Raw genomic sequence first — 55,174 nt, 5'->3', positions numbered from 1 at the left:
AGCATCTGGCCAAGCCGTACAGCGTTGCGCAACTTGTCACTGCTGTGCGCGCGGCGCGCGAATCGGTGGAGTGACCCAAGCGCGGCATCCACGTCGCGCGATCATGCGTAGCCAGGCGATTGCATGAGCAAGACGCTGTTTTGTGCGTCTTTCACAGCCAGTGGCCTAGCGTAGCAACTTCTTCTTCGGAGATGCCACGATGTCCAAATATGCACCGCACGTTTATTCGGAACAGGTACAGATCGCAACGCTCGAACACTGGGTGTCGCTGCTCGGTGGTCAGGAGCGTGTGCAGATCGAACTGGACGATGGCAGCACCATCAGCGGCACGGTTGCCGTACGCCCCACCATCCAGACCTATCTCGATGCTCAGCAGCGCGAAGGCATCAACGGCCAATTGCGTCTGGATCACCTGGATGCAGCGCAGGAACCGCAATGGATCTGGATGGATCGCATCGTGGCGGTGCACCCGCTACCAGTGGGCATCGCTCCGCAACCTACGCCCTGACACGCCTGCATTGACGATGTGTTTACTTCTCAACGTGGTGTTGACGGCATGATGGCCGAGTGTCGCAACTGTTCAGGATTGCCCCCGCAATGAATGCACCCTCGTTGAAGCTCGCTCGTTGGCCGCTGTCGTTACTGACTGTCGCCGTTCTCGCCGCCTGCGGCGATACCGCCACGCTTGCCATCGAACAGGGAGCCGGACCCAACCCGCAATTGCCCGAGCCGGTCAAACGCCTGATCCCCACCGTCAAGGTGGCGCCGGTCAAACGCTGGACCGAGAACGCCAAGCCGATCGCCGCCGACGATCTGCAGGTCGCCGCGTTCGCACGCGATCTCGACCACCCACGTTGGGTCTATGTGCTGCCGAACGGCGATGTGCTGGTGGCCGAAACTGCAGAACCGCCCAAGCCGGACGATGCCGAAGGCGGTGGCGGAATCCGCAAGAAAGTGCAGGGCGCGATGATGAGCAAGGCCGGTGCCGTGGTGCCCAGCGCCAATCGCATCACGCTGCTGCGCGACGTCGATGGCGATGGTGTGGCCGAAGTACGCACGCAGTTTGTCAGCGGCCTGTTTTCGCCGTTCGGCATGGCCTTGGTCGGCGATCGTTTCTATGTCGCCAATGCCGATGCGCTGGTGAGCTTTCCGTACAAGGCCGGCGATACGCATATCACCGCCAAGCCGACCTTCGTGGCCAATCTGCCTGGCGGTCTGAATCACCATTGGACCAAGTCGCTGCTGGCCAGCGCCGATGGCAGCAAGCTGTATGTAGGCGTGGGCTCCAACAGCAATGTGGCCGAAAACGGCATGGAAGCCGAGCTCAACCGCGCGGCGATTCTGGAGATCGATCCGGCCACCGGCAGCAGCCGCGTGTTCGCCAGCGGGCTACGCAATCCGGTCGGCACCGCGTGGGAGCCGCAGAGCAAATCGCTGTGGGTGGTGGTGAACGAGCGCGATGAAATCGGCAGCGATCTGGTGCCTGACTATCTGACCTCGGTGCGCGATGGCGGCTTCTACGGCTGGCCTTACAGCTATTACGGCCAGCACGTGGACGAGCGGGTCAAGCCGCAAAATGCCGAGCTGGTGGCCAAGGCGATCAAGCCCGATTATGCGCTCGGCCCGCATACCGCCTCGCTCGGTCTGAGCTTTGCCAGCGGTACGTTGCTCCCCGAGCGCTTCCGCCAGGGCGCTTTCATCGGCCAGCATGGCTCGTGGAATCGCGATCCGCCCAGCGGCTACAAGGTGCTGTTCGTGCCGTTCGTCGACGGCAAGCCCAGTGGCACGCCGATCACCGTGCTGGACGGTTTTCTGGATGCCGAAGGCAATGCACAGGGCCGTCCGGTCGGTGTGGCGCCCGACAATAGCGGCGCGCTGCTGGTGGCCGACGATGTGGGCAATGTGATCTGGCGGGTGACTCCGAAGGCACGCTGATCCCAATGCGCTGATCCAGGCGTTCAAACAAAAAACCGGGCTCAGGCCCGGTTTTTTCATGCGCGTTCTCACTCAAACACAATCAGGTCGCTTAAGCGCAATTAGCGCGGCGCCTCCGGAGACGCACTGAAGCGACGCGCGTAGCCACGCTCCTCGGTGATCCGGCTGATGTCATCGTCGGCCATTTCCGGTGCGCCATAGACCGCATAGGCCAAGCTGCCATCGTCGCGTTCGCCCACCTGATGCAGGCGATAACGCGGCCGGCCGGCGCCGGTGTTTTCGGGGTAATGCATCGGTGGCGGGGTGTCGTCCAGATCCATTTCGCTGTTGTCGACAACTCCACCTACGAACAAGGCTCGCATCGCGTCTCTCCGGTGTGGGCGTGCTTTCAGCCTAGGCGTGCGGATGTTGCGTGGGCATCAATAGTCCGTATAGACATTGGAAGGCATGCCGTTGCCAGGTCACGCAATTGAAGTTGGCTTGGAACGGCTGACCAAGCTACTTAAGGTTGTTCTATTGCAGAGCGGCTGATCTGCGACTTGGCTGCAGGGTCCTTGCCCGCCCACCGTCGCGGGACACGCTGCAAGTGCGTCCTTGTAAGCTCTTACGCGGCATCCATGCCGCGTAAGGTCCCGCGACGGTGGGCGGGCAAGGACCAGTCGCGATGGTCGGTTTGCATGTTTTCAAGCAACCAGCAAACGTTCTGGTGCGGTGTCCTCACCGATTGCGGGACCGTGTGGCGGCATGGATGCCGCCACCGAGCCCCCAGGGACGGGTTTACGGCGTGTCCCGCGAGCGGTGAGGGCACCGCGCGCTCGACCGACCAGGCTTCTGACGCGACCCTCCGGTGCGGTGAGGGCACCGCGCCCTCGACCGACTAAGCTTCTGACTCGCTCAATCAAGATCGGCGCAATCGAGAGCTCCCAGCGGACGGCGGCGCCGGGTAGCCGGCAGCGGTCCCTTACAATGGCCGCCTGTTTCCCGACCCGATGATCCGATGGCTGGCCCGCACGACGCCCCGCTTCACACCCTGTTCCTGCCCTTCGCCCAGGGCGTGCTGCCGTGGCCCAACGGCCCGGTGTTGTTCCTGCGCGCGCGTGATGGCTTTGCGCTGAGTGAGCATGCCGCCGTCGATACGCTGACCTGCGAGCAGAGCTTTCGGCCGTTCGCCGAGGCGCTGGAGCGCAGTGGCTGGAACGTGCGCGAAGAGAGCGAGATCGAAGCCGACAGCACCCGCTACGCACTGGTGCTGGTGCTGCCGCCGCGTCAGCGCGAAGAAGCGCGTGCGTTGTTTGCGCGCGCCGTGGCGCTGACCGCGCCGGGTGGCCGCGTGGTGGCCTGCCAGTCCAACAACGAGGGCGCGCGTTCGGGCGAAGCCGATCTGCGCCAGCTCACCGGCCTGGCCGGCAGCCTGACCAAGCACCATTGCCGCACCTACTGGAGCGCCCCGCTGCCTGCCGACACCGATGTGGCGCTGCAGGCGCGCTGGGCCGCGCTGGATGCGCCGCGTAAGATTCTGGACGGGCGCTTCGTCAGCCGCCCGGGCGTGTTCGCCTGGGACCGCATCGATCCTGCCTCTGCGCTGTTGGTCGAGCATCTGCCGACCACGCTGGCCGGGCACGGCGCCGATCTGGGTGCGGGCTTTGGCTATCTGTCGGCCGAAGTGCTGGCGCGCTGCCCCAAGGTCACCGCGCTGGATCTGTACGAGGCCGAGGCGCGCGCACTCACCCTGGCGCAGCGCAATCTGCAGGGCATCGCGCATCCGGCGCAGCTGCAGTACCACTGGCACGACGTCACTGCCGGCCTGGTGGCGCAGTACGACTTCATCGTCAGCAATCCGCCGTTCCACACGCCTTCGCGTGCCGATCGCCCGGATATCGGGCAGCGCTTCATCGCCGTGGCCGCGCAGGCGCTGCGCCCGGGCGGGCAATTGTTGCTGGTCGCCAACCGGCATCTGCCTTACGAATACGTACTTAACGAAAGCTTCGGGCAGGTACGCGTGGCCGCCGAACGCCACGGTTTCAAGCTGATTTCTGCCATCCGCGGCCGTGGAGCGCGCGCATGAAGCTGGTCAAGCACATCGCCAATCTCGGTTATGGCAGCCGCAAGCAGGTGACCCAGCTGTTTCGCCAGGGCGCGGTCACCGATGTCCAGGGCGAGGTGCTGTATGCCGACGACCAGGTGGAGCACGACGCGATTCGTATCGATGGCGAACCGCTGGATCCGCCGTCGGGTTTCAGCCTGTTGCTGCACAAACCCAGCGGCTACACCTGCTCGACCAAGGACACCGGTCGGCTGATCTACGAGTTACTACCGCTGCGCTTCCGTTCGCGCGCGCCGGTGCTGGCGCCAGTGGGGCGGCTGGATCGCGAGACCAGCGGCATGTTGCTGATGACCGACGACGGCGCGCTGCTGCACCGGATCATTTCGCCCAAGTCCGCATTGGACAAGGTCTACGACGTCACCCTGGCCGAGGACTTGCGTGGCGACGAAGCCGCGCTGTTTTCCAGCGGCACGTTGCTGCTGGAAGGCGAAACCAAACCATTGCTGCCGGCCGAACTGGATGTGCTCGGCCCACGCGAAGCGCGCCTGACCTTGCACGAGGGCCGCTACCACCAGGTGCGGCGCATGTTTGCCGCTGCCGGCAATCATGTGGTGGCGCTGCACCGCAGCCGCATTGGCGGGCTGTCGCTGGAAGGCCTGCCGTCCGGGCAATGGCGCACGCTGGAAGCGCCCGATCTTGAGGTGTTGTTCGGCCGCAGCGAGCAGGCATGATCCATCCGCCAAAGGTCCCGCAAGCAGTGAGACACCGCACCGCCAACGTGTTCGTGTGCTGATGGGAACCACGAAGACGGCCGCGCTCGCCTGGCGGTGCACGTCGTTTTGTCGCCCCGCTCCAAGTAGCTAACCTGCGCCAGACTTTAGACGTACTGCATCTTGCGCGACATGCCGCCATCGACGACGAAATCCTGCCCGGTCACAAAGCCGGACAGCTGCGGCGACAGCAGATACACCGCCAGCTGTGCGATGTCTTCCGGCGTGCCAACGCGTCCGGCCGGATGCTGGGCATGGTCGCGGCGCGAGAGTTTGGGCGTACGCCTGCGCTGCGGTGCACGCCAGGCATCGGTGCTGATCCAGCCCGGGCTGATGCTGTTGACGCGCACCTGCGGGCCTTCGCTCAGCGCCAATGCATGCGTGAAGGCCACCAGGCCGCCCTTGGCGGCGGCATAGGCTTCGCTATGCGGTTCGGATTGCCAGGCGCGGGTGGAGGCGATGTTGACGATCGCACCGCCGCCCTCGGCTTGCGCCAGTGCGGGCAAGGCCTGCTTGCTGCACAAAAATGCGCCATGCAGGCTCGCCAACCGGCGATTCCACTCGTCCCACTCCAGTTGCGGCAAGGGCGCGACATGCGGATCGGCCACGCCTGCGTTGTTGACCAGGCCATCGAGGCGACCGAAGCGTTTGAGTGCAGTGGCGATCAAGCGTGTTGCCTGGGATTCGCGCGCCGCATCGCAACGGACGAAGGCGCTGCGTTGCGGCAGTGCCCATTCGTGCAGACAGGTCTTGCCGGCCTCCGCATCCAGATCGCCGATCACCACGCTGCCGCCCGCGCCCAGCACTGCCTGCGCAATGCCGCGGCCGATGCCTTGCGCGCCACCGGTGATCACCACCACGCGGTCCTGCAGCGGGGACGGGTTCCATGCGGAAACAGCCGGAATCAAGGGCATCGGAGCATCGCGTCAGTGAGGTCGTCGGCACTGTAACGCGTGCGTTGTGGTGGTCGCAGCAACGCACGCGGGCTTTGGCCTAAGCAGCGGCGCCTGCGTGCGCGCCGCGTATCGGCTGATCAGTGCGTCGATGCGTTCAATAGACGTTCCCAGCCGTCCTGGCCCAGGCGTTCCAGCGTCTCGATATTGCGCTCGACGATTACGTCCGGGTCGGGGAAGGCGGCCACCGCACGCTCCACGCTGTCTTCGCGCAGCAGGTGCAAGGTGGGGAAGGGCGAGCGGTTGGTGAAGTTGGCCACATCGTCCACGGCCGCGCCTGCGAACTGATAGTCCGGATGGAAGCTGGCCACCTGCAACACGCCGTCCAGATCCAGCGCTTCCACGGCCGCATCGGCGTTGTCGAGGAAGTCGTTGTAGTCCAGGAAATCGGTGAGCACGTCCGGATGCACGATCAAGGTGGTGTCGATCTGCTCGGCCGGGGTGTCGCGCAGCAACACCAGTTCTTCGGCCAGTTGTTCGAGCAGCGCTTCGGGCGTGCTGGCGTCGCTGAGGACCAGGCGCACCTGCTCCTTGACGTAGACCGCCTTGGCGAACGGGCACAGGTTCAAACCGATCACCGCGCGCTCGATCCACTGGCGGGTAGCGGTCAACGGGTCAAGCGTGGAAGGCGTGGACGTCATCGTGGCGGCGGCGGGATGGAGCGCCAGTGTATGCGATCGGTGTTTTCGCGGCCGCGCGCGGTTACGGTGGCCCGGTGAAGCAGACGCGACCGATGTCGACGCGTACTGTCACTGCAACGTGCAGTTCGGCCTTGGCGCCGCGGGTCTATCGAGTCTCGGTCTGCGCAGGAGCTGTCACGTGCGCACGCACAAATGCGATCGATGCCTGTGCAGCCGCATCGGCATGCGGGGTCTTGTGCGGCGAGCCGATCGCATGCGCGCCGGTGTCGAATGCCATCGCCTGTTTGCGGCTTGCCGCGGTGCCGAGCGCATCGAACATGTCCAGCATCGCCGGCACCGAGGCGGTTGGATCTTCGTCGCCGTTGGCCGCGCGGTAGTGGCCCACAAACACCGGGCAGCGCACGCGCGACCACGGAGGATCGGCGGCCATGCTCGCGAACAGACTGCGCAGCGCGCGGAATCCATCCGGGTGGATGATGTTCGACCAGAACGCCAAGGATGCGGCGTTGCGCGGGCGTGGATCGGTCAATGGCGCCTGCGCCGCGCAGACCTGATCGAGCAGTGCAGGGTCTGCAGGCCGGATGCCGGGCGACCATGCGACGACCGCAGCCACCGCGTCGGGCTGTTGCGCCGCAAGCCATAAACCCAGCGTGCCGCCCATGGACGAGCCAACGATCGCCACGCGCTCGCCCATCCGCTGCGCCTGCGCCAATGCTTGCAGTGCCGATGCCTGCAACGCGGCAGTCGTGAGTCCTTGCATCGCGTCGGCTGCGCTGCATCCATGGCCAGGCCAACGATGCACGTACAGGTTGGCGCCCAACGCATCGGCCATCTGTTCGGGCAGTGCGCCGGCTTCGCCCGGGCTGGCGGTGAAGCCGTGCAGGTACAGCAGCGCCAGCGGCGTGCGTGTCTGCGCCGCATGTTGCCAGTGGCAGCGTGCGGCGTTGCCAGGCTTGAGGTCGGTGCTGTCGATGGTTAGCTCAGTCGCGGAAATTATCGAACTGCAGCGGAAGCTCGAAATCGGCCTTCTTCAGCAGCGCCATCGCATCCTGCAGATCGTCGCGCTTCTTGCCGCTCACACGCAGCTTGTCGCCATTGATCTGCGCTTCCACCTTGAGCTTGGCTTCCTTCAATTTGGCCACCAGCTGCTTGGCCTGCTTCTGCTCGATGCCCTGCTTGACGGTGACCTTCTGGCGCGCACCGGCCAGATTGGTTTCCATATCGCCGAACTCCAGGCAACGCACGTCGATGCCGCGTGCCAGCAGGCGTGCGCGCAGGATGTCGGTCATCTGCTTGACCTGGAAATCGCTGGGCGCGGACTGGTTGATCACCTTGTCGTCTTCCAGCTCGAACCTGGCCTCCACGCCCTTGAAATCGAAGCGCGTATCCAGCTCACGATTGGCCTGATCCACCGCATTGGTCAGTTCGTGCTTGTCGACTTCGGAGATCACGTCGAAGGAAGGCATGCAAAGCTCCTGCTATCTGAAAACAGCCGCCATTCTAGGGCATCGCGTCGTGCGTACTGTCGAGACGGGGGTTGGCGGTCGGTGCGCAGGCGTAGCGATAATGCGTCATGCCCAACACCCGTTCTCCGCTTCCCGCCATCACCTGGATGGTGGCCGCCGTGGCCTGCTTCTCGCTGATGGATGCGGGCATGAAGCTGTTGTCGGCGCATTACCCACCGCTGCAGGTCACCTTGTTGCGCGCCGCCGCCTCGCTTCCGTTCGTACTGGTGTGGGTGTTCGCCACCGCCGGGCCGCGTTCGATCGTGCCGGTGCGCTGGGGGCTGCATCTGCTGCGCGGGGTGCTGGGCATGGTGATGATCGGCTGCTTCGTCTACGGCTTGAAGCGCATGCCGCTGTCCACCGCCTACACGCTGTATTTCGTGGCGCCGTTGCTGGTGGCGGCGCTATCGGTGCCGTTGCTGGGTGAGCATGTGGGCCCGCGGCGCTGGACCGCGATTGGCATTGGCCTGGTCGGCGTCATCTTGGTGCTGCGCCCCGGGGTGGACGGGCTGATCTCGCTGCCCGGCCTGATGGTGCTGCTGGCCGCTACTGCCTACGCCATCGCGGCCATCACCGTGAGCTTGCTGACGCGTACCGATACCCCTCAGGCGATGGTGGTGTGGTTTCTGCTGTTCATGGCGATCGGTGCCGGCCTGCTGGCGATCCCCGGCTGGGTGCCGTTGCGGGGCGAACACGCCTGGTTGATCGCCGGCATGGGCCTGGCCGGGGCTCTGGGGCAGATTGCGCTGACCCAGGCCTTCCTGCGCGGCGAGGCCTCGATGATCGCGCCGCTGGAATACACCGGCCTGGTCTGGGTGATCGGCTGGGATTGGCTGCTGTGGCAGACCCTGCCAGACAACTGGACCTGGACCGGCGCCGGCATCATCGTCGCCAGCGGGCTGTATTTGTTGCGGCGGGAGCGGATTCGCAAGGCGGATCGGCCGATGTCGTTGGATAAGCCGTGATTGGGGAGTCGGGATTGGGGATTGGGGATTGGGGATTGGCTAGAGCAACGGCAAGGCGCTTTGGCTGTTACGAATCCCCAATCCCGACTCCCAAATCCCCACCTTAGAACTCAATGGAATATCGTCCGCAAACATTGACTGGTAGGCTTCACGGCCCCCCAATCGGCCACGCGCGGTGATCCAGTTTCAGCGCCTGCACAAGTCTTATTCCGTTGACGGTCGCCAGATCGTGGCGCTGCACCCGCTCGATCTGCGGATCGGCCCCGGCGAAGTGTTCGGCATCATCGGCCATTCCGGCGCCGGCAAATCCACGTTGATCCGGCTGATCAACCGGCTGGAAGAACCCAGCGGCGGGCGCCTGCTGATCGGCGACGAGGACGTCACCGCGCTGGACAGCCAGGGCCTGCGCACGCTGCGCCGCCGTATCGGCATGATCTTCCAGCACTTCAACCTGCTGTCTTTGCGCACCGTGGCCGGCAATGTGGCGTTTCCGCTGGAACTTGCCGGCACCCCGCGCGCCGAGGTCGATACGCGTGTGGCCGAGTTGCTGGCGCGGGTGGGGCTGGAACAGCACGCCAACAAGTACCCGGCGCAGTTGTCCGGCGGGCAGAAGCAGCGCGTCGGTATTGCGCGCGCGTTGGCCACCCGGCCGCAGATCCTGCTGTGCGATGAGGCCACCAGCGCGCTGGATCCGCAGACCACCGCCTCGGTGCTGCAACTGCTGGCGCAGATCAACCGCGAGCTGGGCCTGACCATCGTGCTGATCACCCATGAGATGGACGTGATCCGCCGCGTCTGCGACCGCGTGGCAGTGCTGGACGCCGGCAAGCTGGTCGAAACCGGCCCGGTGACCGAGGTGTTCCTGCATCCGCAGCACGCCACCACCCGGCGCTTCGTCTCCGAAGCCGAGCACGTGGACGAAGCCGAGCTGCATCGCGACTTCGCTGCGGTGGGCGGGCGCATCGTGCGGCTGACCTTCCTGGGCAACGGCACCTACGAACCGGTGCTGGGCCGCATCGCGCGCGAGACAGGCGTGGACTACAACATCCTGTCCGGGCGCGTGGACCGCATCAAGGACACCCCGTACGGCCAGCTCATCGTCGCCTTGACCGGCGGCGACCATAACGCGGCACGTGCCGGCTTCGTCGCGGCCGGTGTGCAAGTGGAGGATCTGCGCGTATGACTCTGTTGATCGCCACTGCCAATGGGTTCTTCCGCAATCTCGATGCCGGCAAGTGGGGCGATATCGGCCAGGCCACGCTCGACACCTTGCTGATGCTGGCCGGCGCGCTGCCGCTGACGTTGTTGATCGGCCTGCCGCTGGGCGTCGCGCTGTTCCTGTGCGGCGCGCCCCAACTACGCCGCCGCCCGGTGCTGTACGGCGCACTCGCGGCGCTGATCAATCTGCTGCGCTCGGTGCCTTTCATCATCCTGATGATTGCGATGATTCCGCTCACGCTGATGTTGATGGGCACCTCGCTGGGCGTGCGCGGCGCGATCCTGCCGTTGGTGGTCGGCGCTGCACCGTTCTACGCGCGGCTGGTGGAAACCGCCTTGCGCGAGGTGGACCGCGGCATTATCGAAGCCAGCCAGGCGATGGGCGCCACCACGTGGCAACTGGTATTTCGTGTGTTGCTGCCCGAAGCGCGCCCGGGGCTGATTGCCGGTGCCACCGTGACCACCATCGCGCTGATCGGCTTCACTGCGATGGGCGGTGCGATCGGCTCGGGCGGCCTGGGCGATGTGGCCTATCGCGAAGGCTATTTGCGCTCGCATTCGGATGTCGCGCTGGTCACCGTGATCGCCCTGCTGGTGCTGGTGCAGTTGTTGCAGATGCTGGGCGACCGGCTGGTGGCGCGTTACAGCCGGCGCTGAGGTCGGCTGCGACCGGGTGCCGCGTGGCGCGGAGGGTCACGCACGAAACATGGGCTTGCGAATCGCCGCTGCACCCGCGGTCTGCTAGGTTTACCTCTTGCGGCAGTGCCGCATTCCTCCTCCCACGGATCCCTACATGAGCACATTCGCGTTTCGTTCCCTCCTGGCTGCGGCCACGCTGGCGTTGGCCTCCTGCGGCGGTAACGGTGGCAGCAGCGGCGGTGACACGCTCACCGTGGCCGCCACTGCAGTGCCGCATGCCGAAATCCTGGAGGTGGTCGAACCGCTGCTGGCCAAGCAGGGCGTCAAGCTGGACGTGCGCGTGTTCAACGACTACGTGCAGCCCAACGACCAGGTCGTGCAGAAGCAGATCGACGTCAATTACTTCCAGACCGAGCCGTATCTGGACGCCTACAACCGCGACCGCAAGAGCCAGCTGGTGACCGTGGTCGGCGTACATATCGAACCGTTCGGTGCCTATTCGCGCCGGTTCAAGACGCTGGCCGAACTGCCCACCGGCGCGGACGTGGTGATCCCCAACGACCCTAGCAACAACAGCCGCGCGCTGATCCTGCTCGACAAGGCCGGCGTGATCAAACTCAAGGATCCCAGCAACGCGTTGTCCAGCCAGCGCGACATCGTCGAGAACCCCAAGCAGCTGAAGTTCCGCGAGCTCGATTCGGCAATGCTGCCGCGTGTGCTCGACCAGGTCGATCTGGCGCTGATCAACACCAACTACGCACTCGACGCCGGGCTCAATCCGACCCGCGATGCGCTGGCGATCGAAAGCAAGGACTCGCCGTACGTGAACTTCCTGGTAGCCCGCCCGGACAACAAGGACGATGCGCGCGTGCAGAAGCTCGCCAAGGCCTTGACCAGCCCCGAAGTGAAGGCCTTCATCGAGCAGAAGTACAAAGGCGCGGTGTTGCCGGCGTTCTAAGAGCGGCCATCAAGACAGCTGTGCAGTGGCCAGGCGGGTGCGATCGGTACCCGTCGCGGCACACATTCCGCGTGCACTGCGGTTCTAGGCGCGCCGTCACATCCGCCTGACGTGCGCCCGCGATGTTTTGCTAACCACCGTTCGCCGCAACTGAGTATCTGATGCCACTTCTCCTCGCTATTCCGCTGGCCGTGATCATCGCTCTGGCGGTGTTCGCGGTGCTGTTTCCGTTGTCGCTGGTGCAGCGCTTCCGTGTCGGTACTGCGCGGCGACAGGCGCGTGGCTGGTTGTTGATGATCAATCTGGCCTCGGCTGCGCTCTCCAACGTGTTGTTCGTCATTTTCGCGCTGGTTGCTGCGGCGTTCTGGCCCGGCGCGATCAGCCACGCCGCATTCGGCTGGGCCTGCGGGCTGGCCTTGGGTCTGCTGGCATTGCGGTTGACCCGCTTCGAACGTACCCAGCAGGGCCTGTTTTACCGGCCCAATCTGTGGCTGGTGCTCGCAGTGACGGCGTTGGTGGTGGTACGCGTCATCGCCGGCATGGTGCAGGGCTGGCGCAGCGCCTGGCAGGGTGTGGCCTGGCCCACGGAAGGCTGGCTCAGTCATGCGAGTTTGCTGGGCGCGGCCGGCGTATTGCTCGGTTATGCACTCGCGTATGCCACCTTGCTGTGGTGGCGTTGGCGCAGTGCGCGCCTGCGCGGCAGCGTTTACTGGCGTTGAGCTGGCGCCTGCACGTGAGCGCATCTCGATGCTTCGCTGGCACCGGCACGGCACCGGCACCGGCACTAACACTGGTACGGAGTAGGAGTTGGGAGTGGCGCGGGTGGGCCGCCTATCACGCGCAGCGTTCGCACACAGCTCGCGCGATCTAGCGCTCCGAAATCGATAGAGCGCCACGATTTCCGCGCATAAAAAAACGGGCCTTGCGGCCCGTTTTTCTTCAACTGACACTCACGCTTGGTCGAACTTGCTTAGAAGCGCGCGCCGACACCGAAGCCGACGGTCCACGGATCGAGTTCCAGTTCGCTGCCGGTGCCCTGGCCGCCTTCGCGCAGTTCCGGACGCGAACGCATGTAGCGGGCGTCGGCACGTGCGAACCAGGTGGAGTTGATGTTCATGTCCACGCCGACGGTGCCGATGACACCCTTGGCGGTGTCCAGGCCCACGTGCTGGCCGCTGGCCGAGGCTGCGTCGATCTTCTCGTTGCTGAAGTTCGACTCGTAGTAGCCCACGCCCACGAACGGACGGAACACGTTATCGGCCTGGCCGAAGTGGTACTGGCCGCTGATGGCGATCGGCTGCTGCTCAACGGTACCGACCTTGCCCACGCCATCGGCGTTGACGCGGTGGTTGAACTTGTCGGCTGCGCCCCACAGTTCAACTGCCCAGTTGTCGTTGATGTAGTAGCTGGCGCTCAGCGTCGGCGCCGGGCCGCCATCGACGTCCAGGCCCGGAGCCGGGTCGTTCTTCGGCTTGATCAGGGCCACACCGCCGACCACTGCCCAATGCTTGCCAGAGGCGCTATCGGCGCTGGTGGAAGCCGAGGAGGTGTCACCGGTGTAGGTGGTGTCTTGTGCAAATGCAGACGGCGCAAACGCAAGTGCGGATACAGCAGCCAGGCTCAGGATGGAAATGGAACGCATTGGGGGTCTCCTCGTGTTCTTGTTGGGCCCGTGGAGTGGGCCGCGCCAAAGCTATTCCTGAAAATCTGAATCCACGCCCACCCGCAGCTCGCTAAAATTTCGTTTGTTCAGCAAGTTTCCGAAGAAGGCCGTGGTTGCGACATGCAAGCTGAAAAAGACATTCACCCAGGTGCGATCGCCGTGACGAAAAACGACGTGTTGCAAGGCCTGCCAGCGCACATTCCTGGCGATTGCCGTGTCTTGGTGCTCGGTTCGATGCCCGGCAACGCCTCGCTGGACGCGGCGATGTACTACGCGCACCCACGCAATCGGTTCTGGCCGTTGATGCAGGTTTTGCTGGGTATCGATGCAAGCGCTGCGTATGCCGAACGTCTGGGGGCGTTGGCGCACTGCGGCATCGGCTTGTGGGATGTGATCGGCCAATGCGAACGGCGCGGGAGCCTGGATACGGCCATCGTCGCCAGCAGCATCGTGGTCAATCCGTTGGCGGCGCGCCTGGCGACGCTGCCGCAGCTGCGCGCGGTGGCCTGCAATGGTGCCGCTGCGGCGCAGGCGTGGCGTCGGCACGTGCAACCGCTGTTGCCTACGCAGTTGCAGTCAGTGCCGGTGTGGGCGTTGCCGTCCACCAGTCCGGCCAACGCAGCGTGGTCGCTGCAGCTGTTGTGCGACGCCTGGCAGCCGTTGCGCGATGCCTTGGACTAGCGACGTTGGCCAGGCATGCATCGACGTCGTGATCGAAGACATGCCCATGATCGAGACACGAGCGAGGCGCATGATGCCAGTCGAGCGATGTGCACGCGTTTTAGCGGCTTGAACCAACGCGCATACCAACTGCAGCGCCAATTTGACCGGCTGCGGCACCGCTATCGGCCAGAAGTCATGCCAGCGTCCGGCACAGGCACGCGCCCGGCACGCGCGGGCATGCTGCACCCAATGCACAACGGAGCAGCGCGATGACGAGCAAGCACGGATTGATGATGGCGCTAGGGCTGCTAGCAGGCATGTTCGGTGTCGTGGACGCGGCAGCGGCCGAAGACCTGCACTGCGAAGTCAGCAGCGACTACGACCTCACGCTCAACTCGCGCAGCCTGATCCTGATCCGCGAATCGGGCACGCCGCAGCGCCTGGTGATGCGCCAGGGCGCGTTGTTCGTCGACGACCGCTGGGTCGCGCTGAGCGCGGACGATCGCGCCCGCTTGATCCAGTTCGAGCGGCAGACCCGCGACGTGGTACCGCTGGCGCAGGAGGTCGGGCGCGAAGCCGCCGACATCGCCGTCACCGCGCTGGGCGAAGTGGCGGCCGGTTTCAGCCGCACCCCGGAGGCCACCCGCACCCAGATGGCGAACGTGCGCGAGAAGATCGATACCCGCTTGAAGCAGAGCTTCAGCAAAAGCCAGCTCACCACGATCGATATTGATGACGACATCGGCGCGATGGTGGCCGAGCTGTTGCCGCAACTGATCGGCGATGTCGTCGCCGGTGCGGTGCAGTCGGCACTGACCGGTAACGATGTGCAGCTGCGGTCGCTGGATGGCGTGGAAGCGCGCATCGAGCGCCTGATCGAGCCGCAGGCACGTGCATTGCGGCCGCGCGCGCAGCAACTGTGCGAGCGGGTGGAAGCGCTCGATGGCTTGGACAATGCGCTGGCGTATCGTTTGCCCTCGGGCGAGCCACTGCAACTGTTGCGGGTGGATCGACGCGCCTCGAAATGATCCAGCGCGTGCGTGCGCAAACGCTGCATCCCACCCGATGCGCGACTTTTTCCACGGCAATGGTTGGCGCTGCGGCCCGCAGCCGGCCACAATAGGGGTTTCCCCATTCTGTTGCCGGAGTTCCCCGTATGGCCGAAATCAAGGAAGCACTTGTCCCCGATATCGGTGACTACAGCGATGTCCCGGTAATCGAGGTGCTGGTGTCGGTCGGCGATACGGTCAGCAAGGACCAGAGCCTGGTCACGCTGGAATCGGACAAGGCCACGATGGAAGTGCCCTCGTCGGTGTCCGGCGTGGTCAAGGAGATCAAGGTCAAGGTCGGCGATTCGCTGTCGCAGGGCGCGCTGGTCGCATTGATCGAAGTGGCCGATGCCGGCGCCGAGACCGCCGCGGCACCTGCTGCTGCGCCCGCTGCTCCGGCCAAGGCCGCGCCCGCTGCCGCCCCGGCGCCGGCGCCGGCCGCCAAGGCCGAGCCGGCTGCGCCTGCCGCATCCTCGGAAGGCGGCCTGGTCGAGGCGCTTGTGCCCGATATCGGTGATTACACTGACATCCCGGTGATCGAAGTGCTGGTCGCCGTCGGCGATACCGTCGCCAAGGACCAGAGCCTGGTCACGCTGGAGTCGGACAAGGCCACGATGGAAGTGCCGTCCTCGGCCGCCGGTGTGGTCAAGGAACTCAAGGTCAAGGTCGGCGACACGCTCTCGCGGGGCAATGTGGTCGCGATCATTGCTGCCAGCGATGGCGGTGCCGGTGCGGCCCAGTCCCCGGCCAAGCCCACCACCGAGACCGCCGAAACGGCGGGCAAGGTCGAGCCGGTCGCGGTGTCTGCGGTACCGGACAAGCTGGCCCAGCGCGAGATCGCGCAGGTACAGGGCGCGCGCTCCAGCGAGGCGTCGCAGCCTGCACAGGGCGGCCAGCCGTCGGCCGGCAACCCGTCCAGCCCGCCGGTGACCTTCGACGCCGACAGCGTGCTGCCTTCCAAGGTGGCCTACGCCAGCCCGGTGGTGCGCGTGTTCGCACGCGAGCTGGGCGTGGATCTGAACCAGCTCAAGGGCAGCGAAAAGGGCGGCCGCATCACCCGCGAAGACGTGCAGCGCTTCGTCAAGGCCGCACTCAGCGGCGGCGCGCCTGCCGCAGCCGGTGCTGCGCCGGCCGGCGGCGGCAACGGGTTGAACCTGCTGGCCTGGCCGAAGGTGGACTTCAGCAAGTTCGGCGAGACCGAAACCCAGCCGCTGTCGCGCATCAAGAAGATTTCCGGTGCCAACCTGGCACGCAACTGGGCGATGATTCCGCACGTCACCCAGTTCGAATCGGCCGACATCACCGACCTGGAAGCCCTGCGCGTGGCGCTGAACAAGGAAAATGAGAAGGCCGGCATCAAGCTGACCATGCTCGCCTTCCTGGTCAAGGCCAGCGCCGCGGGGTTGAAGAAATTCCCCGAGTTCAACGCCTCGCTCGATGCGGCCGGCGAAAACCTCACGCTGAAGAAGTACATCAACATCGGCTTTGCCGCCGACACCCCGAACGGCCTGGTCGTGCCGGTGATCCGCGACGTCGACAAGAAGGGCGTGCTGCAGATCGCGCAGGAAAGCGGCGAGCTGGCCAAGAAGGCGCGTGACGGCAAGCTGGGCCCGGCCGACATGAGCGGCGGCTGCTTTTCGATCAGCTCGCTCGGCGGCATCGGTGGCACGGCATTCACGCCGATCATCAATGCACCGGAAGTGGCGATCCTGGGTGTGTCCAAGTCGGCGATCCAGCCGGTGTGGAACGGCAAGGACTTCGCGCCCAAGTTGATGCTGCCGTTGTCGTTGAGCTACGACCACCGCGTCATCGACGGCGCGCTGGCCGCACGCTTCACCACCTACCTCAGCCAGGTGCTGGCCGACATGCGACGCGTCCTGCTGTGAGAGCGGCGCTGCTGACGATCGCCCTGCTGGGCGTGCTGCCGTGGACAGTTGCGGCAGCGCGCGAATGCGAAAGCACGCTCGGGCGCGGCTGGCCGCCGGCGGTGGGTAACTACGGCACCGCGGTGACCACGCTGCTCGACGGCGCTACCAAGCCGAGCTTGTCGCTATTGACACTGCCCACCCGCGGTGTCGAAAGCGGCGTGTCGCTGCTGCCGGGCAAGGACGGCGCCGCCGACTGGACCCTGCGGCATAGCCGCGCCGACGAGCGCGTCTACAGCTGGGTCAGCCAGAGCGATCGCGGCAGCGTGCAGTTCCGCACCGAGCAGACCCCGGAAACGGTGGAGATTCCGATTCCGGCGGCGTTGGCAAAACGCCTGGTCAGCAACTGGACCGCTGCATTGACCCAGCTTGCACCGACCGGTCGCACCGCGCCGGTGAGCGAGGGCGAGGTGCTGTCGTTCCAGGTCGATGGCGTGCGCTACAGCGGCGCGCGTCCAAGCTGCGGTGCCGGCGAGTTGCTGCTGCAGCAGGCCGCGCTGCTGATCGAAGCCAGCGAAGGCAAGGAAAAGAAGCGCGACAAGCGCTGGACCCAAATCGAATCGTCGCTGGATGAACTCCAGCAGACGCTTGCCGGCACGGCCGGTTGAGCCACAGGAGAAGCAAATGGCGGTCATTGAAATCAAGGTTCCCAACATCGGCGATTACAGCGATGTTCCCGTCATCGAAGTGCTGGTCGCCGTCGGCGACAGCGTGGTCAAGGATCAGGGCCTGGTAACGCTGGAATCGGACAAGGCCACGCTGGAAGTGCCGTCCTCGGCTGCGGGCGTGGTCAAGGAACTCAAGATCAAGGTCGGCGACAACCTGTCCGAAGGGGCGGTCGTGCTGCTGCTGGAAACCGACGGCGAGGCCGCCGCACCGGCTGCGCCCGCCAAGGCCGACACCAAGCCTGCGCCGGCGGCGGCTGCACCGGCCGCCGCGCCAGGCAGCAAGCCGCCGGTGACGCCGTCGCATCGTGCCCCGGCCGAACCGGCGCCGTCCAAGCCGGCGCTGGCCAGTGGCAAGCCGGCCGATATCGAATGCAAGATGGTGGTGCTCGGCGCCGGCCCCGGCGGCTACACCGCCGCGTTCCGCGCCGCCGACCTCGGCCTGGACACCGTGCTGATCGAGCGCTACGCCAGCCTGGGCGGGGTCTGCCTCAATGTCGGCTGCATCCCGTCCAAGGCGCTGCTGCATGCCGCCGCGGTGATCGATGAAGTGGCCCATGCCGGCGATTTCGGCGTGGACTTCGGCCAGCCCAAGATCACCCTGGACAAGCTGCGCGAGTACAAGGAAAAAGTGGTCGGCAAGCTCACCGGCGGCCTGGCCAGCATGGCCAAGCAACGCAAGGTGCGCACCGTCACCGGTGTGGCAAGCTTCGTCTCGCCCAACGAGCTGGAGATCGTCGGCGACGACGGCAAGACCCAGCTGCTGCGCTTCGAGCACTGCATCATCGCCGCCGGCTCGCAAGCGGTGAAGCTGCCCAACTTCCCGTGGGACGACAAGCGCGTGATGGACTCCACCGACGCGCTGGAGCTGCACGACATCCCCAAGACCCTGCTGGTAGTCGGCGGCGGCATCATCGGCCTGGAAATGGCCACGGTGTACAGCGCGCTGGGCAGCAAGGTCACCGTGGTCGAGTTCATGGACCAGCTGATGCCGGGCGCCGACAAGGACCTGGTCAAGCCGCTGGCCGACCGCCTGAAGAAGCAAGGCGTGGAAGTCCATCTCAAGACCAAGGCCACCGACGTCAAGGCCGACGCCAGCGGCATCACGGTGTCGTTTGAAGCCGCGACCGAAGGCGAAAAGCCGGGTCTGCAGGCAACCGCCTACGATCGCGTGCTGGTCGCTGTGGGCCGCACGCCCAACGGCAAGAAGATCGGCGCCGACAAGGCCGGCGTCACCGTCACCGAGCGCGGCTTCATCCCGGCCGATCGGCAGATGCGCACCAACGTGCCGCATATCTTCGCCATCGGCGACATCGTCGGTAACCCGATGCTGGCACACAAGGCCACCCACGAAGGCAAGCTGGCCGCCGAAGTGGCTGCCGGCGAGAAGAAGGAATGGGTGGCGCGGGTGATTCCGTCGGTTGCCTACACCAACCCGGAAATCGCCTGGGTTGGCGTCACCGAAACGGAAGCCAAGGCCAAGGGCCTGAAGGTTGGCGTGGCCAAGTTCCCGTGGGCCGCCAGTGGTCGCGCAATCGGCATCGGCCGCACCGAGGGCTTCACCAAGCTGATCTTCGATGAAGAAACGCATCGCGTGATCGGTGGTGCCATCGTCGGCGTGCATGCCGGTGACCTGCTGGCCGAAATTGGTCTTGCCATCGAAATGGGCGCGGAGGCCGAAGACATCGGCCACACCATTCACGCGCATCCGACCCTGAGCGAATCGGTCGGCATGGCCGCCGAAGTGTACGACGGCACCATCACCGACCTGTACATCCCGAAGAAGAAGTAAGCACCGCACACGCGGCGCTGCCAACGACGCCCCGCCTTGCGCGGGGCGTCGTCGTTTGGGCATGCTGTTGATCGCGCTGCAAGGCCGTTGGATGCCCAGGCCATCGAGGATCCAGACCAGGTGGATGTGCGGCGCGCCAGCTTGGGTGAGACGCCGTTGGCCGATTATGTGTGCTTCGCCGCGCACCTCTGCCCAACGCCATAGCGGCGCATTCGGTACATGGAAAAAACGCAAAAGGCCCGCAAAAAGCGGGCCTTTTGGTTCAGACGGTCTCTGCAACTCAGAACGCGAACGTCACGCCTGCAACCGGGCCCTTGAACTCCTGCTTCAAACCGATCAGGCCATCGCTGCCGCGCTGGTCGACATCGAGCTTGAACCAGTCGTAGCCGGCGAACATGCCGAAGTTCTTGGTGAAGCGGTATTCGGCAATCGCGTTGGCGCGGCTCAGGTCGCCTTTGTAATCGTCGAAGTTGCCCCAGCTGGTATTGAGGTACTGACCCTGCACGTTGAACAGCCAATGCTCGCTCGGACGTGCGGTGAAGCGGATGCCGACTACCGGCGCAACGCCGTCTTCGCTTTCGTCCAGCACGTCGCCACTGAAGACGCTGCCCAGGTCGGCGTATGCGTTGGCTTCGACCTTGGCGTATTCGGCACCGAGCTGCAGGCCCAGGCTGAATTCCGGCGAATCGATGACCGAGTAGTCGTACACCAGGGTGGCGACCTGATACTTCAGCTCACCCTTGATGAAGCTGCCCGTCGGCACGGTGATGCCGCCGCCGCTCAGATCCTGGGTCAGGGTCTCGCGGCGATCCTTGTCGTACTTGAAGTAATCGAAGATCAGGCGCTGCCGGGTGCTGATGCGGAACACGCCATCGACACGTGGCTCCCATTCCTTGCCGCCGAGCTTGAAATCTTCATTGACCGACACATTGTTGCCTGCCACCAGCGTGTTGCCACGGATGGTGTTGTCGTTGTCGACGTTCATCGCACCGAGACGAATCTGGAAGCGATCATCGGTGTCTTCTGCATGGGCAGGCGCGGCGTAAGCGGCAGCCAGTACGCACGGGATGACCAGTGCGAGAAGGTGTTTCATGGGGAGCTCCATAGTTCTAAGAGAGGCAGGCAACCGACCTGTGGCGCGCACTATCGATAAAATGGTGTCGTTCACAAGTGAACGAGCTGTCGATTCGATGTGAAGGCCGAAATAGCAATCGGACAAAACGGTCCGGTGCCGCGGGCAGTTCGACTTTCGTCGTGCGCCGCGCAATCGAGGCGCCAATAACGAAACGGCGAGGCTGGTATCGCGCCAGGAACGCGTCGATTGGACCGCCGATGGGAAGGTCGCAGGGTGCGACAAAATGCGTAAAAAGCAGGAGCCCCGGTCTCCCAGGGCCCCTGGACGCAGCCTGCGGCAGTACCTTTCGACGAGGATGTGCAGGCCTCGTAGGTTATGACCGTCTGTTTGTGGCAAAGTTCCCACCCGTTGCCGCAGCACCTGTATGGTGCGCCGCAGCAGCCAGTGACTTCTGCCGGTTGTCTCGCAATTTGTCCCATTGCTATACTTTCGCGGCTCGACGAGGCGCATCTGCGCTTCCCACTCATTCACACGTAAGGTAACCGTAGTGCTGAACTCCGTTGACGCGGGTCGGCGGTTGATGCTGCGCGCTGCGGTATATCCGCTTGCCGCTGTAGCTATAACCAGTCTGGGGTTGCTGTTGGTCGGTCCCCGTTACGCTGCCGGTCTGGCGTTGACCGGATTTGCGACGGTGCTGGGCGGCTGGGTCGCAGCACGGACCGCGCTAGGGGGCGGGATCCAGGCGGCAGGTATTGCCATGGTCCGGTTGATCCTGGCGATGGTGTTGAAGTGGGTATTGGTTTTCGTGGCGCTGGCGCTCGGCTTCGGCCTGTGGCGGCTGCCTCCTCTGGCTTTGTTGGCGGGTATCGCCATCGGGCTGATTTTTCAGGTTCTGGCTCTGGCCAGGCGTTGATTCGAACTTAAAGGGCTCCGGACACATGGCGGGCGAGGCAGCAACACCTACCTCCTATATCCAGCATCACTTGCAGAACCTGATCTATCCGGTTCGCGAGGGTGGCGGTACGTTTTGGACCATTCACGTCGACACCCTGGTCATGGCCGTGTTGATGGGCCTGGTGATGGTCGTCGGCTTCTGGACGGCGACCCGCAATGCCACCGCCGGCGTGCCCGGCAAGTGGCAGGCGTTCGTGGAAATCTGCCTGGAGTTCGTCGACCGGCAGGCCAAGGACACCTACCACGGCACCAGCAAGTTGGTGACCCCGATCGCGATCACGATCTTCTTCTGGATCCTGTTGATGAATCTCATCAAGATGATCCCGGCCGACTTCATTGCCATCCCGCTGGGCTGGGCAGGCATCCACGCCTGGAAGCCGGTGCCGACCGCCGACGTCAATGCCACCTTGGGCATGTCGATCAGCGTGTTCTTCCTGATGATCTTCTTCTCGCTGCGCTCCAAGGGCGTGGGCGGCATGACCAAGGAATTCCTGACGGCGCCGTTCGGCAAGTGGATGATGCCGTTCAACCTGCTTTTGAACATCGTCGAGTGGCTGAGCAAGCCGATTTCGTTGGCGATGCGACTGTTCGGCAACATGTTCGGCGGCGAGATCGTTTTCCTGCTGATCTGGGTGCTGGGCGGTGCGGGCATCGCCGGCATGGTTGCTGGCGGCGTATTCGGCCTCGGCTGGATGCTGTTCCACCTGTTGGTGATTCCGCTGCAGGCCTTCATTTTCATGATGCTGTCGATCGTGTATCTGAGCCTTGCCGAAGACAGTCACTGAGTTTGCTGCACCCTTCATCTGCTTCATCCCGATTCATCCATCACCCTTAGAAACTTTCGTTCGGAGATCACCATGTACCTCGCCGTCCTGACCAACCTCGCTCAAGTCCAGAGCTCCACCGTCCTCGCCGTCGGCATCATGATCGGCCTGGCCGCGCTGGGTGCCGGCCTCGGTCTGGCCATCATGGCTGGCAAGTTCCTGGAATCTGCCGCGCGCCAGCCGGAACTGATCCCGGTGCTGCAGGTCCGCATGTTCATCACCGCTGGCCTGATCGACGCCGCGTTCATCATCAGCGTCGCTGTCGGCCTGCTGTTCGCCTTCGCCAACCCGCTGGCCCAGGTGTTCATCGAGCGTCTGTCGCAGGCTGCCGGCTGATCCAGCGGTAGCAGGATGTGGAGGCAACCGCGTGCGGTTGTCTCCGCGGATGAAGGTCGGAAAGCGTCGCCATGCGGCGGCGCTTTCACCCCTAAAGAGCGATTGAGCGACCCATGGACATCACCCTTACCATCTTTGCCCAGGCGCTGGCCTTCGCCGGTCTGATCTGGATCGTAGCGACCAAAATCTGGCCGCCGCTGCTGCAGGCGATCGAAGAGCGTCAGCAAAAGATCGCTGAAGGTCTGGCTGCGGCCGATCGTAGTCAGAAGGATCTGGCGCAGGCGCAGGAAAAGGTCAACGAAGCACTGAAGGACGCACGCACCAAGGCCAACGAGATCATCGATCAGGCCCATGCGCGCGCCAACCAGATCATCGAAGCGGCCAAGCACGAGGCAATTGCCGAAGCCAACCGTCAGAAGGATCTGGCGCAGACCGAAATCGACGCATCTGCCACCCGTGCCCGCGAAGAACTGCGCAAGCAGATCTCGGTGCTGGCGGTCAGCGGTGCCGAGAAGCTGCTCAAGCGCGAAATCGATGCCAACGCCCACAAGGCGCTGCTCGACGAGCTGGCGGCGGAGATTTAATCGATGAGCCAGGCCCTCACACTTGCCCGTCCCTACGGCCGTGCCGCGTTTGCGATCGCGCGTGAGGGCGGTACCTTCGCACTCTGGTCCGATGCGCTGGCGTTCTCGGCGCAGGTGGCCGGCGACCCGCGCGTGGCTGCATTGCTGCTCAACCCGGCCTTGCGCCAGGAACAGGCAGTGACGTTGCTGGCGCCGCCAACGGCGAGCGAAGACTATCTGCGTTTTCTTGGCCTGCTGGCCGATGCGCAGCGTTTGTCGGTGCTGCCGGAAATCGCAGGCTTGTACGAACAGCTGCGCGCCGAGGCCGAACATGTCGTCAAGGCGACGGTGACCTCGGCAACTGAAATGACCGCGACTGAGCTGGACACGATCGCTGCTGCGCTGAAGAAGCGTTTTGGCCGCGAGGTGGACATCACCACCGCGGTGGATGCTTCGTTGATCGGCGGCGCGGTGATCGACACCGGCGACGTGGTCATCGACGGCTCGCTGAAGGGCAAGCTCGCGCGTCTGCAAAGCTCGCTCGCCCACTGAATTCACATAAACGCATGGCCCTCGCGGCCGGCACCTAGGACTGAACGATGGCAACCACGCTCAACCCCTCCGAAATCAGCGACCTGATCAAGACCCGCATCGAGACGGTCAAGCTGTCCGCGGAGTCGCGCAACGAAGGCTCCGTGACCAGCGTGTCCGATGGCATCGTGCGCATCTTCGGCCTGGCCGACGTGATGCAGGGCGAAATGATCGAACTGCCCAACAACACCTTCGCGCTTGCGCTGAACCTGGAGCGCGATTCGGTCGGCGCCGTGGTGCTGGGCGACTACGAGAACCTGCGCGAAGGCGACGTGGCCAAGACCACCGGCCGCATCCTGGAAGTGCCGGTGGGTCCGGAGCTGCTCGGTCGCGTGGTCAACGCACTGGGCGAGCCTATCGACGGCAAGGGCCCGCTGGGCGCGACCCAGACCGCACCGGTGGAGCGCGTTGCGCCCGGCGTGATCTGGCGCAAGTCGGTCGACCAGCCGGTGCAGACCGGTTACAAGTCGGTCGATGCGATGATCCCGATCGGCCGCGGCCAGCGTGAGCTGGTCATCGGCGACCGTCAGACCGGCAAGACCGCGCTGGCGATCGATGCGGTGATCAACCAGAAGGGCACCGGCATCAAGTGCGTGTACGTGGCGATCGGCCAGAAGGCCTCGACCGTTGCCAACATCGTGCGCAAGCTCGAAGAGAACGGCGCGCTGGCACACACCGTGGTGGTGGCTGCGACCGCGTCCGAATCGGCCGCGATGCAGTACATCAGCCCGTATGCCGGCTGCACCATGGGCGAGTACTTCATGGACCGCGGCGAAGATGCGCTGATCGTGTACGACGATCTGTCCAAGCAGGCCGTGGCCTACCGCCAGATCTCGCTGCTGCTCAAGCGCCCGCCGGGTCGCGAAGCCTATCCGGGCGACGTGTTCTATCTGCACTCCCGCCTGCTCGAGCGCGCTGCGCGCGTGTCCGAGGAATACGTGGAGAAGTTCACCAACGGTGCGGTGACCGGCAAGACCGGTTCGCTGACGGCACTGCCGATCATCGAAACGCAGGCTGGCGACGTCTCCGCATTCGTGCCGACCAACGTGATTTCGATCACCGACGGCCAGATCTTCCTGGAAACCGACCTGTTCAACGCCGGTATCCGTCCGGCCGTGAACGCCGGTATCTCGGTGTCGCGCGTCGGTGGTGCGGCCCAGACCAAGATCATCAAGAAGCTGTCCGGCGGCATCCGTATCTCGCTGGCGCAGTACCGTGAGCTGGCCGCGTTCGCGCAGTTCGCCTCGGATCTGGACGAAGCCACCCGCAAGCAGCTCGAGCGCGGTCAGCGCGTCACCGAGCTGATGAAGCAGAAGCAGTACGCGCCGATGTCCATCGCCAACCAGGCGCTGTCGATCTATGCCGTCAACGAGGGCTACCTCGATGAAGTGCCGGTCAACAAGCTGCTGGCGTTCGAAGAAGGCCTGCACGCCCACTTCGCCAACACCCAGGGTGAGCTGATCTCCAAGATCAACAGCACCGGCGGTTGGGACAACGACATCGAAGCGGGCTTCAAGAAGGGCATCGAAGAGTTCAAGACCACGGGCAGCTGGTAAATCCAGCTGCGGGAATCGGGAATAGAGAATAGGGAATCGTCAAAGCGGGTTGGCTGTGCCAATTCCCGACTCACGATTCCCCATTCCCCACTAAGCGAGCGAAGCGAGCGAGTATGGCAGGCGGACGCGAAATCAAAACCAAGATCAAGAGCGTGCAGAACACCCGCAAGGTGACGCGCGCGCTCGAAATGGTCTCGGCCTCCAAGATCCGCAAGGCGCAGGACCGCATGAAGACCTCGCGCCCCTACGCGCAGGCCATGAAGCAGGTGATCGGGCATCTGGCGCAGGCCAGCACCGACTATCAGCATCCGTTCCTGATGGAGCGTGCGCAGGTCAAGCGGGTCGGCTACATCGTGATCTCTTCCGACCGCGGCCTGGCCGGCGGTCTGAACAACAACCTGTTCCGCAAGATGCTGGGCGAAGTGCGCCCGTGGCAGGAGCAGGGCGCCGAGATCGACGTGGTGACCATCGGTCAGAAGGCTTCGGCGTTCTTCCGCCGCATCAAGGTCAACATGGTCGGCAGCGTCACCCACCTGGGCGACAGCCCGCACATCGAGCAGTTGATCGGTGTGATCAAGGTGATGCTGGATGCCTTCACCGAAGGCAAGGTTGATCGCGTTTATCTGGTCTACAACCGCTTCGTGAACACGATGACGCAGAAGGCCAGCTTCGATCAGCTGCTGCCGCTGCCGGCCGCCGAGCACAAGGTGGCCCATCATGATTGGGATTACCTGTACGAGCCCGATGCCGCCAGCGTGCTGGAGCACGTGATGACGCGCTACATCGAGTCGCTGGTGTACCAGGCCGTGCTGGAAAACGTGGCTTCCGAACATGCCGCGCGTATGGTGGCGATGAAGGCCGCCAGCGACAACGCCAACAAGATGATCGGCACCTTGCAACTGGTCTACAACAAGGCGCGTCAGGCGGCGATCACCCAGGAAATTTCGGAAATCGTCAGCGGCGCGGCCGCCGTATAGCCGGGAATAGGGAATGGAGAATCGGGAATGGTCGAAGCAGCAGCACTTGATCTTCCCATTCCCTATTCCCGTTTCCCTATTCCCGACACCAGAATCGAACAGACATTAGTGGAGTTATCCAAATGAGTCAGGGCAAGATCGTTCAGATCATCGGCGCGGTCGTCGACGTCGAATTCCAGCGCCATGAAGTGCCGAAGGTCTATCACGCGTTGAAGGTCGAAGGCACCGAAATCACCCTGGAAGTGCAGCAGCAGCTCGGTGATGGCGTGGTGCGCACGATTGCGCTCGGCTCCACCGACGGCCTGAAGCGCAACCTGCTGGCCACCAATACCGAGCGCGCCATTTCGGTGCCGGTCGGCGCCGGGACGCTGGGCCGCATCATGGACGTGCTGGGTCGCCCGATCGACGAAGCCGGCGATGTGCAGGCCTCGGACCATTGGGAAATCCATCGCGCTGCACCGTCGTACGAAGACCAGTCCTCCAGCACCGAGCTGCTGGAAACCGGCATCAAGGTCATCGACCTGATGTGCCCGTTCGCCAAGGGCGGCAAGGTCGGCCTGTTCGGCGGCGCCGGCGTCGGCAAGACCGTCAACATGATGGAATTGATCAACAACATCGCCAAGGCGCACAGCGGTTTGTCCGTGTTTGCCGGCGTGGGCGAGCGTACCCGTGAGGGCAACGACTTCTACCACGAGATGAAGGACTCCAACGTGCTGGACAAGGTCGCGATGGTGTACGGCCAGATGAACGAGCCGCCGGGCAACCGTCTGCGCGTTGCGCTGACCGGCCTGACCATGGCCGAGTACTTCCGCGACGAGAAGGACGAGAACGGCAAGGGCAAGGACGTGCTGCTGTTCGTGGACAACATCTACCGCTACACGCTGGCCGGTACCGAAGTGTCCGCGCTGCTCGGCCGCATGCCGTCGGCAGTGGGCTACCAGCCGACCCTGGCCGAGGAAATGGGCGTGCTGCAGGAACGCATCACCTCGACCAAGAGCGGTTCGATCACCTCGATCCAGGCCGTGTACGTGCCTGCGGACGACCTGACCGACCCGTCGCCGGCGACCACCTTCGCCCACCTGGATTCGACCGTCACGCTGAGCCGTAACATCGCCTCGCTGGGTATCTACCCGGCCGTGGATCCGCTGGATTCCACCAGCCGCCAGATGGACCCACTGGTGATCGGCCACGAGCATTACGACACCGCCCAGCGCGTGCAGCAGACCTTGCAGAAGTACAAGGAACTGAAGGACATCATCGCGATCCTGGGCATGGACGAGCTGAGCGAAGAAGACAAGCAGTCGGTGTCGCGCGCGCGCAAGATCGAGCGCTTCTTCAGCCAGCCCTTCCACGTGGCCGAAGTGTTCACCGGCTCGCCGGGCAAGTACGTCTCGCTGAAGGACACCATCCGCGGCTTCAAGGCGATCTGCGACGGCGAGTACGACCACCTGCCGGAGCAGGCGTTCTACATGGTCGGCAGCATCGAAGAAGCCGTCGAGAAAGCCAACAAGATGAGCGCCAAGGCCTGATGCGATCCCAGCCGCTGTGCGGCTGGGATCGGGAATCGGGAATCGGGAATCGGGAATCGGGAATCGGGAATCGGGAATCGGGAATCGTAAAGGCGGGTTGTAGGCGAGTCGGAAATGTGGGAACCAGGAAGCGTACGCAGCCAGCGGCTCTTCCCATTCCCGATTCCCGATTCCCGATTCCCCGCCTCACAGAGTGAGGCACCATGAGCACTATCCGTTGCGACATCGTCAGCGCCGAGAAGGAAATCTTCCACGGTGAGGCGACGCTGGTCGTGGCCACCGGCGAGTTGGGCGAGCTGGGCATTGCGCCAAAGCACGCGCCGCTGATCACGCGCCTGAAGCCGGGCAAGGTGGTGGTCACCACCGCCAGCGGCGAACAGCTGGACTTCGCCATTTCCGGCGGCATCCTGGAAGTGCAGCCGCAGGTGGTGACCGTGCTGGTCGACACTGCGGTGCGTGCCCAGGACATCGATGAAGCTGCGGTACGCAAGGTCAAGGAAGAGGCCGAACGTCTGCTGGCCAACCGTGGCGACGCGGTGGATGTGGCGGAAGCGCAGCGTCGGTTGGCCGAGGCGACCGTGCAGTTGCAGGCGCTGGAGCGCTTGCGTCGTACGCTGAAGCACTAAACGCACGATCGCGTGCGCCCTCGCGGCACGTGCAAGCGTGACAACAGATGTACAGCCACACGCCGGTGTGGCACTGGAAACGCCGACCATCGTGTCGGCGTTTTCGTTTTTGGAGATGCGCCTGCGTGGCGCGTTCCACCTGCACCGGGGGAGCAGGCACACTGCGTGCCTTGGTGCCTTGGTGCCTTGGTGCCTTGCGCGATGCCGCCTGCTGCAGGCGGCGCGGCGTCTCTCCCATGCATGTTGAGGAACACCAAATGACCCGCACGATCGATGGCTTTCGCAGTTACGCGCTGACCGGCCTGCTGGCCGTCGCACTGCTGGGCTGCGCACTGCCGGCGCGTAGCCAGCCGCCGCTGGATCCGTTGCTGGATCGCATCGTGCAGCGCAATGCGATCGGCGATGCGGTGGCGCTGCAGAGCGTGCGCGATCAGGCCGCTGCGCACGGGCTGGATGCCGAGGATGCGGCGCGGTTCTTTGCAGCGCAGATCGAGGCCAACAAGGCAGTGCAGTACGCACTGTTGAATCACTGGCGCGAACGCGGACGCGCGCCGGACACCGCACGTCCGGATCTGGCGACGTTGCGTGTGCGTCTGGATCAGCTGCAAGGACAATTGCTCGATGCATTGGCCGATGTTGCACCCTTGCGCGCAGCGCCGCAGTGCCCGGCCAGCACCGCGCGCGCAGCAGCGCATTACGCGGCGCAATGGCAGCTGGATGCGCTGCATCGCGCCGCACTGGTGCGCAGCCTGGGCGATTTCTGCCGCTGAACCCCGCACCGCCATCAGCACCCAAGTGCCGATCGTCCCCTCAGGAGGGGGACGCTCTACCGAGCACGCGATCAGCGATGCGCTAAACGTGTATTGGCTGATCTGCACGTGGTGGCGGCATGGATCGCGTTTTCTTCAGCCGAAAGCAGCAGCGTCTTCGGTCACTGCGTTAGCGTCAGTGCGCTCGCTCAGCGATACACCACATGCCGGCCAAGAAAAAACGACACGATCGCCAACCCGCCTTCCACCAGCGGTTTGGCCAGCCAGGCCTGACGCAGGCCGAGCAGATCCACCGTCGCCGACAGCAGCCAGGTGCTGATCAGTGTGAGCACCAGCCACATCACCGCAAAGCGGCGGAAGCGCTGCCAGCCTAGACGTGCACCACCTTCCTGGGCGAAGGTGTAGCGGCCGTTGAGCCAGAAGCCAAGCACTGCACCGCTGATGCGCCCGAGCAGATTGGCAGGTACTGTCGGCATGCCCGCCGCCGTGGCGGCAATGAAGATGCCGCAATCCACAGCCAATTGCAGGGCGCCAATCAGGGTGAACTGGCTGCCTTGGCGGAACAGACTCATGCGGGCCGGGTGATCGTGAGAGGGCGCTCATGCTAACGGCAGCGGCGCTTAAAAATCGTAATCACCATAAGACGGCGATGCGGTAACGACGCGCTGCCGAGACAGCGACTAGAATTTGTCCATCTCACGTTTTGGAACGCTTCGATGACTTTGCCCCTGCACGTCGTGATCCTGGCCGCGGGAGAGGGCAAGCGCATGCGCTCGTCCCTGCCCAAGGTGCTGCAGCCGCTTGCCGGCCAGCCGATGCTGGCGCACGTGATCGCCACTGCGCGGCAGTTGCAGCCAGCCGCGATCCATGTGGTGCACGGGCACGGTGGTGAGCAGGTGCAGGCGGCGTTCGCTGCGCAAAGCGATCTGCACTGGGCCGAGCAACGTCAGCAACTGGGCACCGGGCACGCGGTGCAGCAGGCGATGCATGCGATTCCGGACGCAGCCACGGTGCTGGTGTTGTACGGCGATGTGCCGCTGATCCAGTCCAACGACTTGCTGCAACTGCTGCACGCACCCGGGCGCATGGCGGTGCTGGTGGCCGATGTGCCCAATCCCAGCGGTTACGGCCGCATCCTGCGCGATGCCGAAGGCAAGGTCGCCGCTATCGTCGAGCAGAAGGATGCCAACGACGAGCAGCGCCGCATCCGCACCATCAACACCGGCATCCTCACCGCCGAGTCCACGGCGCTGCGCCGTTGGCTGAGTGGTTTGTCGAACCAGAATGCGCAGGGCGAGTTCTACCTCACCGATGTGTTTGCCAGCGCTGCGGCCGATTTCACCCCGGCCGACATGGTGCATGTGAGTGATTCGCAGGATGTGGAAGGTGCCAACGACCTGTGGCAACTCGCGCTACTGGAGCGCGCCTGGCAGACACGTGCGGCACGTGCGCTGTGCCTGCGCGGGGTGCGCATGGCCGACCCGGCGCGCGTGGAGCAACGCGGTACGGTGACAGTGGGTAATGACGTGCAACTGGATATCGATGTGATTCTGGAAGGCGAGGTGACGCTGGGCGATGGCGTGGTGATCGGCCCGTTCGTACGGCTACGCGATGTCACGCTCGGCGCCGGTACCCAGGTACGCGCGCACTGCGATCTGGAAGGGGTGGTGACCGAGGGCGCAGCGATGATCGGCCCGTTCGCGCGGCTACGGCCTGGCACCGTGCTTGCCGATGGCGTGCATATCGGCAATTTCGTCGAGACCAAAAAGGTCACGATGGGCGTGGGCAGCAAGGCCAACCATCTGACCTATCTGGGCGATGCGGTGATCGGCAGCAAGGTCAACATCGGCGCCGGCACCATCACCTGCAACTACGACGGCGTGAACAAGTCGCAGACCATCATCGGCGATGGCGCCTTTGTCGGCTCCAACAGCGCGTTGGTGGCACCGATCGCCATCGGCGCCATGGCCAACATTGGCGCGGGCTCGGTGATCACCCGCGATGCGCCTGCCGGCCAGCTCAGCGTGGCGCGTGCGCGTCAGACCGTGATCGAAGGCTGGGAGCGTCCGACCAAGAAGTAGCTGTGGGTACGTGCTGCTGGTTGCACTGCGCTGCATAGGTGCAGTGCAGTGCAGTGCAGTGCGACACCAACAGACCACGCACGTCACCACCGATCACGAGGTGCCCGATGCAAACGCGACGCTACGCACTGCTATTGATGGTGTTCTTGGCAGCGCTGCTACCAGGGGCGGTATCCGCACAGACCTTTCGGCTGTATCTGGCGCCAGATGGCAACGACGCCGCTGCGGGCACCAGTGCCTCGACTGCGTTGCGTAGTTTGAGTGCCGCCCAACAGCGCTTGCTCGAACGGCGCCCCACCGGCGCGGTAGATGTGGTGATTGCCGCAGGCACCTATTTGCGGCAGTCGGTGCAATGGACATTCACCAACGGCGCGTCCATTCGCTTCATCGCAGCATCCGATGCCGCCACGCCAGCGTGGTTCGATGGACGCGGTGGCGCTACCTGGTTCACGCTGAAGGGCGGCGGCAATGCTGCCACGCGGTTGACCTTTACCGGTTTGAAAGTCAGCAATTACTGGATGGCAATGGACCTGGGCAGCAGCAAACGCAGCCAGGACGGCAACAGCGGCAACGTGATCCGCAATATGACCTTCGAGCGGATCGGTGGCATCCATGGCAGCAGTAGCGAGGCTGCGTACTCGTTCGCAGCGATCCGTTTGCAGAATTCGCGCGACAACCGCATCGAACGCAATCGCTTCGTGTCGATCGAAAACGACACCAAGACCTCGGGCTTCATCCATGCGCTGTATCTGGCGCGTCACTCCTCCGGCAACCGCATCGAAGGCAATACCTTTACCGACGTCAACGGCGATGCGGTACGCACCCGCGACGCCTCGGACAACACCTATGTCGGTGCCAACCGCTTCGTCCGGGCCGGCAAGTACGCGGCGTTTTCGGACTGGATCAAACCCGACGGCGAATGTCCCTCGCAAGGCGGGCAGTTCTTCGACAACACGGTGGGGGTTGGCTATTACGGCGCGATCGACGCCACGCGAACGACGGGTGCAGACGAGGCCTGTGGTGCGTTGAAGAAACCGCGAATCGAAGAGCGTGGCACGCTTCGCGGCGGGTGAAGCCGTTATCAAACGGTTGCTCGCTACAGCTTGTAGCGAACTAACCGGCCGTCGCAAACGGCAGCAACAAGGTGACACATAGCCCGCCGTGTTCGCGGTTATGCAGCGAGATGCGCCCGCCGTGGGCTTCGGCGATCTCGCGGGTGAGCGCAAGCCCGAGCCCGGTGCCGTTGCGCTTGGTCGAGTAGAACGGCATCAGTGCGTTATGCAGCACGGCCTCGTTCATGCCGTTGCCGCGGTCCAGCACTTCGATGCGTAGCCATTGCGGCACGCGGGTCACGCGCACAGCGACGTCGCTGTTGGATGGCTGCGCCTCGCTGCAGGCCTCGTGTGCATTTTTGAGCAGGTTGAGCAATGCCTGCTCGATTTGCGCCGCATCGATGCGGCTGGAGACATCCGCCAGTGCGCCTTGCAGCTGGAACGGGATCTGTTGCCGCAAACGCTCCAGAAACGGCGCCCATTCGATGGTCTGCAGCTGCGGCTGCGGCAACTTGGCAAAGCGTGCGTAGCCGCGAATGAAGCCTTCCAGATGGCGTGCGCGCTCTTCGATAGTTTCGAACACGATGCCAAGCCGGTCGGTACGTTCGCGACGCAGCAACTCGGCGCCGGAATGCGCCAACGAGGCGATCGGTGCAAGCGAATTGTTCAACTCGTGGCTGATCACGCGGATCACCTTCTTCCAGGTCTGCACTTCCTGGCGGCGCAATTCGTTGGTCAAGGTGCGGATCAGCAACAGCTCGTGGCCGCGTCCGTTGAGATGAAAACTGCGGCGGGAGAGGTGATAGATCTGCTCGTCGTCTTCGTCATCGCCGTCTTCGCGTACTGCGAACAGACAATCGCCGCCACGTGCCAATGCATCACGCAATTCGTTCGGCATGCGGCCGAGCACATCGTCCAGATGCTGGCCTTCGAGTTTGCGACCGTCATGCAGCAGCTTGCGCGCAGCGTTGTTGGAGAAACCAATACGGCGCACACCATCGCCGCCGGCGACAACCAGCAACATCGCCACCGGGGTGTTCTGCAACATGGTGTCGAGCATCAATTCGCGCTGTACCAGATTGCGCCGTTGCGCGCGCAGCACCTCGCCTAGTTCTGCGTGCGCCTGCACCAGCTGTGCCAGCTCGTCGGTGCCGCGCCAATACACGCCGAAGTTGTATTCGCCATCGCGGTAGCTGCTGGTGGTGCCGGCCAATGCGCGGAACAGCGAGCGCATCGGAGCTGTGGCGCGGCTGAGGCTGAACCACATTGCCGACAATAGAACCACTGCCGATAACACCGCCACTTCCCAGCCACGGTCCAGCCAGTACGCCGTGAACCAAGGCAGCGCGGCCGCCAGCGCCAGCACCGGCAACAGCCGCAAAAACAGGGAAAATGTGAAAGAACGCTGCCACATGCGGGGAATCATTCCGAGGTGATGCCGTAGCGGTCCATGCGCCGATACAGCGCCTGTCGGCTCAGACCCAGCTCGGCGGCGGCCTGAGCGATAACGCCTTGTGCGCGCGCCAGTGCCTGTTCGATGCGGGCACGATCCGGTTCGCCTGCCGCCAGCGCCACCGGGCGCGGTGCGGCTGCGCGTGGCAAGTTCAGATCGCTGGCTTCAATACGCACCCCTTGCGCGAGCAGGCACGCACGTTGCAGCACGTTGCGCAGCTCGCGCACGTTGCCGGGCCAGGCATGCCGTTGCAAGGCATCGCGCGCCTGCGTGGACAGCGGTTTGTCGCCGGCCAGAAAGTGCTCGGCCAACGGCCCGATATCGCCGGGGCGTTCGGCCAGTGCGGGTAGCGCGATTTCCACCGTGTTGAGCCGGTAATACAGATCCTCGCGGAAGCTGCCCTCGCGGATCATCGCTTGCAGATCGGCATTGGTGGCGCTGATCACACGCACCTTGGCGTGGCGTTCGCGATTGGAGCCCAGGCGCTCGTAGCGGCCGGTTTCCAGCACGCGCAGCAACTTCATCTGACCTGCCAATGGCAGGTTGCCGATTTCGTCGAGAAACAGCGTGCCGCCATCGGCCGCTTCGAACTTGCCTTCGCGCGCCTTGTTCGCACCGGTGTAGGCACCAGCCTCGGCACCGAACAATTCTGCTTCGATCAATTCACCGGGCAGTGCGCCACAGTTGAGCGCGATGAACGGGCCGTTCTTTGCCGGCGAGTTGGCCTGGATGATCTCGGCGATCTTCTCCTTGCCGCTGCCGTTGGGGCCGGTGATCAGCACCGGCAGGTCCGAGCGTGCGACCTGGCAGGCGAGCGCGATCGCGCGTTCGCTGGCCGGGTCGGCGAACACCGCGCCGCGCAGGTCGTAACGTTGGGTCAGCTGCTCGCGTCCACGACGTTCGCGCTCGCGGCGGCGTTCGAGTTCGCGGCGTGCTTCGGACAGTTCCAGCAGGTTGTTGACCGTGGTCAGCAGCTTGGTGTCGTCCCAGGGCTTGGCGATGTAGTCGGCCGCACCGGCCTTGACCAGGCCCACCGCGCTGCCCAGATGGGTCCAGGCGGTGAGCAGGATCACCGGTAGATCGGGATGGCGCTGACGGATCTGCGCGAACAGCGCTTCGCCTTCTTCGCCGGAGGTGGTGTCTGCGGTGAAGTTCATGTCCTGGATCACCAGATCGAACCCTTGCTCGTCCAGCAGCGCCAATCCGGCCTGCGGCGAATGCGCGTGCCGTGCCTCGATGTCGTGCAACGAAAACAGCACCTCCAGCGCGGTGGCCACGGCGGTGTTGTCGTCGATGATCAGGATTTGCGGCATCGGGTGCTCGGTGAAAGGCGCGGGGAGAAGGGCTATCAGAACAGGATTCGGCACGCTGCGGAACGGGTGACGCGTCGCAGGTGAAGTGTAGGGATGCCTGCGCTTGGTTTGACCGCACACAACTGCGTTTGGCGTGTAGAGGTCGTTGCGGTTTGGCAAAGGCGCGGTGATGCAGGAGGCTTCGTCACGATGGTTGACCTGCCGGACCCAAGTAGTCCGGACACGTGCAGGTGTTGCAGCCTGTCGGTGGCAAAGTTGTGGCGGTGCTGTATGCCTCAGCGAAGGAATGGACGATGCCTGCGCCTCAGCGGTCTAGGTCAAGGTCAAGGTCAAGGATATCGACGCTGGATCGCGCTGGATCGCGCTGGATCTGCCTGGTGGCAGCGCGGCCCGCAGTGGCAGGCAGGGTGGTGACCAATTGCGCGATCTGTGTAAGCGGCTTACCGCCGCCGCACATCGTCGGCGGCATCGCCCCGACGATGTGCGGAGATACATCACGCGCTACGCGTGGCCACCGCCGGCGGCACCAGCGCAGCGCGGCGGGCCGGCCAGAACACCGCGATCTGGCCGAGTGCCCACAAGGTGACTGCGCCGATCGGGAGATAGATCAACGGCAAGCGTGGCAACTCGTAACGCGCCATCAACCAGAGGTTGATCGAATACGCCATCAACATGCCGAGCACGATGCCGATCGAGGCGAGCAGGAAGTTTTCGATCTGGAAGTAACGCAGGATCTGGCCTCGTGTCGCACCTAGTGCGCGGCGGATGCCGATCTGCTTGGTGCGTTGCTGCACCCAGAAGCTTGCAAGGCCGACGATGCCCAATGCGGTGACGATCAGCAGCGCGATGCTCATGGTGACCAGCAGCCAGGCCATGGAGCGGTCCTGGCGATAATAGTCGTTGCGCATTTCCTCTACTGTTGTGGGGCTCTTGATGATGCGGTTGGAGCTGTTCTTCTCCAGCACTGCGACGGCCTGGCGCAGAACTTCCTGTCGTCGCGCCGGATCGGTGCGTAGCAAATACATCCCGCCATCTTTGTAGCTCACCTTGATCGGAGACAGCATGGAGTCGTCGTATGAGGAATCGCCGCCGTAATCGAGAACGCGCGCCAGGTGTTCGACGATTCCAACGACCTTGCTGGGTGTCGGTCCAATGTAAATGGATTTGCCCAGTGCAGATTGCCCGGGAAACATCTTGTCTGCTGCGCTTTTGGTGAGGATGACGCTTGGGCTATCAGCCGTCGTTTCACTGTTCCAGCTGAATTCGCTCTCCGTGAAACGACGTCCCTGCACAAGTTTCAGCCCCATCGCGTCCAGCGTCTGGGCGTCGCCGTTGTAGCTGTTGACGTCAATCGTGGAGATATCTTGATCGGCGGTGAGTTTCAGGCCGGTGATCCAGATGCTCTGACCGAATGGTATCTGGCTGACTGCGGAGGCGAACTTGACGCCGGGGATACTGCGCAAGGCGGCCAGGTCGGTCTCGGTGAGTGCATTGGCGTTATCGTCTTCCCCGATGCCGCTGATGCTGATGGTCACGAGCTCGTTTTCGGCAAGGCCGCTGGGGCGCTGCGTGCGATCCAGGCGATTGCCGATCAGGAACAGCGCATTGGAAATGATGGCGCAACTCAGCGCCACCTCGAGGATGATCAGTGCCGCAGCGGTCTTGTGCCGGCGCAGGGTGGACAGGATGGGGCGGATTTCCATTGAAGATTCCTTGATGGTTGCTGGCCAACGGCAACGCGCGAGCGGCGCCATCAGGGCGGCATCTCACTGCGCTTTGAGTTGGATGGCAGGTGGCACGGAACAGGCGCGCCATGCCGGGAGTAGCCCGGCAACGACACTGGCCAACAGGGCAAGCGCGAACGTGACCAGCAGCATCAGCGGATCAAGATGTGCGAGCTCTGCATAATCAGAGGGTTGTTGTCGCACGCCCCACAGTCCTAGCGTGGCGAGGCCGAGCCCCAAGATGCCGCCTGCCAGGCCGATCATTCCCGCCTCCACCAGGGACTGCGCAAAAATGCTGCGTTTGGTGGCGCCAAGCGCGCGGCGTACGCCGATTTCGCCACTGCGACGCATGAACTTTGCAAGCAACAGGCCCACGGTATTGACCAGACACACCAGCAGAAATCCCAATGCCAGCCAGGTCTGCAGGCGAACGTCGCTGGGCACCACTTTCTTGTAGTCCATCCATTGCATGACGCTACGCAGCTGGACATTGGTCGGCCGCTCGAAGCGCCCGGCGCGCCGTTGCTGGTCGGAGTAATTCTCCAGGTATTGACGGTAGGCCGCCGCTTTTTGCGGGCTATCCAGCTGAACCCAGTACTGAATCCATGAGCATTTTTGGTCAGTGCTGTTTGCATCCTTACTGTCGCCCCAGCAGGAGCGCGAGCCGCTGGACTGGAATTTCAGTTCCATCGCGGCACTGAACGGAACGAACAACTGTTCCGACTTGGCGTAACTGCTGTTGCTGAGGTCGTAGAACTTGGGGGTCAGCCGCCATTCGCGCAGAACGCCGACGATGCGGAACGACTGACGATTTATACGCAACGTACGCCCAACGCTATTCTCTCCGTTGAAGAGTTTTTTGTTGAGTTCTTCGGTGATCACCGCGACACGCGCTCTGCTACCGTCCTCGTTTGCCGTCCACGCGCCACCGTAGAGAAATGGCGGATTGAACATCGGGAAGAAATCGGCGGAGGTATAGCGCGCCTCCAGTTTCATCGGGCGCACCGAAGAATTATCTGGCTCCAACGGGACGCTTCCGCCGCTCATCATCGCTTGAAGGTCTCCGCGCTTCTCACGCAGTAAGTTTTCGGCATCGAAGCGTGTCAATTGCTCCAGGGCTTCCGTGCTTTGATGGCCCGGCGAGCGCGCATCGATTTGCGGGATGAAGAGTCGTTCGCTTTTTTGAGGTATCGGATCGCCAGACAGGATGTAGAACACCGTCAGCGTGGTCATGCTGGCGCCGATGCCCAGAGCGATCGCCAGCACCATCAGCGCGGTGAGGATCTTGTTGCGGCGGAAGCTGCGGACCGCGAGAGTGAAGTAATAACCGAACATGGAGATGCCCCTTACTCGGCCAGGGTGGGTGCGCTATCGCGTGCGCGCATCAGGGCAGGATTGCGTTCCAGATCGGTGGCCTGGCCGTCGACGATATGTACGTTGCGCTGCGCACGCGCGGCCAGTTCCGGATCATGGGTGACCATCACGATGGTGGTGCCCTGGCTGTTGATTTCTTCCAGCAGTTCCATCACTCCGCGCGCCATTTGCGAGTCGAGGTTGCCGGTGGGTTCGTCGGCCAGCAGCAGACGCGGGCTGCCGGCCAATGCGCGCGCAATCGCGGCGCGCTGCTGCTGACCACCGGACAACTCGGTGGGGTAGTGCTTCAGGCGCGAGCCCAGGCCGACCTTGGTCAAGGCTTCTTCGATGCGCTGCTTGCGCTCGACTGCAGCCATGCCGCGATAGCGCAACGGCACATCGACGTTGTCGAACAGGTTGAGGTCGGGAATCAGATTGAACCCCTGAAAGATGAAGCCGATCTTCTGATTGCGCAGGCGCGAACGCGCGTCGTCGGACAGATGGCTGACGTCTTCGCCATCGAGCAGATACTGCCCGCTGGTGAAGGTTTCCAGCAGCCCGGCGAGATTGAGGAAGGTGGTCTTGCCCGAGCCGGAAGGGCCGGTGACCGCGACGAATTCGCCTTCGCGCACATGCAGGTCCAGCGAGCGCAGCGCGTGCGTTTCCACCTGTTCGGTGCGGAAGACCTTGGAGACCGATTGCATCTTGAGCATTGCCGATTCCTTTGCGAAAAGTGGTGTGTGCGAAAGAGATTTAGAGTGGCTAAGAAAACGTAGCAAGCAGGTCGTCAGGCGGCTGCGGACTGCTGCGTAGTGGTATTGGTCGCCGCTCTCAGTGAACGGTGACGCGCGGGGCATCTCCAAAGTTATCTGCGCCGGACACCACCACGCGGTCGCCCGCCTGCAGCCCGGAGAGCACCTGTACTTCGCCGAGGCTGCTGACGCCCATGCGCACGGGGCGGCGCACCGCAGTATTGCCATCCATCACATAGGCGTAGCTGCCGCCGGATTGTTCGACGAACGGGCCGCGTTCGACCTTGAGCACATTGCGGCGGGTGTCCATCACCACCCGTGCGCTCATGCGCTGGCTCTGGCGCAGACCCGGCGGCTGCTTGTCGGCAAAGCGGATGCGCGCGGTGACTTCGCCGTTGACCACTTCCGGCGACACCGCCGAGATGGCGCCCGGGAATGGCTCGCCATTACCGCTGGTGAGCTGGGCCGGCATGCCGATCGCCAGATCGCGCGCGAAGCTCTCGGGCACCTTGATTTCGACTTCGAACTTGGACAGATCCACCACGCCCAGGATCGGTGCGTTGGCAGTGACCTGGGTGCGCTGCACCGCCTGCACCTGGCCGACCTGACCATCGAACGGCGACAGCAGCGTGAGCGCATCGACCTGGCGCTGCACCTCGGCCACCACCGCGCGTTGACGGTCGGCGAGCAGGCGCTTGTTGCGCGAATCCAGATCCGCGCCCTGGCTCTTCAACGACGCATCGCGCTCGGCGTGCTGCAGGTCGATGTCGGTCTTCTTCAAGGTGTCCTGCGCCTTGGCCAGTTCCACCTGCGGCACGGCGCCGCCATCGTAGCCGCGCTGATAGCGCTCCAGGTCGCGTGCGGCGGCCTGCTTGTCGATCTTGGCCTGGTCGGTGAGCTTGCTGGCGTTGGCACGGGCCAGCGTGGCATCCAGCCCGGCGCGGCTGGATTCGGCCTCCAGGCCGGCCAGCGTGGCCTGCTCCTGCGCCAGCTTGCTGCGCAGCTCCGGGCTGTCGATGCGCGCCAGCTCCTGGCCCTGCTTGACCACGTCGCCGGCCACCACGCTCAGCGTCACCGTGCCGGCCGAGATGGCGTACAGCACCGGGCTGTTGGCGGCGATGACGCGGCCGTCGGCGGCGATGTCGCGCACCAGATCCCCCTGGCTGACGGTGGCGATGCGCACCCGGCTGGCATCGAACGAGCGGCTGCCGGCGCTCCACGCGGTGACCGCCCAACCAATACCGGCCAACACGGCGACCGCAGCGATGCCGGGCCACAGCCAACGACGCCATGGCGTGCTCTGGGCGGATGTACGGAGAACCTGGTCCTGGGCAGAAGTATCGCGAATCATGATCGGCTGGCTCGTTGGCGTCACTGCGCTAAAGCAGAACCTGTGCCAATCGCCAAGTGTTTGAAAGTAAAAGTCTTTGTGTTCGGGTCGCATGTGTCCGCAGTGTCCGCGGACATCAACGCGGACACGCTGTCCGGGCACGGCCATGCAGCGGACAAGAACGGACACGCTAAAATGCGCGGCTTCGTCCTCAAGGGTTGTCCTATGTGCGGCATTGTCGGAGCGATCGCCAGGCGCGATGTGGTCCCGGTCCTGATCGAAGGACTCAAGCGTCTTGAGTACCGTGGCTACGATTCCTCCGGCATTGCGGTACTCGATGGCGCGCAGCTGCGCCGCGTGCGTCGTACCGGGCGCGTGGTGGAGATGGCGCAGGCAGCGCAGGCCGAGCAGTTCGGCGCGACGCTGGGCATCGGCCACACCCGCTGGGCCACCCATGGCGGCGTCACCGAGGCCAACGCGCATCCGCATATCAGCGACGGCGTTGCGCTGGTGCACAACGGCATCATCGAAAATCATGAAGAGCAGCGCGAGAAACTGCGCGCACTCGGCTACACCTTCGAATCACAGACCGATACCGAAGTCATCGCGCATCTGATCCATCACCATCTGGGCAGCGCAGGCGATCTGCTGATCGCGCTGCAGCGCACGGTCAAGGAACTCACCGGCGCCTACGCGCTGGCGGTGATGAGCCAGGCCGAGCCGGAGCGCTTCGTCTGCGCGCGTATGGGCTGCCCGTTGCTGATCGGCGTGGGCGAGGGCGAGAACTTCGTCGCCTCCGATGTCTCGGCGATCGTGCAGGCCACCCGCCAGGTGATCTTCCTGGAAGAAGGCGATACGGCCGAACTGCGCCGCGACGGCGTGCGTATCTTCGATGGCAACGACGCGCCGGTCGAACGCCCGCTGCACCTGTCGGATGTCTCGCTTGCATCGCTGGAGCTCGGTCCGTTTCGCCATTTCATGCAGAAGGAAATCCACGAGCAGCCGCGTGCGCTGGCCGATACCATCGAAGCGGCGATCGATGCGAAGGGATTTCCTGCCTCTCTGTTTGGTGCGAATGCCGAAGCGGTGTTGCGCGACATCGAAGGCGTGCAGATCCTGGCCTGCGGCACCAGCTACTACGCCGGGATGACCGCGCGTTACTGGATCGAAGCCATCGCCGGGCTACCGTGCAGCGTGGAAATCGCCAGCGAATACCGTTACCGCGCTGCCTACGCCAACCCCAAACATCTGATCGTCACCATCTCCCAATCCGGCGAAACGCTGGACACGATGGAGGCGCTGAAATACGCCAAATCGCTGGGGCATCTGCACACGCTATCGATCTGCAACGTGCCCGAAAGTGCGATCCCGCGCGCCAGCGAACTGGTCTGCTACACACGCGCAGGCGCCGAGATCGGGGTTGCCTCGACCAAGGCGTTCACCACGCAGCTGGCGGTGCTGTTCCAGCTCACCATGGTGCTGGGCAAATTGCAGGGCCGCATCAGCGAAGCCGAAGAAGCGGACTATCTGGAGCAGCTGCGCTTTCTGCCCGGCAGCGTGCAGCACGCCTTGAATCTGGAGCCGCAGATCACGGCCTGGGCCGAGCGCTTTTCGGCCAAGGAAAATGCGCTGTTTCTCGGCCGTGGCCTGCATTACCCGATCGCGCTGGAAGGCGCGCTCAAGCTCAAGGAAATCTCCTATATCCACGCCGAAGCGTATCCGGCCGGCGAGTTGAAGCACGGCCCGCTGGCGCTGGTGGATGCGGCGATGCCGGTGGTGGTGATCGCACCCAACGACCGCTTGCTGGAGAAGGTCAAATCCAACATGCAGGAAGTACGCGCGCGTGGTGGCGAGCTGTTCGTGTTTGCCGACCAGGACAGCCACTTCAGCGAGTCCGAAGGCGTGCACGTGATCCGCACTCCGCGCCACGCCGGCGTGCTGTCGCCGGTGATCCACACCATCCCGGTGCAACTGTTGGCGTATCACACCGCACTGGCACGTGGCACCGATGTGGACAAGCCGCGCAACCTGGCCAAGTCGGTGACGGTGGAGTAGCGGCAGAAGCCCAGCATCGTGGGCGGTCGCAGGGATCTCTCGGTCCGACTGGACAATGGTTCGTCCAACCAGCGGCGATGTATGGCGGGCGGACGGGTAATGCTTCGTCCAGACCGAAAAGAGCGAAAGGGCGGGGGCGTCATTGCTCCCGCCCTTTTGCGTTTCTGCAGCGCGACGCTTGCGACTCCTGCTGGTCTGCCATCCACAGAATCGGATCGCGCATGCCGGTTCCGCGGTGGGGACTTGGCCTGATCATCCAGGCGCCAAGGGACGCTAGTCGCGCTCTAGCTCCCCTGCGAGGATCGATGCCAGGGCGTCCATGTTCAACACATTCACTTTGCCGTAGCCAACGTCGATCAAGCCTTGGGCTTTCCATGCTTTCAAGAGCTGGTTCACGGTAGGACGGGAGACGCCCAGCCTGTCGGCCAGCGCACTCTGTGGCATGCGGACGTTGTGTTGGGCAGTGAGAAGCTGAGCCGCCAGCCGGCGTTCGAGCGAACGTGCCTGGTTGGCTTCAATCCAGTCCAAGGCCTGGCGATAGCGTGAGCACACCAGGCGGGTGATGGCCAGGAGCGCCGCCGGGTTGGATGCGATCACACGGTTGAAGGCGACAGTCGAGACGACGGCGATCTTGCTACGTCCGTGGGCCACCGCGCTGAACGCCCTTGCCCGCTCATCCAGCAGCGGAACTTCTCCAAACCACTGGCCTGGTCCAAGGATCAGCGACAGCCTCTCGCTGAGCTGGATCGGCTCCAGAGAGACCCGGACCGAGCCGCTGAGAATGCCGAACATGCAGGCAGGGGAGGAACCCAGCTCAAAAATGCGCTGCCCCGCAACACACGTTCGAACCGAAGCCTGGGAGAGAAAAATCTCTGCAATCTCTGGACTCAGGGTGCCATCGTCAGGCATAGCCGGGACCGTGGTCGAACCGTTCTGATTTTACAGTCTGGAGGGTGCAACGGGGGCACCATGCAGGCCTAATCCTTGGAGAACCGGCCATGTATGTGGGTCACTTTGCGATCGGACTGGCCTTGAAAGCCAGCTTTCCGGGCATCCCAACGCTTCCGTTACTACTGGGCGTGGGCTTTCTCGACATCCTGGACGGTATTTTCATCATGCTTGGCTGGGACATCGTAACGCCCAACTTTGCTGCAGGCCCCTATCTGTTCTTCGACCTGACATTCATCGACTGGGATCATTCGCTCTTGGCGGCGGTGGTTTGGTCCGTTGTCTGGGCTTGCCTCTTCTGGAAAGACAGGCGCATTGCAGTTCTGGCGTTTGTCGCGTCTTTCTCTCACTTCCTTGCCGACTGGCCAATGCACAACAATGACCTGGCGCTGTTGCCGCATTCACAGACTCACTTTGGGCTGGGACTGTGGGGGCGGCTTGGAACCGCCTCTTGGGTGATCGAAGGAGTCTTTGTTGTTGTGCTGGCCGCTTACGCCTGGAATTCTGCGCGCAAGCGTGGGGTGAACTGGATTTGGCCGCTTGTCGTCTTGACGATCGCGTTCTTCAATCTTTCCCCGTGGCTGTCTCCGATGAAGCACATCGCCGTGTTGGACGAACCGGCGGCGCATCTGCTCCACGGTTTGCTCGTAACGCTGGGGTTCCTTCTGCCCGGTGCATTGCTTACGTGGCTTGTAAATCGTGAAGAGCGGAAGGCACTGCGCTTGCGTACCCGATGACGCGCCCGGCAGCGGCAGTCGGGTCGGTCGCGGGTAGCAATTAACCGGTGCCGTGCAAGGTGCGGTGACGGCGCGTGGCCACAGTGAGCTAACCCGTCGCGCGATCTCGCTGCGGTGGATGATTGGCAGACGACGGACCTGGCTGCCAACGCGATGGCCCAGGTTATGCATACGCTCTTGCGAGGGTCCCACCACGCAGGAGGACGTATGCACGAGTCTTTCAAACAGGGCGCGCCGGCCGAGTTGTGGCAGGCGTTGGTACGTGAGGCAGGGCAGCGCATCGCGCGGCCGCTGGACGAATCGCGCGAGCATTATCTGGTGTTCGTGTTGCTGCGCTTCCAGCGCGATGCGCATCTGCTTTCGCGCACGCAGGCATTGGCGTGGTTGCATGCGCAGGAACAGATGGGCAGTGTGCGTGCCGATCTGTTGCGCGATCTGGGCGATGGCTGTCTGCTGATTGCCGGGCTGTTTCCCGGAGTGGCGCAACGTCGCCGGCTTAGCGTGGACTACTTCATCGACCTGGGGCGCGGCGCCTATTCCGATGTGGCCGACACCCGTTGCAGCGATGCCAGCCTGTTCGCGCAACTGGCCGAGAGCTATCGCGAGTTGGTCCACACGCTTGCCGCACTGCGCCCGCCGCGCGAGTGGCAGCGCAGTACTGGCGGACTGTTGCATGCATAGATAAGCGCCACTTCCGGGGCGGTCCCTACAGATGTGGGGACCGCCCCGACTGCCAAGTGCGCGTGATGCGCCCACACTATGTTCGCAACTGAGCGTTCAAGCCGACTGCGGATCGTTGTCTGATGGACCGAGCACTGTGCTATTGGCCGCTGTCCGCGCGGTCTGACAGTGTCTTGTCGCATTGCGTGGGGGACACGCAATGCGACGCCATTTCCAGTGGAAGGAGTCTATGAAAGCATTGATTGCGGTGGCGATCTCGGCACTGAGCGGCATTGCGATGGCTGGCGATGTTCCGCCCGGTTATGCGGGTGTGGGCGGGATGACCTTGCAAGACATCGACCCGGCCATCTACGTCTACCACTACGACCACGGGTTTGTGGGCGAAGACGCGATGGGGTGGGATCCTGCGCTGCAGTTCGCCTGGTCGCGCATCGCTGCGGCCAAGGTCTGCGGCCAGCAGCCGGTCGAGCAGGAGGCCATCGTTACCAAACTGGTGGCGCAGTACGGCCAGGATGCGGTCGTACATCAGATCAACGGCATCGAATTTCATGAAGTGCAGATGCGTGCTTCCAGCGCGTTCTGTACGGCCGCGCGTGGGGCAGAGGCTGTGGCAGTGGTGCCTGCATTTGCCACTGGCGATTTTTCGACAGCGACGGCCCATGCCGCCGCCGCGGCTGCCGGCACGGTGTTGGTCGCTGCAACAGAAGAGCAGCCCGCTTCACAAACGCAAGCTGATGCCGTCATTGCATCGTCGGCGGATTGGGCGTTGCAGCTTCCGTTGCATGCCAGCATGCGTGTGGGGTCCAACGGCCTACCCAACGGCGACGAAATGTTGCGCGTGGTGCGGCGGGGACACACCGGGGCGGTGGTGGGTTTGCAGATCGCCACCAGCCTGTTCGCGCGCGGCATCGCAGTGTCGTCCTTTGGTAAGGGGCAGCTGAAAGGCGAGAAGATGGAGGCCGTGGGGAATCCCGGATATCAATTGCAGCGCGATGCGGTCAATGCGCGTCTGAAGACCTACTTCAGCGGGCATCCGGCAGCACTGCCGGTGGACCCGTTCCCGCTGCAGGTGCTGATGTCCGACTGGCTGCTGGTCTACCAGAGCCTGGCCGATACCACATCGCCCTACGAGCTGCGCTATGCAGTGACGATCGGCGGTGAGCGCTCCGGCCTTCTGAAGCGCAAGGCCAGCCCAGTCAATCTGGACTGTGCACCGACACCGCGCACTGCATCGCTGGAGGAGTGGGAGGCCAACGACTACGCGCTGGTCAAGGAGGCCGCGCAGGCCTACAGCGAGGAATGTGCTGCAAGATTTGCCGAGCAGTTGCCGCAATGGTTTCCGGACAGAGAGGCTGTTGCCGCTTCCAACTGATGCAGTGCGCCGCGCTGGATGGCAGCTGCATCTGCGTGCAACGGCTTTATTCAAAAATGCGGGCAGTCTTGTGTATTGACGCACGTTGCTCGAACGCGCCGTTTTGTAACAACTGCCGATAGCTCGCACGCATAAAAAATGCCCGGGAATTCCGGGCATTTTTTGTTCTGCGTTAGGCCAGCGGCGTATTGGAAATAATCTCTACCCAATAGCCGTCCGGGTCCTTGATGAAGGCCAGGTGCCTCATGCGGCCGTCTTCCAGGCGTTTCTGGTAAGGCACATTGAGAGCGTCGAAACGCGCGCAGGCGGCGTGGATGTCGGGCACCGAGATGCAGATGTGGCCGAAGCCGCGCGGCTCGCTGTTGCCGTCGTGGTAGACCGGGCCGTCCTGGGTTTCGGTGCCGTGGTTGTGGGTGAGTTCCAGTACGCCGGGGATGCCGGCCATCCACAGACGACGTTCGGTATCTTCTTCGGGGATTACGGTGTCTTGCGGCAACAAGGCGAGAAAATACAGGCTGAATTTCGCATCGGCAAAATCGCGCGCATCCAGCAGGCGGAAGCCGAGCACACGGGTGTAGAAATCCAGCGAACGCTGGGCATCCTTGACGCGCAGCATGGTGTGGTTGAACACGAAGCCGCTGGTGTCGGCAGGCGCGGCGCTGGCGCCGGGAACGTGTTGTAGGTCGGTCAAAGGCATTGCGGTCTCCTCGATGGAATGGGGGGAGCAGGTCTGTCTGCGTTGGACGCCGATAGTAGCGAGGCAATGGTTGTCGGTATGTCTGCATTGCGCGGGGCGGTGATCCGACCGCGCCGCGTTCTGGTTGATCGCGCCAGACCGCATGACCTGCACGGGTCAAGGTAGTGGCATGGGCCCGACTCCGACTCCGAACGGTCGGGCCCCTGCGCACAGCGGCTGTCTCAGAACCAGATGCGCACGCCGGCAACGAAGCGGCTGTCGCGCGCCGGTTCGTCTTCGATCGCGGTGCGTCTGGCGGTGTCACCGAAGCTGCGGCTGTGTACCCAGCCGATATAGGGCGCGAAACGGCGGGTGATTTCGTAGCGCAGCCGTAGGCTAAATTCGGCCTGCTCCACGCCGTTGTCGATGTTGCGCCGGTCATCGTCGGTCAGGGCGATACTGACTTCCACGCGCGGTTGCAGGATCAGCCGGTTGGTCAGCAGCACCTCGTACTCGCCTTCCAGTCGCAGTGCGGCACGGCCGCCGCTGCCGATGTAGAGCGTGGCTTCGGTCTCGAACTTGTAGGGTGCCAGTCCCTGCACGCCGAAGGCGGCCCAGCTGCGATGTGCGTCCGCGCCGATGTCCTGACGTGCGCCAACCAGTACATCCCACCACGGCGAGATGGCGTGACCGTAGAACGCCTCCAACGATGCGTCCTGCGTGCGCCCTTCGTGCCGCTCGCCTTCGCTGCGCAGCCAGAGCCGGTCGATGTCGCCGCCGATCCAGGCGCGTGCTTCCCAATCCTGACCACTGCCGCGGTTGGTATTGGACGCTTCCAGTCGATCGAGCAACACGTAGTGATTGATGCCTGCCGTGTGCATCGCATGGTGCTGCAGAGGTGCAAAAGCCGCAGCGATCTCCTCGGAAGTGGGCTCGGGAATAGGCTCACGCGGCAATGCGCTGGTGGTGGGCGATGCCGGCGTTTGGGTCGCCGCTTCGGTGTGCTGCGCGTGCTGCATGTTGGTGTGATCCATCGGCCCATGCTGCGCTGGTCCATGTTGCATCGGGGCGTGCTGCATCGACGCGTGCCCCACCGACGCATGGTCCATATCTGCCTGGGGCTGCTGGCTGTGGCCCGGTTGTGGATTCGTAGAGGCCTGGTGTGCGGCATGCTTGACGTCGGCGTGCTGCATGCCTGCGTGATGCATCGATGTCGGCGATGCCGAAACGTCGGCTTGTACCGGGCGTTGCGCAGGCGTGCTGTCGGCAGCGTCTGCCGATGGCGATGCAGCGCCGGTGTGCTGCAGATGCGCGTGATCCATCTGTATCGCATCTGCGGTCTCCTGCGCAGATGGCGGCGATGCCTCTGTCGCGATGGATGACTGCGGCTGGGCCGGCATCGCGTGGTCGGCCATCTGCATTGCCTGCGTGCCATCGGCATGCGCGGATGAATCCATCGCCTCAGGCACATGCTCCTGTGCAGTAGCCGATGCGCTCAGCAGCAGTGCGAGCAGCACCACGTCTTGCGTACGAAGCGCGCTCATGCCTCCACCCGCACTTCGCGCATCATGCCCGCTTCCATGTGGTAGAGCAGATGGCAATGGTAGGCCCAGCGGCCCAGCGCATCGGCACGCACGCGGTAGGTGCGGCGGGTGCCGGGCGGCATGTCGATGGTGTGCTTGCGTACCTGGAAATGGCCGTCGGCGTCTTCCAGGTCGCTCCACATGCCGTGCAGGTGGATGGGGTGCTGCATCATGGTGTCGTTGACCAGCACGATGCGCAGCCGCTCGCCGTACTGCAGCCGCAAGGGCTCTGCCGAAGCGAAGGCGATGCCATCGAATGACCAGGCGAATTTTTCCATATGCCCGGTGAGATGCAGCTCGATCTCGCGCCCGGGCTCGCGCCCATCCGGATCGTCGAACACGCTGTGCAGGTCGGCGTAGCACAGCACGCGGCGGCCGTTGTTGCGCAGGCCAACGCCGGGGTCGTCCAGGCGCGGCGCAGTGGCATTGCTGCGCATGTCGATCAGCGGATTGCCGTCTTCGCTGGCAGGGTGGTGCGGGGTCTTGCTGTGCGCATCGTTACTTGCATGCCCATGCCCCTGCATCTGCATGTCTGGCATCGGCATTGCCATCGCGTGTGCCGCATGCGGATCGCTTTGCGTCGTGTCGCCGCCGTGCATGGCGTGATCTGCATGCGCCATGCCATCGCCATGCCCCATATCCTGCATGGTCAGGATCGCGCGCGGATCCAGTGCAGGAATCGGCGCCTGCAAGCCATGCCGCACCGCCAGCGTGCCGCAGGCGAATCCGGTACGACCCATGTCCTGCGCGAACAACGTAAATGCGTCCTGGCCGATGGGTTCGACAATCACGTCGAAGGTTTCTGCAGCAGCAATGCGCAGCTCGTCCACGCTCACCGGGTGCACGTATTGGCCATCGGCGGCCACCACGGTCATACGCAGGCCGGGAATGCGGATGTCGAAATAGGTCATCGACGAGCCGTTGATGAAACGCAGCAGCACTTTTTCGCCGGGGGTGAACACCCCGGTCCAGTTGCCGGCCGGGGCGACGCCGTTGAGCAGATAGGTGTAGGTATTGGCGTTGACGTCGGACAGGTCGGTGGGAGTCATGCGCATGCGCCCCCACATGCCGCGATCGGCCAGCGTTGCGCGCAAGCCGTCTTCGCGCGCATCGCGCAGAAAATCGCCCACGGTGCGCTGCGCGTAATTGTCGTGGCTGGGCATCTGCTTGAGCCGCCGGAACAGTGCGGCCGGCTCCAGATCGGTCCAGTCCGAGAGCAGCACCACATGCTCGCGATCGTGCCGATACGGCGGCGGTGTCAGCGGGTCGATGACGATCGCGCCGTACAAGCCGGCCTGCTCCTGAAACATCGAATGGCTGTGGTACCAGTAAGTGCCGGATTGGCGCAGCGCGAAGCGGTAGTGATACTCCTGGTCCGGCGCGATGCCGTCAAAGCTCATGCCCGGCACGCCATCCATGTTGGCCGGCAGCAACAGGCCGTGCCAATGCACCGAGGTAGGCTGGTCGGCCAGCGCGTTGCGTACGCGCACGCTCACGGTGTCGCCCTCGCGCCAGCGCAGCGTGGGCGCGGGCAGGCTCTGGTTGACCGTGATGGCGGTGCGCGCGCGCCCGGTGAGGTTGACCGGCATGCGGCCGATCTGCAGCGATTGGCTGCTGCCGCGCAGGACCGGCGTGTTCACCGGGTTGGACGCACGCGCATCGCTGCGCCACAGGCCGGTGGTGGCGGCAACACCGCCCAGGGCGATGCCCTGCACGAAGCGGCGTCGGCTCAGGCCGCCGTTGGAGGGTGGATCGAAAGAATTGGGATCGAAAGACATGACATCTCCGCTGCAGCCCACCGATGAAGGCGAACGCATCGCATCGCTTAGAAACCCCGCGCAGCAAGCACGCGGGCCCGATGACAGCAAAAGCCGTCAGCGCTCAGGCGATGGGAGGTCGAACCGGTTGCTCGGGCAACGGGCTGCTGCGTCCTTCGGCCAGGTTGGCCGGCAACGCCGAGTGACCGAGCAGACCTGCGGGCACCGCAGGCAGGGTCAGCAAGGCGAGGCTGCAGTGCTGCAGGCAGTCGCAGCTGCCCAGCTTGCAGCAATCGGCTGCGTGCGCATGCTTGGCGTTGTCGTGGGTAGGCACGGCGGCAGTCGGCTGCATGTCGGCATGGCACGGCATTGCGGCCGGCATGGAAGCCTGCGCAGCTGACGCAGCCGGTGCCATCGCACCCGAGGCCATCGCCGGCATCGCCATACCCACCGACGCCCACGCGCCGGTGGCCGTATTGGCAACCAGGCACAGGCACAGCAGCAGGCGGAGCAGGCAACGCAGCACAGGCGGTCAGGGCAGGCAAACAGGTGCGATGAGCATAGCATCGGCTCCCAGCTGTCCGCCCGATGACCCGCCGGCCGTGGCCGCGCGCCTTGCAGCGGTAGAATCGGGGCTTCCTTCGCCGCACAGTCCTGCCATGTCGCAGCGCCAGTGGGTGGCCGCCGCCATCCAGAAGATCGAAGCCGATTTCAACCGTTCGGCCGACACCCACCTGATTCCGATGGACCTGCCGGGCTATCCGGGCATCGACCTGTATTTCAAGGACGAGTCCAGCCACCCCACCGGCAGCCTCAAGCATCGGCTGGCGCGCTCGCTGTTTCTGTACGCGCTGACCAACGGCTGGCTGCGTGCGGGGCGGCCGGTGATCGAGGCCTCCAGTGGCTCGACTGCGATTTCCGAAGCGTATTTCGCACGTTTGCTGGGTGTGCCCTTCATCGCGGTGATGCCGGCCTCGACCTCGCCCGAAAAGATCGCCGCAATTCAATTCCAGGGCGGCCGCTGCCATCTGGTGGAGCGTGCCTGCGATCTGGACAGCGCCTCGCACCAGCTCGCCCGCGAGACCGGCGGGCACTTCATGGACCAGTTCACCTACGCCGAGCGCGCCACCGACTGGCGCGCCAACAACAACATCGCCGAGTCGATCTTCAAGCAGCTGGCCGACGAACCGCACCCGATTCCCGAGTGGATCGTGTGCAGCCCCGGCACCGGCGGCACCAGCGCCACGTTGGGCCGTTACGTGCGCTACCGGCGCCACGCCACCCGCATCCTGTGCGTGGACCCGGAGGTGTCGGTGTTCTTCGACGGCTATTGCCGCGCGGTGGACGGGCAGTGCCCCAAGGAGCTGGCCATCACCGGCGGCTCGCGTATCGAGGGCATCGGCCGCCCGCGGGTGGAATCGAGCTTCATCGCCAGCTGCGTGGACATGATGATCAAGGTGCCCGACGCCTTGAGCCTGGCGGCGATGCGCCACGTCAGCGCCACGCTCGGCCGCCGCGTCGGCGGCTCCACCGGCACCAATTTCGTCGGTGTGCTGCAGGCCGCCCAGCGCATGCGCGAGGCAGGCCGTACCGGCTCCATCGTCACCATCCTGTGCGATGCCGGCGAGCGTTATGCGCACAGCTATTACGACCCGGCCTGGTACGTGGCGCACACCATCGACGTCACCGACAGCAATGCGGCCATTGCCATCGCAGTCAACGGCGGCGACTTGCCCACGTTGCCTTGTGCGGCGCTGGAATGACCGCCATATCCTTGGAGCTGCCATCGACACTGCTGCGCCTCGCGACGTTTTGCTAGCCACACGTGTTGATTCTTGATCCAGTCACCCGTCATCCAGTCCACCGCCGGAGCGCTCCATGACCAACCCGCTGCTCGACCTGTCCGGACTGCCGTCCTTCGATGCGATCCGCCCCGAACACGTAGGCCCGGCAATCGATCGCCTGCTGGCCGAGGCCGAGGCCGCGGTGAAAACGGCCGAGCAGGTCAGCCCGGTCAGCTGGGACAGCTTCGTAGTGCCGCTGGACGATGCCACCGAGCGGCTGTGGCGCGCGTGGGGGCAGGTGGGCCATCTGCAGGCGGTGGTCAACACGCCGGAACTGCGCGAGGCCTACAACAGCAATCTGCCCAAGTTAAGCCGCTTCGGCAGCGCGCTTGCGCAGAACCTGGCGTTGTACGCGCAATACAAAGCGCTTTCGGAATCACCGGAAGCGGCGCACTACGACGCGGCACGTCGCAAGGTGCTGGAAAACGCGCTGCGCGATTTCCGCCTCGGCGGTGCCGAGCTGGATGACGCGTCCAAGGCGCGCTTTGCGCAAGTGCAGGAAGAGTTGTCTGCGTTGGCCGCCAAGTTTTCGCAGAACGTGCTTGATGCCACCGATGCATGGTCGTACGTGAGCGAAGACGAAAGCGAGCTGTCCGGCCTGCCGGTCGAAGTGATCGCCGCCGCACGCGCTGCTGCCGAAAAAGACGGCGTGCCAGGCTGGAAACTCACCTTGCAGATGCCCTGCTATCTGCCGGTGCAAACCGATGCGGACAATCGCGAACTGCGCGCGCGGCTGTATCGCGCCAATGCCGAGCGCGCCTCCGAGTTCGGCGACGCTGCGCTGGACAACAGCGCCAATATCGAGCGGATTCTCGCGCTACGCGCCGAGCTGGCGCAGCTGCTGGGATTTGCCAGCTACGCGGAGTATTCGGTCGCCACCAAGATGGCGCAAAGCCCGGATGAAGTGATGGGCTTCCTGCGTGATCTGGCGGTGCGCGCCAAACCGTATGCGCAGCGCGATCGTGCCGAGCTCGAAGCCTTTGCGCGCGACGAGCTGGGCCTGGACGAACTGCAGGCCTGGGACCTGGCCTACGCCAGCGAAAAACTCAAGCAGGCGCGTTACAGCTTCTCCGAGCAGGAAGTGAAACAGTATTTCACCGAGCCCAAGGTGCTGGCCGGCCTGTTCGATGTCATCCACAGCCTGTATGGGCTCACCGTCAAGCCCGATAGCGCGCCGGTCTGGCATGAGGATGTGCGTTTCTATCGATTGGAAGATGCACAGGGCGAGCTGGTCGGGCAGTTCTATCTTGATCTGTACGCACGCGAAGGCAAGCGCGGCGGGGCGTGGATGGACGATTGCCGCAACCGCCGCGACACCGCCAACGGCGTGCAGACACCGCTGGTGTATCTGGTGTGCAACTTCGGCCGCGGTAGTGGCGATACGCCGGCCACGTTCCGGCATGGCGAAGTCACCACGCTGTTCCATGAAATGGGCCACGGCCTGCACCAGTTGCTCACGCGCATCGGCGAGCTGGGTGTGGCCGGCATCAACGGCGTGGAATGGGATGCGGTGGAACTGCCGAGCCAGTTCATGGAGAACTTCTGCTGGGAATGGGAGCGCGTGCAGGCGATGACCGCGCATGTGCGCACCGGCGAACCATTGCCACGCAATCTGTTCGATCGGCTGCTGGCCGCACGCAATTTCCAGAGCGGCATGTTCACCGTGCGCCAGCTGGAATTTGCGTTGTTCGACATGCAGCTGCACAGCAGCTTCGACCCGGTGCAGGACAGTGTGCTGCAACTGATCGAGCGCGTGCGCGACGAAGTAGCGGTCAATCGCCCGCCGGCGTGGAATCGTTTCCCGCATCAGTTCAGCCACATCTTCGCGGGCGGGTATGCGGCCGGTTACTACAGCTACAAATGGGCCGAAGTGCTCAGCGCCGATGCCTACGCCGCCTTCGAAGAAGCGCCCGAGCAGGTCGCCGATACCGGCGCGCGCTTCCGCCATGAAGTGTTGTCGCGTGGCGGCAGTCGTAGTGCGGCCGACAACTTCCGCGCCTTCCGTGGGCGTGCGCCGAGCATCGATGCATTGCTGCGGCATAACGGCATGGCGGGCTGATCGCAGGCGTTTACGGTGTTTCGCCAACGCGTCGTCAGCTGCGCGGCGCAGCGCATCCGGATGCGGTGCATCGGCGTGCGCAAAAGTCTGGCGGACGCAGTGCACTGGACATCGTGTGTCCTTGAGTTCGAGCGCGTCCCATCGTGCTGCAGGACCAGGCACCCGCTCGCTCAGGTGCCTTCTACATCCTCAGGATGCTGCAAGTCGCGGCACTGGGCATGGCGTTCGCCCACCTGTGCCAGTGCGCCAGGAAATCCCAAGGCATAGGCATCCAGGTCGATCCAGGCAGGGTTGAGCGTCTCCACCAACTGCCGCCGCCAGGCATGCGGCCAGGCGCGAAGTTGCGTGGCGCGGGCCTTGGCAGCTGCCAGATCGGTGCAGGCCTCGAACCACACCAGCAGCAGCGGCATCACGCGCTCCCTGGGCAAGCTGGCTTCCTGCTGCACGATGATGCGCCGGCGCGTGTCGCTGATTGCGCCCAGACCACTTGCCACGTCGATGTAAAACGCTTCCCGCCGCGCATGCGCCAGCAGGTAAACCACCGATGGGCCATGAAACAAGCTATCCCAGTCGGCATGCTCAAGCGCTGCGAATTCCGATCTCACCGGAGAGATTGTGTCAGCCATCTTCGCTACCTCCATCTTCGCCATGCACCATGGGCCAACCCGAGCGCGACCGTCGCGATGTTGGCATCGTGCAATTGCAGGCTAGCAAAGACGCGGCGATCTCGCTCGATACGTATTGGGATGCGCATTATCGCGGCCGTGCCTGGACCGAGCAGAGCGAGCGTGCCTACTGGCGCAAGTATCGGCCCGGCATGCCGCCGACTGCTTGCCGATGCGTGCCGTGCAGATGCCGAACAGGTCACGCGCTCCCGTTCGGCTTCCGCCACGCCATCAATCGTCACACCCGGCCGAACACCAATGCCCCGTTGGTACCGCCGAAGCCGAAGCTGTTGGACATCACCGTGTTCAAGGTTGCCTCACGCGTTTCACGCAGGATCGGGAAGCCTTCGGCGCGTGGGTCGAGCTCATCGATATGCGCCGAGCCGGCCATGAAGCCATCGCGCAGCATCAGCAGGCTGTAGATCGCCTCGTGCACGCTGGCCGCGCCCAACGAATGGCCGGACAGCGCCTTGGTCGAGGACAGCGGTGGCACGTTGTCGCCGAACACTTCGCGCACCGCGCCCAGTTCGGTGACATCGCCCAGTGGGGTGGA

The 55,174-nt window shown here is 64.0% G+C and carries 54 protein-coding genes and 1 pseudogene (2 of these 55 running past the window's edge); 34 read left to right on the top strand and 21 right to left on the bottom strand.

Annotation, left to right across the window (positions count from 1 at the left end):
• The 3 genes from XcyCFBP4188_RS06340 to XcyCFBP4188_RS06330 all read left to right on the top strand — a co-directional run.
• A protein-coding gene (locus XcyCFBP4188_RS06340; protein WP_095574969.1) for a PAS domain-containing hybrid sensor histidine kinase/response regulator crosses the window boundary here: on the top strand, positions 1-74 show its end. Its footprint begins 1,960 nt before the window's first position; 74 of the gene's 2,034 nt are visible here — the last part of the coding sequence; the start codon falls outside the window, past its left edge; the stop codon is at positions 72-74.
• Between the two features lie 125 nt (positions 75-199).
• The gene (locus tag XcyCFBP4188_RS06335) at positions 200-508 is read left to right on the top strand and encodes a DUF3247 family protein (protein WP_104591801.1); all 309 of its coding nucleotides are present in this window, start codon (positions 200-202) and stop codon (positions 506-508) included.
• A gap of 89 nt (positions 509-597) precedes the next feature.
• On the top strand, positions 598-1,935 hold the full coding sequence (locus XcyCFBP4188_RS06330; protein WP_104591800.1) for a PQQ-dependent sugar dehydrogenase: 1,338 nt from the start codon (positions 598-600) through the stop codon (positions 1,933-1,935).
• Positions 1,936-2,036: 101 nt separating this feature from the next.
• Here XcyCFBP4188_RS06330 and XcyCFBP4188_RS06325 read toward each other — a convergent pair whose 3' ends face one another.
• On the bottom strand, positions 2,037-2,297 hold the full coding sequence (locus XcyCFBP4188_RS06325; RefSeq protein WP_006452568.1) for a hypothetical protein: 261 nt from the start codon (positions 2,295-2,297) through the stop codon (positions 2,037-2,039).
• A gap of 635 nt (positions 2,298-2,932) precedes the next feature.
• Here XcyCFBP4188_RS06325 and XcyCFBP4188_RS06315 point away from each other — a divergent pair.
• Both XcyCFBP4188_RS06315 and XcyCFBP4188_RS06310 read left to right on the top strand, forming a co-directional pair.
• Positions 2,933-4,000: a class I SAM-dependent methyltransferase gene (locus XcyCFBP4188_RS06315; RefSeq protein WP_006450403.1), complete on the top strand. Its 1,068-nt coding sequence runs from the start codon at positions 2,933-2,935 to the stop codon at positions 3,998-4,000.
• Complete coding sequence (locus XcyCFBP4188_RS06310) at positions 3,997-4,710, top strand: pseudouridine synthase (RefSeq protein WP_006450404.1); 714 nt, start codon at positions 3,997-3,999, stop codon at positions 4,708-4,710. Before XcyCFBP4188_RS06315 ends, XcyCFBP4188_RS06310 begins: the two co-directional genes overlap by 4 nt.
• A gap of 146 nt (positions 4,711-4,856) precedes the next feature.
• Here XcyCFBP4188_RS06310 and XcyCFBP4188_RS06305 read toward each other — a convergent pair whose 3' ends face one another.
• From XcyCFBP4188_RS06305 to XcyCFBP4188_RS06290, 4 genes are all read right to left on the bottom strand, one after another.
• On the bottom strand, positions 4,857-5,663 hold the full coding sequence (locus XcyCFBP4188_RS06305) for an SDR family oxidoreductase (RefSeq protein ID WP_104591799.1): 807 nt from the start codon (positions 5,661-5,663) through the stop codon (positions 4,857-4,859).
• Between the two features lie 119 nt (positions 5,664-5,782).
• On the bottom strand, positions 5,783-6,343 hold the full coding sequence (locus XcyCFBP4188_RS06300) for a DUF1415 domain-containing protein (protein ID WP_006450406.1): 561 nt from the start codon (positions 6,341-6,343) through the stop codon (positions 5,783-5,785).
• Between the two features lie 145 nt (positions 6,344-6,488).
• The gene (locus XcyCFBP4188_RS06295; RefSeq protein WP_043908717.1) at positions 6,489-7,316 is read right to left on the bottom strand and encodes an alpha/beta hydrolase; all 828 of its coding nucleotides are present in this window, start codon (positions 7,314-7,316) and stop codon (positions 6,489-6,491) included.
• A gap of 7 nt (positions 7,317-7,323) precedes the next feature.
• Positions 7,324-7,809, bottom strand: coding sequence for a YajQ family cyclic di-GMP-binding protein (locus XcyCFBP4188_RS06290; RefSeq protein WP_006450408.1), 486 nt, complete (start codon positions 7,807-7,809; stop codon positions 7,324-7,326).
• A 107-nt stretch (positions 7,810-7,916) separates the two neighbouring features.
• On the opposite strand from XcyCFBP4188_RS06290, the gene XcyCFBP4188_RS06285 reads away from it, so the two are divergent.
• From XcyCFBP4188_RS06285 to XcyCFBP4188_RS06265, 5 genes are all read left to right on the top strand, one after another.
• Positions 7,917-8,813: a DMT family transporter gene (locus XcyCFBP4188_RS06285; RefSeq protein WP_006450409.1), complete on the top strand. Its 897-nt coding sequence runs from the start codon at positions 7,917-7,919 to the stop codon at positions 8,811-8,813.
• Positions 8,814-8,988: 175 nt separating this feature from the next.
• On the top strand, positions 8,989-9,996 hold the full coding sequence (locus XcyCFBP4188_RS06280) for a methionine ABC transporter ATP-binding protein (RefSeq protein WP_104591798.1): 1,008 nt from the start codon (positions 8,989-8,991) through the stop codon (positions 9,994-9,996).
• Positions 9,993-10,688: a methionine ABC transporter permease gene (locus XcyCFBP4188_RS06275; RefSeq protein ID WP_006450411.1), complete on the top strand. Its 696-nt coding sequence runs from the start codon at positions 9,993-9,995 to the stop codon at positions 10,686-10,688. The genes XcyCFBP4188_RS06280 and XcyCFBP4188_RS06275 overlap by 4 nt, the downstream gene beginning before the upstream one ends.
• A gap of 136 nt (positions 10,689-10,824) precedes the next feature.
• Positions 10,825-11,628, top strand: coding sequence for a MetQ/NlpA family ABC transporter substrate-binding protein (locus XcyCFBP4188_RS06270; RefSeq protein ID WP_006450412.1), 804 nt, complete (start codon positions 10,825-10,827; stop codon positions 11,626-11,628).
• Positions 11,629-11,789: 161 nt separating this feature from the next.
• On the top strand, positions 11,790-12,347 hold the full coding sequence (locus XcyCFBP4188_RS06265) for a CcdC protein domain-containing protein (protein ID WP_006450413.1): 558 nt from the start codon (positions 11,790-11,792) through the stop codon (positions 12,345-12,347).
• 251 nt (positions 12,348-12,598) lie between these two features.
• Here XcyCFBP4188_RS06265 and XcyCFBP4188_RS06260 read toward each other — a convergent pair whose 3' ends face one another.
• A complete protein-coding gene (locus XcyCFBP4188_RS06260; RefSeq protein WP_006450414.1) occupies positions 12,599-13,270 on the bottom strand; it encodes an OmpW/AlkL family protein in 672 nt (223 codons plus the stop codon).
• Positions 13,271-13,411: 141 nt separating this feature from the next.
• Here XcyCFBP4188_RS06260 and XcyCFBP4188_RS06255 point away from each other — a divergent pair, with 141 nt between their 5' ends.
• The 5 genes from XcyCFBP4188_RS06255 to lpdA all read left to right on the top strand — a co-directional run bounded on the left by XcyCFBP4188_RS06255 (position 13,412) and on the right by lpdA (position 19,385).
• On the top strand, positions 13,412-13,972 hold the full coding sequence (locus XcyCFBP4188_RS06255) for a DNA-deoxyinosine glycosylase (RefSeq protein ID WP_006450415.1): 561 nt from the start codon (positions 13,412-13,414) through the stop codon (positions 13,970-13,972).
• Positions 13,973-14,223: 251 nt separating this feature from the next.
• On the top strand, positions 14,224-14,982 hold the full coding sequence (locus XcyCFBP4188_RS06250; protein WP_043908722.1) for a DUF2884 family protein: 759 nt from the start codon (positions 14,224-14,226) through the stop codon (positions 14,980-14,982).
• Positions 14,983-15,110: 128 nt separating this feature from the next.
• Positions 15,111-16,889 carry a dihydrolipoyllysine-residue acetyltransferase gene (locus XcyCFBP4188_RS06245; RefSeq protein WP_104591797.1) on the top strand — a complete coding sequence of 593 codons (1,779 nt, stop codon included), beginning with the start codon at positions 15,111-15,113 and terminating at the stop codon, positions 16,887-16,889.
• Positions 16,886-17,536 (top strand): hypothetical protein, encoded by a 651-nt coding sequence (locus XcyCFBP4188_RS06240; protein WP_006450418.1) that lies wholly within the window; start codon positions 16,886-16,888, stop codon positions 17,534-17,536. The genes XcyCFBP4188_RS06245 and XcyCFBP4188_RS06240 overlap by 4 nt, the downstream gene beginning before the upstream one ends.
• Positions 17,537-17,552: 16 nt before the next feature.
• Positions 17,553-19,385, top strand: coding sequence for a dihydrolipoyl dehydrogenase (lpdA, locus tag XcyCFBP4188_RS06235; protein WP_104591796.1), 1,833 nt, complete (start codon positions 17,553-17,555; stop codon positions 19,383-19,385).
• A 280-nt stretch (positions 19,386-19,665) separates the two neighbouring features.
• On the opposite strand, the gene XcyCFBP4188_RS06230 is transcribed toward lpdA, so the two are convergent.
• A complete protein-coding gene (locus XcyCFBP4188_RS06230) occupies positions 19,666-20,478 on the bottom strand; it encodes a hypothetical protein (RefSeq protein ID WP_167393505.1) in 813 nt (270 codons plus the stop codon).
• Between the two features lie 529 nt (positions 20,479-21,007).
• Between XcyCFBP4188_RS06230 and XcyCFBP4188_RS06225 the strand changes: the two genes are divergently transcribed.
• The 10 genes from XcyCFBP4188_RS06225 (at position 21,008) to aroQ (ending at position 29,186) form a co-directional block, all read left to right on the top strand.
• Positions 21,008-21,373, top strand: a complete 366-nt coding sequence (locus XcyCFBP4188_RS06225) for a hypothetical protein (RefSeq protein WP_005920882.1) — start codon at positions 21,008-21,010, stop codon at positions 21,371-21,373.
• A 25-nt stretch (positions 21,374-21,398) separates the two neighbouring features.
• Positions 21,399-22,199, top strand: a complete 801-nt coding sequence (gene atpB / locus XcyCFBP4188_RS06220; protein ID WP_006450422.1) for a F0F1 ATP synthase subunit A — start codon at positions 21,399-21,401, stop codon at positions 22,197-22,199.
• Positions 22,200-22,271: 72 nt separating this feature from the next.
• Complete coding sequence (gene atpE, locus XcyCFBP4188_RS06215) at positions 22,272-22,574, top strand: F0F1 ATP synthase subunit C (RefSeq protein WP_002814105.1); 303 nt, start codon at positions 22,272-22,274, stop codon at positions 22,572-22,574.
• A gap of 113 nt (positions 22,575-22,687) precedes the next feature.
• The gene (locus XcyCFBP4188_RS06210) at positions 22,688-23,158 is read left to right on the top strand and encodes a F0F1 ATP synthase subunit B (protein ID WP_006450423.1); all 471 of its coding nucleotides are present in this window, start codon (positions 22,688-22,690) and stop codon (positions 23,156-23,158) included.
• Positions 23,159-23,161: 3 nt separating this feature from the next.
• Positions 23,162-23,689 (top strand): F0F1 ATP synthase subunit delta, encoded by a 528-nt coding sequence (locus tag XcyCFBP4188_RS06205; protein WP_006450424.1) that lies wholly within the window; start codon positions 23,162-23,164, stop codon positions 23,687-23,689.
• A 47-nt stretch (positions 23,690-23,736) separates the two neighbouring features.
• Complete coding sequence (gene atpA, locus XcyCFBP4188_RS06200; RefSeq protein ID WP_006450425.1) at positions 23,737-25,284, top strand: F0F1 ATP synthase subunit alpha; 1,548 nt, start codon at positions 23,737-23,739, stop codon at positions 25,282-25,284.
• 113 nt (positions 25,285-25,397) lie between these two features.
• Positions 25,398-26,261: a F0F1 ATP synthase subunit gamma gene (gene atpG, locus XcyCFBP4188_RS06195; protein ID WP_006450426.1), complete on the top strand. Its 864-nt coding sequence runs from the start codon at positions 25,398-25,400 to the stop codon at positions 26,259-26,261.
• A 122-nt stretch (positions 26,262-26,383) separates the two neighbouring features.
• Positions 26,384-27,790 (top strand): F0F1 ATP synthase subunit beta, encoded by a 1,407-nt coding sequence (gene atpD / locus XcyCFBP4188_RS06190; protein WP_006450427.1) that lies wholly within the window; start codon positions 26,384-26,386, stop codon positions 27,788-27,790.
• A gap of 203 nt (positions 27,791-27,993) precedes the next feature.
• Positions 27,994-28,416, top strand: coding sequence for a F0F1 ATP synthase subunit epsilon (locus tag XcyCFBP4188_RS06185; protein ID WP_006450428.1), 423 nt, complete (start codon positions 27,994-27,996; stop codon positions 28,414-28,416).
• 257 nt (positions 28,417-28,673) lie between these two features.
• Positions 28,674-29,186, top strand: a complete 513-nt coding sequence (gene aroQ / locus XcyCFBP4188_RS06180) for a gamma subclass chorismate mutase AroQ (protein WP_104591795.1) — start codon at positions 28,674-28,676, stop codon at positions 29,184-29,186.
• Between the two features lie 188 nt (positions 29,187-29,374).
• Here aroQ and XcyCFBP4188_RS06175 read toward each other — a convergent pair whose 3' ends face one another.
• Complete coding sequence (locus tag XcyCFBP4188_RS06175) at positions 29,375-29,758, bottom strand: GtrA family protein (protein WP_006450430.1); 384 nt, start codon at positions 29,756-29,758, stop codon at positions 29,375-29,377.
• Positions 29,759-29,902: 144 nt separating this feature from the next.
• Here XcyCFBP4188_RS06175 and glmU point away from each other — a divergent pair, with 144 nt between their 5' ends.
• On the top strand, positions 29,903-31,267 hold the full coding sequence (glmU, locus tag XcyCFBP4188_RS06170) for a bifunctional UDP-N-acetylglucosamine diphosphorylase/glucosamine-1-phosphate N-acetyltransferase GlmU (protein ID WP_104591794.1): 1,365 nt from the start codon (positions 29,903-29,905) through the stop codon (positions 31,265-31,267).
• Positions 31,268-31,374: 107 nt separating this feature from the next.
• Positions 31,375-32,340 (top strand): right-handed parallel beta-helix repeat-containing protein, encoded by a 966-nt coding sequence (locus XcyCFBP4188_RS06165; RefSeq protein ID WP_006450432.1) that lies wholly within the window; start codon positions 31,375-31,377, stop codon positions 32,338-32,340.
• Positions 32,341-32,380: 40 nt separating this feature from the next.
• Here XcyCFBP4188_RS06165 and XcyCFBP4188_RS06160 read toward each other — a convergent pair whose 3' ends face one another.
• The 6 genes from XcyCFBP4188_RS06160 to XcyCFBP4188_RS06135 all read right to left on the bottom strand — a co-directional run bounded on the left by XcyCFBP4188_RS06160 (position 32,381) and on the right by XcyCFBP4188_RS06135 (position 40,265).
• Entirely contained in the window at positions 32,381-33,733 is a 1,353-nt protein-coding gene (locus tag XcyCFBP4188_RS06160; protein WP_104591793.1) for a sensor histidine kinase, read from the bottom strand.
• An 8-nt stretch (positions 33,734-33,741) separates the two neighbouring features.
• On the bottom strand, positions 33,742-35,085 hold the full coding sequence (locus XcyCFBP4188_RS06155; RefSeq protein WP_104591792.1) for a sigma-54-dependent transcriptional regulator: 1,344 nt from the start codon (positions 35,083-35,085) through the stop codon (positions 33,742-33,744).
• Positions 35,086-35,579: 494 nt separating this feature from the next.
• Positions 35,580-36,788, bottom strand: a complete 1,209-nt coding sequence (locus XcyCFBP4188_RS06150) for an ABC transporter permease (RefSeq protein WP_095574965.1) — start codon at positions 36,786-36,788, stop codon at positions 35,580-35,582.
• 63 nt (positions 36,789-36,851) lie between these two features.
• Entirely contained in the window at positions 36,852-38,144 is a 1,293-nt protein-coding gene (locus tag XcyCFBP4188_RS06145; RefSeq protein WP_006450437.1) for an ABC transporter permease, read from the bottom strand.
• 11 nt (positions 38,145-38,155) lie between these two features.
• Positions 38,156-38,875: an ABC transporter ATP-binding protein gene (locus XcyCFBP4188_RS06140; RefSeq protein WP_006450438.1), complete on the bottom strand. Its 720-nt coding sequence runs from the start codon at positions 38,873-38,875 to the stop codon at positions 38,156-38,158.
• A gap of 118 nt (positions 38,876-38,993) precedes the next feature.
• Entirely contained in the window at positions 38,994-40,265 is a 1,272-nt protein-coding gene (locus XcyCFBP4188_RS06135) for an efflux RND transporter periplasmic adaptor subunit (RefSeq protein ID WP_095574964.1), read from the bottom strand.
• Between the two features lie 204 nt (positions 40,266-40,469).
• Between XcyCFBP4188_RS06135 and glmS the strand changes: the two genes are divergently transcribed.
• A complete protein-coding gene (gene glmS, locus XcyCFBP4188_RS06130; RefSeq protein WP_104591791.1) occupies positions 40,470-42,299 on the top strand; it encodes a glutamine--fructose-6-phosphate transaminase (isomerizing) in 1,830 nt (609 codons plus the stop codon).
• A 273-nt stretch (positions 42,300-42,572) separates the two neighbouring features.
• On the opposite strand, the gene XcyCFBP4188_RS06125 is transcribed toward glmS, so the two are convergent.
• Complete coding sequence (locus tag XcyCFBP4188_RS06125; protein ID WP_006450441.1) at positions 42,573-43,208, bottom strand: Crp/Fnr family transcriptional regulator; 636 nt, start codon at positions 43,206-43,208, stop codon at positions 42,573-42,575.
• Between the two features lie 89 nt (positions 43,209-43,297).
• Here XcyCFBP4188_RS06125 and XcyCFBP4188_RS06120 point away from each other — a divergent pair, with 89 nt between their 5' ends.
• The 3 genes from XcyCFBP4188_RS06120 to XcyCFBP4188_RS06110 all read left to right on the top strand — a co-directional run bounded on the left by XcyCFBP4188_RS06120 (position 43,298) and on the right by XcyCFBP4188_RS06110 (position 46,037).
• Positions 43,298-43,984: a hypothetical protein gene (locus XcyCFBP4188_RS06120; protein WP_006450442.1), complete on the top strand. Its 687-nt coding sequence runs from the start codon at positions 43,298-43,300 to the stop codon at positions 43,982-43,984.
• Positions 43,985-44,191: 207 nt separating this feature from the next.
• Entirely contained in the window at positions 44,192-44,665 is a 474-nt protein-coding gene (locus tag XcyCFBP4188_RS06115; protein ID WP_006450443.1) for a hypothetical protein, read from the top strand.
• Positions 44,666-44,894: 229 nt separating this feature from the next.
• On the top strand, positions 44,895-46,037 hold the full coding sequence (locus XcyCFBP4188_RS06110) for a hypothetical protein (protein WP_006450444.1): 1,143 nt from the start codon (positions 44,895-44,897) through the stop codon (positions 46,035-46,037).
• Between the two features lie 172 nt (positions 46,038-46,209).
• Here the strand turns inward: XcyCFBP4188_RS06110 and gloA are convergent, their stop codons facing one another.
• The 4 genes from gloA to XcyCFBP4188_RS06090 all read right to left on the bottom strand — a co-directional run bounded on the left by gloA (position 46,210) and on the right by XcyCFBP4188_RS06090 (position 50,579).
• Complete coding sequence (gene gloA / locus XcyCFBP4188_RS06105) at positions 46,210-46,734, bottom strand: lactoylglutathione lyase (RefSeq protein ID WP_006450445.1); 525 nt, start codon at positions 46,732-46,734, stop codon at positions 46,210-46,212.
• Positions 46,735-46,955: 221 nt separating this feature from the next.
• Entirely contained in the window at positions 46,956-48,035 is a 1,080-nt protein-coding gene (locus tag XcyCFBP4188_RS06100) for a copper resistance protein B (RefSeq protein WP_374730457.1), read from the bottom strand.
• A gap of 218 nt (positions 48,036-48,253) precedes the next feature.
• Positions 48,254-50,074 (bottom strand): copper resistance system multicopper oxidase, encoded by a 1,821-nt coding sequence (locus tag XcyCFBP4188_RS06095; protein ID WP_006450447.1) that lies wholly within the window; start codon positions 50,072-50,074, stop codon positions 48,254-48,256.
• Positions 50,075-50,177: 103 nt separating this feature from the next.
• The gene (locus tag XcyCFBP4188_RS06090) at positions 50,178-50,579 is read right to left on the bottom strand and encodes a CopL family metal-binding regulatory protein (RefSeq protein WP_006450448.1); all 402 of its coding nucleotides are present in this window, start codon (positions 50,577-50,579) and stop codon (positions 50,178-50,180) included.
• 133 nt (positions 50,580-50,712) lie between these two features.
• Here XcyCFBP4188_RS06090 and XcyCFBP4188_RS06085 point away from each other — a divergent pair, with 133 nt between their 5' ends.
• Together XcyCFBP4188_RS06085 and XcyCFBP4188_RS06080 are read left to right on the top strand one after the other, a co-directional pair.
• A complete protein-coding gene (locus XcyCFBP4188_RS06085; RefSeq protein WP_006450449.1) occupies positions 50,713-51,816 on the top strand; it encodes a PLP-dependent cysteine synthase family protein in 1,104 nt (367 codons plus the stop codon).
• A 115-nt stretch (positions 51,817-51,931) separates the two neighbouring features.
• Positions 51,932-53,956: a M3 family metallopeptidase gene (locus XcyCFBP4188_RS06080; protein WP_006450450.1), complete on the top strand. Its 2,025-nt coding sequence runs from the start codon at positions 51,932-51,934 to the stop codon at positions 53,954-53,956.
• A 170-nt stretch (positions 53,957-54,126) separates the two neighbouring features.
• On the opposite strand, the gene XcyCFBP4188_RS06075 is transcribed toward XcyCFBP4188_RS06080, so the two are convergent.
• Positions 54,127-54,582: a GIY-YIG nuclease family protein gene (locus XcyCFBP4188_RS06075; RefSeq protein WP_080949640.1), complete on the bottom strand. Its 456-nt coding sequence runs from the start codon at positions 54,580-54,582 to the stop codon at positions 54,127-54,129.
• Positions 54,583-54,683: 101 nt separating this feature from the next.
• Between XcyCFBP4188_RS06075 and XcyCFBP4188_RS23340 the strand changes: the two are divergent.
• Positions 54,684-54,773 (top strand): annotated as a pseudogene (locus XcyCFBP4188_RS23340) (SH3 domain-containing protein); the annotation flags it as partial.
• Between the two features lie 86 nt (positions 54,774-54,859).
• Here the strand turns inward: XcyCFBP4188_RS23340 and fabB are convergent.
• Positions 54,860-55,174, bottom strand: the 3' portion of a protein-coding gene (gene fabB, locus XcyCFBP4188_RS06065) for a beta-ketoacyl-ACP synthase I (protein WP_023902477.1). The gene runs 894 nt beyond the window's last position; only the last 315 of its 1,209 coding nucleotides appear in the window; its start codon lies off the right edge, out of view — the gene reads right to left on this strand; the stop codon is at positions 54,860-54,862.

Source organism: Xanthomonas hortorum pv. cynarae, from assembly GCF_002939985.1.
In the GTDB taxonomy this organism is placed as follows: domain Bacteria; phylum Pseudomonadota; class Gammaproteobacteria; order Xanthomonadales; family Xanthomonadaceae; genus Xanthomonas; species Xanthomonas hortorum_D.
This window is presented reverse-complemented; position numbering and strand designations above follow the sequence as displayed.

What these genes read in the sequence shown, in the direction of transcription:
- XcyCFBP4188_RS06335 (WP_104591801.1), top strand. Translation starts at nt 200, where the DNA reads ATGTCCAAATATGCACCGCACGTTTATTCGGAACAGGTACAGATCGCA.
- XcyCFBP4188_RS06330 (WP_104591800.1), top strand. Translation starts at nt 598, where the DNA reads ATGAATGCACCCTCGTTGAAGCTCGCTCGTTGGCCGCTGTCGTTACTG.
- XcyCFBP4188_RS06325 (WP_006452568.1), bottom strand. Translation starts at nt 2,297, where the DNA reads ATGCGAGCCTTGTTCGTAGGTGGAGTTGTCGACAACAGCGAAATGGAT.
- XcyCFBP4188_RS06315 (WP_006450403.1), top strand. Translation starts at nt 2,933, where the DNA reads ATGGCTGGCCCGCACGACGCCCCGCTTCACACCCTGTTCCTGCCCTTC.
- XcyCFBP4188_RS06310 (WP_006450404.1), top strand. Translation starts at nt 3,997, where the DNA reads ATGAAGCTGGTCAAGCACATCGCCAATCTCGGTTATGGCAGCCGCAAG.
- XcyCFBP4188_RS06305 (WP_104591799.1), bottom strand. Translation starts at nt 5,663, where the DNA reads ATGCCCTTGATTCCGGCTGTTTCCGCATGGAACCCGTCCCCGCTGCAG.
- XcyCFBP4188_RS06300 (WP_006450406.1), bottom strand. Translation starts at nt 6,343, where the DNA reads ATGACGTCCACGCCTTCCACGCTTGACCCGTTGACCGCTACCCGCCAG.
- XcyCFBP4188_RS06290 (WP_006450408.1), bottom strand. Translation starts at nt 7,809, where the DNA reads ATGCCTTCCTTCGACGTGATCTCCGAAGTCGACAAGCACGAACTGACC.
- XcyCFBP4188_RS06285 (WP_006450409.1), top strand. Translation starts at nt 7,917, where the DNA reads ATGCCCAACACCCGTTCTCCGCTTCCCGCCATCACCTGGATGGTGGCC.
- XcyCFBP4188_RS06275 (WP_006450411.1), top strand. Translation starts at nt 9,993, where the DNA reads ATGACTCTGTTGATCGCCACTGCCAATGGGTTCTTCCGCAATCTCGAT.
- XcyCFBP4188_RS06270 (WP_006450412.1), top strand. Translation starts at nt 10,825, where the DNA reads ATGAGCACATTCGCGTTTCGTTCCCTCCTGGCTGCGGCCACGCTGGCG.
- XcyCFBP4188_RS06265 (WP_006450413.1), top strand. Translation starts at nt 11,790, where the DNA reads ATGCCACTTCTCCTCGCTATTCCGCTGGCCGTGATCATCGCTCTGGCG.
- XcyCFBP4188_RS06260 (WP_006450414.1), bottom strand. Translation starts at nt 13,270, where the DNA reads ATGCGTTCCATTTCCATCCTGAGCCTGGCTGCTGTATCCGCACTTGCG.
- XcyCFBP4188_RS06255 (WP_006450415.1), top strand. Translation starts at nt 13,412, where the DNA reads ATGCAAGCTGAAAAAGACATTCACCCAGGTGCGATCGCCGTGACGAAA.
- XcyCFBP4188_RS06250 (WP_043908722.1), top strand. Translation starts at nt 14,224, where the DNA reads ATGACGAGCAAGCACGGATTGATGATGGCGCTAGGGCTGCTAGCAGGC.
- XcyCFBP4188_RS06245 (WP_104591797.1), top strand. Translation starts at nt 15,111, where the DNA reads ATGGCCGAAATCAAGGAAGCACTTGTCCCCGATATCGGTGACTACAGC.
- lpdA (WP_104591796.1), top strand. Translation starts at nt 17,553, where the DNA reads ATGGCGGTCATTGAAATCAAGGTTCCCAACATCGGCGATTACAGCGAT.
- XcyCFBP4188_RS06230 (WP_167393505.1), bottom strand. Translation starts at nt 20,478, where the DNA reads ATGAAACACCTTCTCGCACTGGTCATCCCGTGCGTACTGGCTGCCGCT.
- atpB (WP_006450422.1), top strand. Translation starts at nt 21,399, where the DNA reads ATGGCGGGCGAGGCAGCAACACCTACCTCCTATATCCAGCATCACTTG.
- atpE (WP_002814105.1), top strand. Translation starts at nt 22,272, where the DNA reads ATGTACCTCGCCGTCCTGACCAACCTCGCTCAAGTCCAGAGCTCCACC.
- XcyCFBP4188_RS06210 (WP_006450423.1), top strand. Translation starts at nt 22,688, where the DNA reads ATGGACATCACCCTTACCATCTTTGCCCAGGCGCTGGCCTTCGCCGGT.
- XcyCFBP4188_RS06205 (WP_006450424.1), top strand. Translation starts at nt 23,162, where the DNA reads ATGAGCCAGGCCCTCACACTTGCCCGTCCCTACGGCCGTGCCGCGTTT.
- atpA (WP_006450425.1), top strand. Translation starts at nt 23,737, where the DNA reads ATGGCAACCACGCTCAACCCCTCCGAAATCAGCGACCTGATCAAGACC.
- atpG (WP_006450426.1), top strand. Translation starts at nt 25,398, where the DNA reads ATGGCAGGCGGACGCGAAATCAAAACCAAGATCAAGAGCGTGCAGAAC.
- atpD (WP_006450427.1), top strand. Translation starts at nt 26,384, where the DNA reads ATGAGTCAGGGCAAGATCGTTCAGATCATCGGCGCGGTCGTCGACGTC.
- XcyCFBP4188_RS06185 (WP_006450428.1), top strand. Translation starts at nt 27,994, where the DNA reads ATGAGCACTATCCGTTGCGACATCGTCAGCGCCGAGAAGGAAATCTTC.
- aroQ (WP_104591795.1), top strand. Translation starts at nt 28,674, where the DNA reads ATGACCCGCACGATCGATGGCTTTCGCAGTTACGCGCTGACCGGCCTG.
- XcyCFBP4188_RS06175 (WP_006450430.1), bottom strand. Translation starts at nt 29,758, where the DNA reads ATGAGTCTGTTCCGCCAAGGCAGCCAGTTCACCCTGATTGGCGCCCTG.
- glmU (WP_104591794.1), top strand. Translation starts at nt 29,903, where the DNA reads ATGACTTTGCCCCTGCACGTCGTGATCCTGGCCGCGGGAGAGGGCAAG.
- XcyCFBP4188_RS06165 (WP_006450432.1), top strand. Translation starts at nt 31,375, where the DNA reads ATGCAAACGCGACGCTACGCACTGCTATTGATGGTGTTCTTGGCAGCG.
- XcyCFBP4188_RS06160 (WP_104591793.1), bottom strand. Translation starts at nt 33,733, where the DNA reads ATGTGGCAGCGTTCTTTCACATTTTCCCTGTTTTTGCGGCTGTTGCCG.
- XcyCFBP4188_RS06155 (WP_104591792.1), bottom strand. Translation starts at nt 35,085, where the DNA reads ATGCCGCAAATCCTGATCATCGACGACAACACCGCCGTGGCCACCGCG.
- XcyCFBP4188_RS06150 (WP_095574965.1), bottom strand. Translation starts at nt 36,788, where the DNA reads ATGGAAATCCGCCCCATCCTGTCCACCCTGCGCCGGCACAAGACCGCT.
- XcyCFBP4188_RS06145 (WP_006450437.1), bottom strand. Translation starts at nt 38,144, where the DNA reads ATGTTCGGTTATTACTTCACTCTCGCGGTCCGCAGCTTCCGCCGCAAC.
- XcyCFBP4188_RS06140 (WP_006450438.1), bottom strand. Translation starts at nt 38,875, where the DNA reads ATGCTCAAGATGCAATCGGTCTCCAAGGTCTTCCGCACCGAACAGGTG.
- XcyCFBP4188_RS06135 (WP_095574964.1), bottom strand. Translation starts at nt 40,265, where the DNA reads ATGATTCGCGATACTTCTGCCCAGGACCAGGTTCTCCGTACATCCGCC.
- glmS (WP_104591791.1), top strand. Translation starts at nt 40,470, where the DNA reads ATGTGCGGCATTGTCGGAGCGATCGCCAGGCGCGATGTGGTCCCGGTC.
- XcyCFBP4188_RS06125 (WP_006450441.1), bottom strand. Translation starts at nt 43,208, where the DNA reads ATGCCTGACGATGGCACCCTGAGTCCAGAGATTGCAGAGATTTTTCTC.
- XcyCFBP4188_RS06120 (WP_006450442.1), top strand. Translation starts at nt 43,298, where the DNA reads ATGTATGTGGGTCACTTTGCGATCGGACTGGCCTTGAAAGCCAGCTTT.
- XcyCFBP4188_RS06115 (WP_006450443.1), top strand. Translation starts at nt 44,192, where the DNA reads ATGCACGAGTCTTTCAAACAGGGCGCGCCGGCCGAGTTGTGGCAGGCG.
- XcyCFBP4188_RS06110 (WP_006450444.1), top strand. Translation starts at nt 44,895, where the DNA reads ATGAAAGCATTGATTGCGGTGGCGATCTCGGCACTGAGCGGCATTGCG.
- gloA (WP_006450445.1), bottom strand. Translation starts at nt 46,734, where the DNA reads ATGCCTTTGACCGACCTACAACACGTTCCCGGCGCCAGCGCCGCGCCT.
- XcyCFBP4188_RS06100 (WP_374730457.1), bottom strand. Translation starts at nt 48,035, where the DNA reads ATGGATCACGCGCATCTGCAGCACACCGGCGCTGCATCGCCATCGGCA.
- XcyCFBP4188_RS06095 (WP_006450447.1), bottom strand. Translation starts at nt 50,074, where the DNA reads ATGTCTTTCGATCCCAATTCTTTCGATCCACCCTCCAACGGCGGCCTG.
- XcyCFBP4188_RS06085 (WP_006450449.1), top strand. Translation starts at nt 50,713, where the DNA reads ATGTCGCAGCGCCAGTGGGTGGCCGCCGCCATCCAGAAGATCGAAGCC.
- XcyCFBP4188_RS06080 (WP_006450450.1), top strand. Translation starts at nt 51,932, where the DNA reads ATGACCAACCCGCTGCTCGACCTGTCCGGACTGCCGTCCTTCGATGCG.
- XcyCFBP4188_RS06075 (WP_080949640.1), bottom strand. Translation starts at nt 54,582, where the DNA reads ATGGCTGACACAATCTCTCCGGTGAGATCGGAATTCGCAGCGCTTGAG.